Source organism: Rahnella inusitata (assembly GCF_965118895.1).
In the GTDB taxonomy this organism is placed as follows: domain Bacteria; phylum Pseudomonadota; class Gammaproteobacteria; order Enterobacterales; family Enterobacteriaceae; genus Rahnella; species Rahnella inusitata_A.
Map to the genome: position 1 here is coordinate 1 of NZ_CBCPJJ010000011.1, position 52,705 is coordinate 52,705.

Sequence of the window (52,705 nt, forward strand, 5' to 3'; positions counted from 1 at the left end):
GATGTATCTATTCCCTCTGACCTACACTTAAGTTAAGAACAGGCTGACTCCTGTTTATGGTACGAAGGAGAGCCGCCCCTGTAGGCGGGTTTTTTGTGCCTGTAATCTGGAAAAATCGCCGCCCTGCACTATTCTCATACCAGCTGACACAAGATCAGCAAGCCTGCCAAGGCCATGGATACCTACCTACTGATAGCCCGACGTTAACTCGGGCTTTTTTTATTTAAATCTGGCAATCAGCGCACCGCAGACTACCCTTAACTCAGCTGACAAAAGATCAGCGCGCCTGTTAAGGCAAATCATTCATACCCTTACAAAAGCCCGCCCCTAGAGGCGGGTTCTTTTTTGCCCGAAAATGGCGAATTTCTAAAGCTAGGCTAATATTTGAAACGGACGTTATGACTACCGTCATGAAGTGCAAGTAAGGTTGATAACTTTGATTTTTGCCCGTCGTTAACGCGGGCTTTTTTTGCTATTCAAAAACGGGAAAATTTCTTTAATTACTAAACCATATTTCATAAGCCAAATTTTCAAGAGCTACTATTATGCTTTCGGGAGCATCACTCTCGTTCCGAAACTAAATTTTGTGATAATTCACTGGCCTTCGTTCGCGAGGGCTTTTTTACGCCCTAACACTTCCTCATTGAGCGAACACAGCCACTTATAGGTAGTTATCCTATAGATTGGATAATGATTACCACGCTATGCTCATCACGTTCTACCCGAACAAATTTCCAATGTAAAAACTGATGTTTATTGCCCGCCTGTCGCGGGCTTTTTTTATGAGCTCTTTATCAGTAAATCTACTGCATGCCTATATCTGTTCTTGTATTGCAGATGGGTCACTTCATGATGTTGTCTTTCAAGATATGTAATGATGCTCTCAACACTTACTACTTTTCCCTGCTCAAGCACAGCCAACACTGCATCGCCAATCTCTCTTCTGACTAATAAATTCTCTTCTTCAGTTTGCATATCAACCTCAAGTAGTTTTTCACTGAGATTAGCACACAGATTTGCATAAACCTTCAAATGCACGGCGTATCATCGAACACGTCGTTCCTGGCATCGTAGATGATATGCGTCACCACCCCCTCGATCACCAGCTCGTCATCAGTGAACGAATCGCCGAACTCAATGAACACGTCCTTATCGGCCAGTGACTCCAGACCACGGCGCAGGATCGTCACCAGACGCCACACATCCATCTCGCCGTTGATTTGCGCCAGCAGCAGATTTCCGTCGACCGGTTTGATAGCGGGGTCTATCAGCAGCATCGTGCCGGAGTTGATATGCTTGCCGTGGTACCGCTCGGCGATGTACAGGCGAGATGCCGGGCCGGTGCAGTTACAGACTTTGTTCAGGTCGATTCGCGATTCAACGTAATCGCTTGCAGGTGATGGAAATCCCATAGTTCCTCCTTACTTTACGTAGCCCATGTTTTTCAGAAAATAGCGCTTACTCTCGCCCTCTTGATCAGAGTAATCGCGAAAGAACCCCTGATAGTGCGCTATCCATTCGTTCGCTTCTTGCAGTGACCAGAAGTGGTTTACCTTCGCCAACTCAGCAACAAATCGTTCCGTTGTGACAACCTGTCCTTTCTTGGGATCCTGCGTGACGCTTCGAATAAATGCACCCTTGATATCGGAATATTTGGGCATAAGCACCTCACAAAAATACTGTTCATACATACAGTATAATCATGAGTAACATGAGGAGGAAAGTCCGATCAGTGACATTTCTGTTATGCCGCTGATCGGCAAGGGAAGAAATTATATGGTGGGTTCTGAGCTACCGACAAAAGCTGCTATCTGTTTTTGTAAATCTTCGATTTGATTCTGTTGAGCTTGAATAGCACCCGTCAACTTTGCAATCATCGCCGTTTCATCAAGATAATAAGGGTCTGTTGGATTCTCTTCATCCCATCCATCCTTCAACCCTTCGCCCTTTACACATTCCGGTGATGCAACAATTAGGTCATTTGCGATAAATCCAAGCATCTCTTCTGATTCGGGCAGGACGCCGCGCTTTTTATAATTGAAAGTCGCGGGCCGCCACATCATCACTTCCTGAAGAGCAGAAACACTGTCCGTTACATATTCTTTTAGGTTTTTTAACTGGATATCTGAAGTTGATTGCATCTGAACATTGCCAACTCGTGTTTGTTGGATCCATGCCTCAAGGCTTGTGTCATTCCAATAAAAATTATAAGAATTCGATGATACGGCCCCGCTCGCCCCTCTCCTACAGCGAATATTGTTCATTGCATCGAGTGGGACGCCCAAAATACCAATATAGCCTGCTTCAAACATAGCAATCCTTCCTGTGTAATCGGAAGGGTCGTTCTGAAAGTGGAAGTCTATAAATGGGGTAGCTGCACCTTTTATCTCGATGCCTGGCATTGTTTGAACGTCGGTGAATGTATTACTTGTTAATGCTGGAACTTTAAGCGCTGTTCTGGCGGCAGCATCTGTTGTTCCACCTGTTCCACCTTGTAAAATCGGTACCGCACCAGATACTTTCGTTGCCATGTTATCGGAAAGGTACTTCCACGAAGGTCCTGGATAAGTTGAGCCGTCGGGAAGAGTAACAGTGATGTTACCCGTGCCACTGAACACCTGCTGCCAATTGGCCTTATCCAGATTTAATCCCCGGATAGCCTTCGCCACATCGGCGGCAACCTGCGCGGTAATGCCAACCAGTGTCGCATTAGGTACGGCAGTCCATGCGTTCCCAGTGGCGGTTGGTCCGCCATATGGGGTGATTAACGTTAATGATGTTGCTGATGCTGTTGCCTTGACCCCCAAGGTATAAGTCACACCGCCGACAATAACGACGATAAAGTCGTTTGCTTTTAAGTCGGTGGTAAACACGGTTCCGGTACCCGACACGGTTGCAGAGTTATTGGTTAATGCGATGGTTCCTGCCGACATGTTTTGCTCCAGGCATAAAAAAACCCGCCGGAGCGGGTTTTGGATGATTAGGGTTACATCATTTATCGCACGTTGTGCGGATGAAATTAGTTTTACTGACCCAGCGCCAGCCGAACGGATCGCCCGCCTGATACTGAGTTTGATTCGCGACCTTACGCACACCATAAATCTGCACCGGCGTTTCTTGCCCGCCGATGAGTGCCGTACCACTACAGACGGCTTGCTGCTTATCAAGGATGCCTGAGCACCCGGAGACCAAAACCGCCAGACCAATTGCCATCATAATTTTTGTCATTTTTCTGTCCCTTGAATATTGATACCAGAACGATAACAACGATATTTATGACGGGATAATTGGTTTAATAGATCAATTACTTGAAATTGATCGTTGAAAACGATCGTTTATCACAATTCATTGATTAGTAAGCAGATACATCGAGCGCGTATATCAAATCGTTTGAGTTTGCATAGCCAACATTCTCGAGCTGATCACCTCCCGGACTGACTGTCTGTGTAGAGGATATTCGCGTGGTTGATCCGTTGAAGTACGCATAGGTCTGAATGGGTGACTGGAAAGGGCGCGTTGCGCCCCCAGAATGAATGACGCCTACCATCAAGCCCGTCATCTGCGGCATTACTGCGTAATTTCCGCTGAGTGTGGTATCGATGTTGTATCCGAGATTTGCCGGGTTACCCGGCGTTCCAACAGCAATGGGCGGATTCATGACTTTGGTTTCATTGGTCAAGATGCACTGTCCCTGAGCATTGTTTATCGCAATCCCCCATGCCGGTTTGGGCTGAGGGATGACGATACCAAAAATATAAACGGTGACGTTCCCGACACTGCCGCCAGCAAGCCTGCCTACCGTGAGTGTGTATACACCACTATTATTACTCAGCCTTCCATAAACACCGGTTACATCGGACTTGAAGGCGACAACAAAGGGGCTGGACACGGATACAGCCAAATTAATATCACCTCCGCTTCCACCAAAGTTGTACACATTCTTTGAGACCAGACTCATTGGCGTCGTGTCTGGTGTTGAGAACGGAATGCCGTACTCATCGACCAATAATGCCCCGTAATTTGCCATGTCATTGCTTCACTAAATAGACGATCAGCCAACCCTCAGCTGCCGTGAATGTACCGGTTGAATAATCTGCACCGGCGCTCGAAAGCGAGACGCCGGTAGTTGTCGTGGAGATTTTGCGCCGGGCGGATGAAAGCTCTGCCCCCATAATCGGAGACTGCATCGCGGCAACCTTATAACCTGACGGAACCGCATACGACCATGCCCCCGATACCTGGTCTTTTGAGAGGTAGACTGAGCCCAGTATCAGGATTTTTACCAACCCCGTATTATTTGGGGTTCCAGAAACACTCCACGTTTGAATACCAAAGCTCGCCAATTAGAAGACCCCCGTCAGCTCACCAATCTGCACACGCAACACACCGTTAGCATCAGCAACGCTGATTGTTGTGTTGGTGGTTTTCATCTTGCCACCGGACCCAGAACCGTAGTTTACCCAGGTGCCTCCCTTATCCAAACGCCAGCCCGATACACCTGCGATATAATTTGTGGATTCGATATAGGCCGCAATCATCGCGCTCGTTATAGTCGCTTCACCAATGAATGCCTGATTAATAATGGTTTGACCGTTTTGGATCGCAAAGAACGTTTTCGGGGTTGCTCCGACCTGACTCATCACTGCAAATCTGTCTGCCAGAAAAAGAACTTGCGTCTGCATACCCGCGGGTGAATTCTCAACCCCGATCCCCATCCCAGCCGCATACTGTCTGCCATTGCTGTCAACAGCAACTTTCACGGAGTACTGGGCGGAGAGTTTGCCGTTCGTTTCGGCAAGAGCGGTGGAAGTTTGCTGAACGACTGCAGTGTTATTATCGACTTTCGCCTGAACCTGCTCAAACTGCTGAGCATAGGCTTTGTCATTATCCGCAATAGTCTGCCTTACCGTGAGAATGTCAGCCCTGTTTTTGCCATCCTCGGCCATCTGATGGTCAACGGTAGCGTTCAGGTTAAGTGCGTTTTGCAGCATCGCATCGATATTGGTATCAACCTTTGATATCAGTTGCTTTCCTGCATCAGTTTGAAGGACCTGCTCTGTGATATCACCGAGAAGTGCAATCGCATCCACATTAGAAGCGCCTCCAACAAATTCCGTCCAGTCTCCAGTATTACCAATCCTGTCCACCAATCTTGCACGGTACCATCGCCTTACACCGGCAGGCATTGGTCCATGCTGATAACTCACCCCAGGGTATGGAACGCTCGCGAGAAACTGCGGATTTTGGCCGTCAGCAGTGGTGGTCACCTGAATCTCGGTATATGCAGTGTCGCCGCTGCCTGCAGGAAATGCCCAGGTCACGTTGATATTCCAGACGACGTTGTCGCTGGCGAGCAGATTTGTCGGCGTGCCGGGTTTACCCACTTTGCCGTTCAGCGTAGTCGAATCAGCGTATCCCCACGGAGAGGACACATCGACGGCGTTGATCGCCCGGACGCGCACGTCGTACACGCCCGCATAAATTCCCTGAACGGTAAAACCCTGCGCGCTGGTCTTACCTACGTTAACCCAGTCGCCGTTGTCTTTGCGCCACTGCGCGGTGTAATTGATCGCCCCTTCCACTTTGTCCCAGGACGCCTGCAGCGTTGCGACGGTAAGCCCCTGCGCGATATGGTCAACTTCTGTGACAACGATATTTGCCGGTGCCTTCATCACGTTGGTTGGCGTCACAGTGATCGGTGCTGAATCGATTTTCACCCCATCATCGATGTAACGGTATTTATTCGGGTCGTGCTGCACGCCCGCAACCGTGAACGTACCGTCGTCGTTCGAAGATATTGACGTGATACGAAAGTATTGAATCGCTAAGTTATCGCTGTCGATGGCCCACACGGCGCCGCTCACCGGCGTCATGCGATATGCGGTGGCAACCGTGAACGTTTTCTTATCGGCGCTGACGCCGCTGATCGTCCGCGTCTGCGCTGTTCCATCGGGCAAATTCACTACCAGACGGGCGCCGATGCCGTAGTCCGCTACCCGGTCAACGGTAATGTTGTTGCCGTTAACCGCACTGATGCGTCCGCCGTTGGCTTTCCCGGCTCTGAACGGGTCAGCGATGCCAATAATTTCTGCCGGCATGGGAATGTAACCGTCCAGCCCAACGCCAAAGGACACAGTGCCGTCTTTCGCATTGGACAGGATCACCCACCGCCCGCGGCGATGCGCTTCACTTTGTGAGGTGCAACCTATCGCGGTCAGCTGGGTTTCATTCCAGTTATATCGGGCGACAAGGTCAGGCTCATAAACACTTTCGATGGTGTCTGAATAGTGATTTATTGGATCTGACCAACTGACCTGGCAGGAAGAAAAGCGGTTTTTATAGGAGCCACCGGCATACGTAAACATGCCTTCGATTACGTTCGAACTGTGGTAGGTAAAATCCACGTCATCCTGCGGGACGTCGGCGCGCACGTAAATCTGGTCGTTCCCCCAGAAGGTAATGCCGCGGAAGATGGCGGCCAGATCCCGCAACACGGTGTAGGCGTCCTGCTGGCTCTGGATGAACACGTTGCAGGTAAAGCGTGGCTCTGTGCCTCCGGCGCCGTCTGACACTGCCGCGTCGCAGTATTGCGCGATGCTGTACAGCTCCCATTTGTCAATCATGGTTGCGTCAACGCGGTTGCCCATGCCGTAAATTTCATCGAGCACCAGGTCGTAAAAAATCCACGCGGGGTTATTGCTGTAGGCAATTTTGAAATCACCCGCCCACGTGCCGCTGTAGGTTCTGGTCACCGGATCATAGGTGGTCGGTACGCGGATCAGTTTGCCCTTTGGCTTGCAGGTGGTTTTCGGCACGCTGCCGTTAAACTGGCTGGAGTCGAGCTCGACATAAAGCAGCGCGGTATTCGGATAGCGCAACTTACTGTCGATCACTTCAGCAAAAGAAAACACCTTGAAGGCGTTAATCAGCTTGGTTGAGGTTGAATCTGGAGTGATGCGGCGCACTCGGATTGTCCAGCCTGACGCCGAGTCAGGCAGATCGATGCGATGGTCACGCTGATATTCTGATGTTGTTTTTCCGTCAAACTTACCGTTGACGACCGTTTTATACGGCGCGCCGTCGGTAGAAAGGTCGATGGCATATTCCGTGACCGTGCCGACCATGTCGCCGTTGTCTTTGTACTGGTACTGAATCGGCAGGCTCAGCTTGATCCGGACAGCATCGAGCGTGAGATTTGAGAATTGCCGGGTCCACGGCGTGGAGGCTTTTACCTCGATGCCCACCGAGGATTCGTTATCAATTTCAGGCATACCCTGCAGGTAGGTCTGATCCTGTGTGCCTTTACGGTAATCCCACTTCACGCCGGTGAAATTATAGGTGCCGTCATCATTCGCCAGCGGGGTATCGTTGAGGAAGATTTGCTGCGCGACCAGGTCACCCTGAATCTCGCCCTCGGAGAGCGCTAGCACAATCTTAAGTTTCGCTTCGGATAACAGATCATCGGCCTGCTCGACCGGCGTATGGGCACTGCCGCCGCCGCCTTTAGCGCCCCGAATAATAGTTTCGCCTTGAAGTAATTGCATATGACGCCCATAAAAAAGGCCGCACTGCGGCGGCTATTGATGGATAACTGATCGAATATCAGGATGTTACCGATTTACAGTTAGATATATGGTGAGTATTCAGCCCGGTCATGATTGGAGCATGACCGTCATTCACTGGAGGGATGGCTGATTAACTCTGGGTAAGGAAATAAGATGGGCAACTATAATTTCGAAGCGGCCAACACTGATACCCCTGTTAACCCAGAGGAAACTGCACATGCTGTATTGGCCGTGTTAGCAGCATTAGGGGCTGCAATTGCAGATGGAGACCCAGCAAAGAAGGAAGATCTGCTAAAAAAATTAGATCACGCATATTTATTTAACACAGATGCAACATGCAGCACTGAAATTGCAAGAATGGCGAAATTTATCAAAGTGGCCCTAAGGTGACCCTAATAGATCCATCATCAGCATACTGAGTAATAACGCCATTTCTCACTTCTAATTTACAAGCGGTCTTTTCTGAAGGCTGCTTTTTTTTATAAAAATCTGCTTTTTTCATCAACTTTGTGCGTTTTTTATTCTTCATCACTCACTCCTGCCTTTCGGCGTTAATTAAATTACTGCTGATCGCTGGAGAAAATCCCCGCGCTGATGATTGCGCCGCCGATTTCACGCTGGCCGTAAAGCAGCGGAACGGGGTATCCCATTGCCACCGTATTCACCGGCGCGCCGAAGGCGTAGTTGGCTTTGTTGTCGGCGTCAGACGATGCCCCGACGTTAAAACTGGGCTGTGGCGTGAGCATCTGCACCACGCCGCCGATGGTCATACTAAGACCAATACCCACCAACGCGGTTGTTGTGCCGGCTACTGCTGCCGCACTGTATCCGGCTGCGGACGCCCATGCAGCGAAGGAAGCGCCAGCCGTAAAGAAGGCGGCCACCAGGGCAACAGCGCCGATCACGATCTGGAGTGTCCCCGCTCGCTTCGCCCCTTCAATCACCGGCACCATGGTGTACTCGGTCGCCGCCGAGGACATGTCGAACTCCTCAAGCGAGATGTTGTTCTTGCCGCTGTAAAAAGCGAACTTCACCCCATTGAGATGGGCGTTTGAAACGTACTTTTTGAACCCCTTCACCTGCGAGCACATCGCGCGCAAAAACTCGTTGATGTCCGCCACGTGAAACCGGTGAACCCTGCCGAATTTCTTTCCGATTGCGCCTTTGAGCGTCATGGTTTTAAGCATCAGCTAACTCCTTGCGACGGACGACGCGAACCGTCCGATCTCGGTAATATTTGCCGTATGGAACGCGGGCAGATAGGTTGCCAAACATGTGGTGAACCATGATGTTATCACCGAGATAAATCGCCGCGTGATTGGTCACCGGCGCCTGAACGCGCATCATGATCATGTCACCCGGCTGCATGCTGCTGGCATCAATCTCAACGAACCCTTCAGCCTGCCAGTTATCGTCATAGAGATTTTCTTTCCCGTCGACCCACCACTCACGGTCAACCGAGTAATTATTTACGGCAATGCCGTGCTCCATCCGGTAGTAGTCCATGATGAGTGACCAGCAGTCAGCATGGCCCAACACCCAGCGGCGGCCAGCAAGCTCGCGATCGCCGCGCGGTGACAGCGTACAAAAGTCACCGTCCGGCCACGACATGATCCCCCACTCCACGCCGGAGTGGTCACACTGGATGCGGTCCATTTCTGACGGCACCAGCTGCACCACATCGGGGTGGGAGTGGATCACCATGATGACGTCCCCGACCTCGGTCGCCGCCAGATAATCATCCGGCGACAGCGTGAAGGTTTCAGCTGCGTTTTCGGCGATGTTACGACAGGGAATAAAACGCTGGCCGGTGCCGGTTTCGACGATCAGCCCACAGGCCTCGTTCGGATACTCGGCGGCCACGTGCGCCCGGATTTCGCTGAGAAGTTTTTTTCGCATGATTATTTCCCCTGCAGGTTAGCCGCCGGAAAGCCGCCGAAAGGTAGCGGATTTTCGGTGCCCAACCGCAACTTGCAATCCGACATCCGGCCGCCGCACACATCCAGCGCGGGATTACTCGTCGGCGTGCCGTCTTTCAAGAAATAGTTAGTACCGTTGTAATCGCAGCCGGTCCCCGTTCGATACCATCCACGCATGCACCAGGTGCACACCGGGGTTATCTGGCGAGTCGGCAGCTGCAGGCTTTGAACGTCGAAGGGAGAACACAGCTCGAAGTCGACCTGAATCCGCGTCTCGGCTTTTTTGGCGTTGATGTAGTAGAGCTGCACGCGTTCATCAATCGAGCTGGCCGTCGGGTTTCCCGCCGTCCAGTTCGCGGCATCAAGATATTTGGCCAGCGTGGTGTGCACTTTAACTTTTGCTTTCACCATGTCGTCGTACTGCAGGCACAGCGCCGTGACGTAGTTTCCCACGTTACCCACCGAAAGCGTTGGCGTTGGCTGCGACCCCGTGCTGGATAGCTCCAGACCGGTTAACTCATAGGGGTGCGGATCGTATTCATTACCCTGCCAAACGATTGACGGCAGGTTGTCGGCGGCGAAAGACTTCCAGCCCGCGGAGTCTATGTTATGCGCATGAAAGCGCAGCACGGTGTCGAAGCCAAACGCCGTCCCGTCGATTTCAATCAGCTGGATCAACTGCCCCGGTTCAAGCGACTGCACGTCCTGTGTAAAGCTCATGAGCTCTCCTGATAGTTAACACATCGTGTTGTAATACAGCCTCAGCGCGTTATGAGTGGTTCAAAGCGCGTTATGAGTGGTTCAAAGCGCGTTATGAACCAGTGACGAATAGATTAAAAAAGCCGCCGGAAGGCGGCCTCAGATAGTAGTGATGATATTAAGGCGCAAACGCCTGCTCGAAAGTGAAACTCAGCGTCGCCTTGTCTCCCGCGGGAAAGCTGACCGACACTGAATCAGACTTTACCCGCCAGAGGAGCCGCTCTCCCCACGGAGTCGTCCACCAGAAGGATGAAATCACGTGGCTCAGAAGAAATTGACGGATCGACGACGCCTCCGATTTTTTACCCGTCCAGCTCAGGTTCCACGTTTCAGCTTTGGCATTGATGCCGCTGGCGGCAACCTGCTTGTAGCCGTCGCCGAACTGCGCTTGTAGCGTTCTGACCGTGTCGGTACCCTGGGCGCTTTTCTGCGTTCGCCAGGTAAAGGTGTCTGTAGGCATCACTTCTCCCAAAATTACAGAATGCGTCATGCGGAATTATTTTTTATACAGCAGGCCGCCGGGAGCCATTTCCTTCCTGAGCCTGTCCGATATTGTCTGCTGAACAATGCCCTGCAGCTGTTTGGCGGTGTTTGCCGTATCGCTGCTGCTGACGTCATTCGATGAAGACTGCTCGCCGATGGTCACCGGGGCGTAAACGCTGATATCGGTCGCGCCGAACCTGCCCGCCGCCCCGCCGGTTCCCACATACCCACCCGTGGCATAGCCCTTCATCAGGCGATAAAGATTAGCCACGCCCAAACGGCTGGTCGCCTCCTTGGTGAAAACGAACTCCCCGCCGTGAACGATGCCTTTGGGCTCATACTTACCGCCGTGCCCGGTGTAGCCGCCCACGTCAAACTCGCGGATATAGCCGCCGTTATAAGCCAGCTGCAAATTACTGTAGGCCCCTGATGAGAAGGATGTGTTTGAGGATGAAGATGACGCGCTGCTGCTGATCCACCCCAGCGCGGTCTGGACGGTATAGGCCACGATTAACCGGCTGATGACCTGACCGATCATTTTTAAAATAGAGACACTAAACTCTTTAAAGCTGGCTTTACCGGTGGTCGTCAGGCTTGTCAGGCTGTCAGCAAGGCCGTTGAATCCCGCCTGCGCCACCTGTTGCACCGAAGTGAATACATCGGTTGCAGATTCGGCGTATTCGGCCCAGCCCTGTTTCGCGCCCGCCACCCAGTTCGACCGCAGCGCGTCCTCTGCCGCATACGTTGCCTGCTGCTCCTGCAATACCCTTTTCTGAGCGTCCGGATTGAATGCATAGGTTTCCTGCAGACGCTGCAGCGTCGCGGCTCTTTCCGCCTGTTTTGATGAAACGCCATCCGCCTGAGCATCCAGCGCAGCGCGCTTTGCCGACTGCTGCAGCGCAAACTTATCCGCCTGATCGGAGAGCGCATTCAGGCGCTGCTGGGCCGCGACTTTATCCCCTATCGCCGCCAGCTGCCGTTTGTACTCCAGCGTTTCTTCTTTATGCGCCAGCAGGGATTTTTCCTGCGCGGACAGCTGGCGGGTGCTGGCCGCCTGCTCCAGCACTGTGTACTGATTCTCCGTCTGCCACAGGTCTTTGCGCTGCTGGCTGATAACGTCGTTCACGCTGGTGTGCTGCTGAAGGACTTTGAGCTGGGCCTGCAGGGTCATCAGCTCACCCTGCGCATTATCCGTCGCCTTGTCCCCCGCCGAGGTGGTGATCGCCTTCGCTTTGGGCGTTTTCGGGTCTTTATATTTCTCTTCAATACCCTTTTTAATCTGGGCAATTTCATCGTCGCTCAGCGCCTGATTAAGCCGGCGGCGTTCGGCAATGTACTGATTAAGACGCTGGTACTCCTGCGTTCTTTGCTCTTCCTTGCTCTGACCCGCGTCAGAAATCGACTGGAAGTGCTGCTGATTCTGAAGCGAGCTGCGCTCAAGGTTTGACTGTTTCTGTTTTTCGTCGGTTTTTCGCTGCTCGGCATGAAGCTGCTCGGTCAGGGAGGAGACCATCTGACGTGCCTGATCGCGGGCGGTTTCCAGCCCAAACCGCTGCTGCCCCTGCGCGGCGGTGTTTCTCAGCCCTTTGTCCAGCTCATACAGCCTGTCCGTGGCGTCCGCGAGCTGTTTCTGAAGCGAGTCCGCCCGGCCAATATCCAGCAGGCGGTTCCACATGGATTTGAAAGAGTCGCCGACGTAGTCCGCCGCGGTTTCCAGCGCGCCCATGTTCTCTTTAATGTTCCCGGCCATGTCCTTGAAGCCGGCGGCGGCGGCTGTGTTGGCGTAGTTAAGCGCCTCGGTGTACTTGCCGGAGTCCTGCAGGCTTTTCACGTAGTCCAGCTGCTGGGCGGTAACATGACCATATTGCTCGGCCATCGCCCGCAGCCCGCTTTGCGGATCTGAGGTAATGCGGCCAAACGCCGCCGCCAGATCCTCAACTTTGGTGCCGGTGGCGTCGGACAGGGTAGAAATGGAGGTGGCCACGCCCAGGAAGTTTTCCCCGAGATTGGCCCCCGCTTTGACTAACGCATTGAGCGCCGCGGTACCGGCGGTAAAGGAGTCGCCGCCCTGCGCAATCGCCTCGGCCATTACCAGCAGGTTGTTGGCAGTCTGCCCCGAGCGGTCACCGGTCATCACCAGCGATTTGTTAAATTCGCTGAGCACCCCCTGACCCTTTACAAACGAATAGGCCACGGCCACCACGGCAACGGCCAGCGCCACAAAGCCCAGGGTAGCCGGCGTGAGCAGGCCACGCACCTTCCCCAGATTTTCGGCGTTCTCCGCCAGCGCATTGGCATTCTCAGATAACGAATCTTCAGACTTTTCAGCCGAATCACTGACGCCAAAGAGCGCGGCCTGGATCGCACGGAAGAGGTTCGATACGCCGCCGAAGGAGTCTTTAACCTGCCCGCCCTGCTGGAGCATGATAAGGAAGGGGCTTTGCCCACCGGCGAGCTGGGTCGCGATATCGGTAAACTGTGCGGGGAGGTTGCGCAGGGCGTTGTTGTACTGCCCCACGGATATCCCCACCCGTTTTGCCACCAGCTCCTGACGGGAGAAGGACTGCTGAACCTGTGCAGACGTCTCAACGGCGGCGGCGCTCAGCCCGGTAAACTGCTTACGCACGTAGCCGAGTTGTTCATTGAATTTCGCGGCGTCAACGTCAAGATTAACGACCAGATCACCCACTGGCTGGGCCATAGCGCACTCCTCCTGGCAGGCTTTCTGCGATCGCCATTAGTTGTTCATCATCAGGTTCGTGATTTTCTTCCACGACCTTGGGTTTAAGCAGGCTAAAATGGCCCGCGGTCAGTTCTGTTTCCCCGCACACCAGCGATAAAATATGGAGGCTAAGCGAGGCAAAATGGGCATCAAGTAACGCCTCTTCGAAGTAATGGGTCTGATAGAACTGATGCCACTCCTCGAGCTCGCTGGAGGACATGTTTGAAAGCATGGTGCGCCAGTTGGGTCGTCTCAACTCGCGCGCCAGCTGCATAACAAAGCCCTTTTCACGGGTTAGCGCTTTTCCGCCGTCTCCTCTTCAGCGACCAACTCTGAGGGCGCAGCTTCCGTGGTGACCTCGCCCTGCTCCGGGTTCAGCATGCCGGACAGGATTTTGACCTGCGTATCCGCTTTGCCGATGGCCTCGACCGGCCAGGTGCTCATGACCTGCTGCTGCAGGTCGTGAATATCCGGCTTTGGCGACTCACTGTGCCAGAGCGACATAGCAATGATCATCGCGCCGGCGCGGATATTGAGCTCGACCAGCGCGGACGCCAGAGTCTGATCATCAGGCTCATCTTTCGGCAGGGCCTTTTCCTGCGCCGCCAGATAATGCAGCAACTCAACGCGCTGCAGCGCCGAGAGCTCATACAGCGTGGTTTTCGCCCCGTTAAACTCAAACAGTTCAGACTTTAAAAACATGCTCGCTCCGTTAGGCCGCCGTGACGGTCAGGTTACAGATGGCCACTTTCTGACCCTCATTGGTCATGATGATGATTTGCGCCGTGCCCGCTTTGACGCCTTTGGCCGTCACGTTTTTGCCGGAGACGGTGATGGTGGCAACGGAAGGGTCAGATGACGCCGCGCTGAAAGAACCGTTGGTCGCGCCGTCAGGCAACACCGTGACGCCGATGACGCTGTTCTGCCCGACCACGACGCTCGCGGCGGACGGGGTGACGGTGACGCCCGAAACCGGAACCGCGGCGGCCTGATTGCTCTCCGCCAGCGCCGGCTTGCCGGTGTTGGTGATTTTCACCGTGCGGGTGATCACCTCTTTTACCGGTACCGCTTTGCCCAGGCTGCTGATCCAGCCCCGGAAAACGTCCACGGCGGTGTTGGGGTAACGGATTTTGTACCCGCGCACCGCGCCGTCGTAGAACCAGTTAACCAGATCCTGCTGGCCGCTTTCGCCCGGCTTCCAGGCCAGCGTAAAGGAGGTGTCACCCGACGATTTAGCCCCCTGCGCGGTGCCGTTCCAGTCGGCGTCGGCATCATCGAGATAGGTGTCATCGTAGGATTCCGCCGTCATTTCACCCGGCGTCAGTTCCTTGATTTTCGCCAGCCGCGTCCAGTCCTGATCCGATAACGGATTGGCATAGGGATCGCCGCTGCCGGTGTAAATCCAAAGCGTGGTGCCCGCGCCTTTGGTCGGTTCGAGTTGTGTGGTCATAGATTCCTCACATTAAGTAAGTCAGGGTGTAACGCAGGTCAGCAGATCCCCACGTCGACATTTCATCATCGCGCTGGTAGTCGTAGCCCTCTGGCGTGATGTTTTCGATAAGGTCTGAAAGTGCCGGGATGTCGCCTACCACCGGATAAATATGCTGCTCCATCCACCGGTCGAGCTCGGTGTCGGGGCTCACCGCCTTGAGAAAAACCTCGACGTGAAGCGTTGCCCGCCATTCGTCTTCATCGAGGGTTTCCCCGGTAGGTTCAGCGCCCGAAAGATAGACGGCGACGGCGGGCAGGTCTTCGGCGGTCAAAAAGCTCGGGCGACCGTCATACCAGGTCACGGAGGGGGCGGTCACCGAAAGCTTAAGCGCGTCCAGCACGGCGTTGCGGATGTTGGGGTGCTTTATCATCGTTTAACGATAAGCCTCAGTTGATTTTTCAGGGCCGCCGCCATCTCTTTGGGCATATCGCTTTGCATCAGGCGGTTTGTCTCCACCGTATAGGCGTTGGTCAGCGGCGTCGTCAGGGGGATTTTCACCACGTCTATCGGGTACCGGCTTTTCCCCGAGCGCTGGAGAACGTGCCAGCGTCCGTTGGCAAGCTGCTGAATAAAGGCGTCGCGGAACGTAAAGCGCCCGATTTTCAGCACGCTGCCCTGCCCGCGCACGTTGCCCTTACGCCGGGAGATACGCATTTGCGCGACCCCGAGCTTGATGGCGGGCAAGTTGCCCCGGTTGATTTTTAACGTGGCGACCGGTCGGTTCATCGTGGCCTTTTTCAGCTTTGCGCGCTGCATGACCAGCTTTCTCGGCACCTTCGTTTCCTTCGATACCGACGAACTGCTCCGGCTGATCGCCCGCCCCGCCACCCGGTTCACGGCCTGCGCCGAGGCGCGGGGAACGGCGGTCTTACTGATGTTGTTCAGATTACTGATCGCCTGTTCAAGCCCTTTGATGGTCATGTGCTCCCCTTTATTCCAGCCAGATTTGCGGCTTTCCGTTAAACACCTGATGGCGGGTGACGATGTAACTTTCGCCCTGATACATCACCTGATCGTTACGGTGAGGCCGGTAAGCGGCAGAAAAAATCACCACGGACAGGCCGTCACCGCTGACCGGCCCCATTTCGGGCAAAAAGTGGCTTTCAACGCCGGTAAGCACGGCGCCGTTAATCACCACGTCTCGCCCAAAGCGCGCGACGGTGGTGGCATCCATCCGCGCCGCCAGCGCATCGAACGGGTTAGGCATTGAGTTTGACTTCAACGACGGTCGAACCTGCACCGGCCTGTTCCCACGCGATCCCAGCCGCCACGGCATCCGCCGCCGCCAGCTGGATTTCACCGTCCGCGATATACACTTTTGTCCCCGCCGGAATGGCGTCGGCGGAGACTTTCGGCAGCAGGAATACCCCTTCCGCCATGCCCGTACCGGTTTCATTCGGGGCAATATCCACCAGTGAGACAACGAGCAGGGAACCCAGCACCACGGGGGCGCCGCTCTCAATCACCGCCTGACCGGTATTGGTAATGGAAATGGTCTGCCCTTCCTGCACAAAATTCTTAGCCATAACAAAGCTCCATACGCCCCGCGAAGGGGCGAATTTTAGGTATAAAAAAAGCCCTGACGGGCGTGAAGGTAACGCGGGGAAATGTTACTGGCCGCTGGACTTGACCAGGCCGCGGTAATCCAGCGGCGCCACGCCGGCGTCGATGCGCACTTTCGTCGCGATGCCGTCGGTATTGAAGCCTTCCTGCTGGTCGATGTACGGCAACTCGACCCCGTTCAGGTAAGCCACCTCGATGGTGTCCATGCCCTGCGCCGCCGCCAGATACCAGGCTTTCGCGCTGTTATCATCGAGGCGTGGCTCACCGATAACCGTCGCAAAGTTCTGGATCGGGTTGATGATGCCGGCGTTCACGTCAGCCCCTTTCACGCTGGCTGATTTGATCGTCTGGTTGGCGACCGTCTCAAGCGCGGTCGGCACCAGCAGGAAGGCCGGGCGAATGTTCAGGGTGCGCCCGGTGGTCGGCTCTTTCTGCACGCGCATCAGCTGGCGAGCCGCATCCAGAGTTGTGACGTCAATGGTGCCGGTTGCCAGGTTTTTGTGATCGCTGCTGAACAACGTCTTACCGTCAGACAATTTAGGGTTGCCGGTGAGCACCGCATACACCAGATCGCCGATGGTGGCCTTCGCCGCGCGCCCCATTTTCATCGGCACGTCGGTCAGCTGGTTCAGATCGTCATTGATGATGGCCTGACGGGTAATGGAGAAGATTTCACCGTAGGTGGCCAGCGCAATGGTTTCACTGTTGTCGGCGGTGGTCACGTATTTGTACTCCGCCCCTTCGCGCACCTTACGCAACGACGGGAAGCCGCCCATGCCGACGCGGTGCGCCGTTTTAAAGTCGGAGAGCTGCCCTTTCTTCGTCCAGGCTTCGAAGGTCTCTTCCGACTCTTCCCAGCCCTGCAGCAGGGACTTATTCGCCACGTCCAGCAGGATATTGCCGAAATCAGAGGTGCTGTGGGTCAGGGAAAGGCCGACCATCTGCATCGGGTTGAACGCCCCCACGCTGACGCCGCGTTCGGTCAGCGACATGCGCGCATATTCGCGCAGCGTCATGCCGTTGTAGACGTTGTCGTTTTGGCGTTCTTCATAGCCCGCGCGCGCCATCAGCGCCTGACGAATGCCGTCGCCGGTAAAGTTACCGTTCCCTGCGTAGATGTGCGCATTGCCGCCGTTTTTATTCGACGGACTGGCGTCTTTGCCCAGCATGACCAGCAGCTTGTCCTTGGCCTGCTCGACCGTGCAGTCGATGTCTTCGATGCACGTCGCCTGCAATTCCTGATGGCGGCCGCCGAACATCGCGAACAGGTCTTTGATCCCCGTGACGCGCTGTTTCTGCGCGGCAATGACCTGATTGCGGATGGCGTTTTCATCCAGTGCGGCAGGTTCAGTCACGACCGCCGGTGCCTGAGTCGTCGCTTTCGGCTTGGTGATCATGTTTTTCAGTGCGTTTGGCATAGCGTCGAATTCCTCGATACGTTTTGAATTAATGCGGGCCATCGCCTGCACCGCGGTAGAAATCTGGTCAGCAAAACCGTGCTCAAGGCACTCCTGCGCGGTCATCCACGTTTCCTCACCCAGCATCAGGGCAAGTTCGTCAGGGGTTTTGCCGGTTTTTTTGGCATAGGAGGGGATCAGCACGGCCTCGACCTTGTCCAGCAGGTCAGCATAGTCGCGCATGTCGTTGGCATCGCCGCCGGTGATCCCCCAGGGCTTGTGGATCATCATCATGGCGTTTTCAGGCATGATGATGGGATTGCCCACCATGGCAATCACCGAGGCCATTGAGGCGGCAAGACCGTCGATATACACGGTTTTGCTCGCCGTATGGCTGTTAAGCAGGTTGTAAATGGCAATGCCGTCAAAGACATCGCCGCCCGGCGAGTGGATATGCAAATTGATATGGTCCAGATCGCCCAGCGCTTTCATGCTGCTGGCGAACTGGCGGGCAGTCACGCCCCAGTAACCAATCTCGTCATAAATATAAATATCAGCAGTCTTGTCACCGCTGGCCTTCATGCGGAACCAGCTTTTGTCCCCCGCGGAGGCCTTGGGTGACGCACCCAGTTTATTTCTTCGGATCTTTCGCACTGGCTTCCCCTTTATCGTTTGCCGGGTCCGTGTCGAAGACCAGACCTAACGTTTTGTTTTCATCGACTTCCGCCTTGCGGCGGCGTTTTACATCGCCCGGATTCGCGCCGCGCGCCCTGACCCAGTCACCTTCCGTTGCCGCGCCGCCGCGCAACAGCACGCGCCACGAGTTGGCCTCTTTCATCGGGTCAATCCACGGCATCACCGGCCCGCTGTAGACCGCATTAAACAACGTCGCCATATCCACATCGGGCGGCACGTTGATCACGCCCGCCGTGATCGCCATCTGCAACCAGCTGCGGTACATCGGTCGGGTCACGGCCGCAATAAATGCATCCTGCAGAATGCCGTAGCCTTCAAAGGACTCCACCAGCTCCTGACGCTGAGAACTGTAAGTGCCGTTGTAGTTACGGGATATGCTGGAAAAGCTGCTGCGGCTGCCGGCGGCTACCGCCCTGAGCTGCCCGTTACGAAACGTCTCAAGGTTGGGATTCGGCCGGTCCGATTTAATCATTCCGATTTCTTCGCCGGGCTCGAGGTCATCAAAAAGCATCCCGGGCTCGATGTTGAGTTCGCGGGAGTCTTTGTCATTACCACCGGCATCGCTGTAGGATTGCCCGTCGCCTTTTTTCACGTACATACCCAGCGCAGCAGCAATACGGGCGGCCGTCAGTTCAGAGTCTTCATACTCTTTCAGCGCGCTCAGGCGGATCAGGATGCCGGACAGCAGGCTGTTTCCCCGGACCTGATGAAGACGGCGCATGAATTTCAGGTGCATCATGCCGTCTGCAGAGATTTCCTTGGTATTGCCCAGCGCAACGCCGGAGGTCACCAGATTCTTATACACGACATACTTTGTCGGGCATCCCCAACTGTTGAGATAGATCCCCTGACAAATCCCCTTCCCGGTATCGTTCATCTCCAGCGGTATGTAGTCCGGCTCCAGCGCCTCGATCCAGAAAGGAATATCGGCCGTCGGAGTGAGTCCCTGTGCAGAACCCCGGACCATTTGCCCAAAAACCTCACCGTCGCGCAGCCAGGTTCTTGCCATCAGCCGCTCAAGAACGGGGCGGGTGAACTGCCCTGTCACATCGGGGGAAACAGACCACTCCGCCCAGGCTGCACGGATTTGTTTAGAGAGTTCATCGGCCACCAGCCCTGTTTTCAGTATGGGCTGGGGGTCAACCACAATTCCGCGTGCGCCGACAATGCGCTCTTCGAGTTTGTCCAGCAGGCCAATCACCAGATCGTGATTATTGTCCAGCCAGCGTGCCTGCTCCCTGATCGACCGGCCAGCAAACTGCGTGAGCTGGTTTGCGTTGCGGTTTTCCCGCTTCGCCCGGTGCGTGCGCGTGGGTAATGCTGCCTCGTAGGCATTGATTGCCACGCGTGAACGCAGACGGGAGGCTTTCCAGCCCGGAGAAAACAGGCCAATAGCATCATCAATCAGGCTCATCGCGGAAACCTCGCCAGCCGGTACTGCGGTCGCCCGCGCTGCGCCGAAAGCAATGTGCTTAACCGGCGTTCCCAGTAGTTCCGCCCCTTCTGAATTTCACTGAGGTTCTCCATCGTCATGGACTGCACGCCGAGCGTGATGGACTTTCCCTGCAGAACGGCGCGTTCGGCGGTCATATACTGCTGGATCATGTCTTCAATATAGGCCTGATTCATACCCAGCCTCCTGATGTCGATGGCGCCCAGGCAGAAGGTTTATCCTCTGTCTTGGCGCGGGTTGTTTTCGGTTTTTTGTGATTACTGCTGGCTGGAATGGCTGTGGGATCTGAATGCATGCTGGGTGTGGATTGCTCAAAGGGCTGTGCCCATGAAGGCGGTTTTTCCCAGTTTATCCGCTCGTACCCGCGCAAAATCACCAACGCATGGGCGTATACCATCAGGTCGAACGCTTCGTTCGCCCCCTTACCTGGCTTCGTCCATTTGCCGTCAGCGCCCCTTTCTTCATAGGTCAGTTCGTCATAGAACCACTCCCCCAGCCAGTCAGGAAAGTGAACGTAGTTAGCCCCCGGCGTATCGCGCTGAAGCGCATTACTGATCCGGTCTTTGAGCATATTGGTCTGCAGCAGGTAGAGCGGCACGTCGCCGCGGGCTTCCGCCCGGCGGTTAGGTCGGTCGGTATTGTCCGGCAATGACTTGGTGATCAGCTTGCTGCGGGTGGTGCTGTCCCCTTTGAAGAGATAAACGCGCTTGTGCACGCCATCGCGGCGGCATTGGCGCCAGAACTCATAGGCATTGCCGGTGACACCGTCTTCACCGCCGGAGTCGACGGCCATCGCCAGCACGGGCAGAGAAACACCCGGATTGCTGTTGAGTGGCCACTGCTTATCCAGTACGTCCGTGCGCAGCAAATCCCAGTCTTCCAGATAGCCAGCCGGGTCAATCGGCAGGCTTTCGCCGTTCGGCCCCGTGCGCATCGACTGTTTAATGTTGTATCGGTCAACGACCCAGCGCTCACCGTGGGCGCCATAGCCGATCACCTGCACAACGAACCGCCGGTTGCGTCCGCCCTGTACGTCAACGGTCGCCACCAGAAAACGCACCCCGTCAGGCACGGTGCGCTTGGTCACGGTCGAGGCGCGCGCCATCAGGGTTTCGGATTTGCGCTGCTCAACGCTGGACTGAGGGATATAAGGCAGACCCCAGTCAGTATTGATCACCGCTTTAAGGGTTTCTTCACTGCCGTTCGCCTCGTAGTCCTGCTGAGCGGACAGCAACTTGTAGACCAGCTGCGAAAGCGTTTGGTACGCCGCGGCGGGTCCCTCCATCCAGAATGACGCAATGCGCGATCGTCTGGCAATGCCCGTGACAGTCCCATGACGGTCAATCTGTTCACCGTCGCGAAGCCAGACACCTTTCTGATTAAGTGCGCGTTTCTGCCCTGCTGTAATTTTTCCCCGGCAATGCGGACACTCTATGAATGCCGCCTCGCTGGCGACCACAGGGTCGGCAATATTCTGATAACCCTGTACCACGTCTTTTGCGGGCTGGAAGTGTTCGCCGCAGTGCGGACAAGGCCAGTACCAGCGTCGGCGATCGCCACGGTTATATAAAGAAAGAATGCCGGTGGTGGGTGGTGCCTCGTGCAGGGAACTGCGTCGCCATTTGGTGTCTGTGACTTCCCGCCCTGGCGAACTCTCCACCAACGTCATGCCCGATGACATAAATGTCGTCGTACGTTTTGAGGCCAGCGTGAAACCGTCACCCTCGCCGTCAATATCATCCGGCCAACGGTCATAATCTGTTAATGCAACAAATCGATAGTCTGAGGATGACATGATGTTGATCGAGGGCCAGCCGATCTTAAGGTAGTTTCCTGCCCGGAAGGTCTTATCATGCACGTTGTTGTCATTGGTGCGCGGGCTGAGTCGGCTGGCGACCTCTTTGCTGACGCGAAAGGTCCTGTCTAACCTTTTTTTAGAATGCTCCCGGGCCTTCTCTTCTGTCATCTGTATCAACAGGAAGTCAGCGGGGTCGCACACAACGGCATACACTATCCATCCGTCAATAAGGCCAATCGTTTTACCGGTTCGCGCCGGACCCACGAACACCACCGCATCATAATCCCTTGAGGCAAGACAGTTCATCGGCTCTATGATGTAGGGTGTCAGCGTCGCATCCCAGGGTAATGAGCTCCCTGCTCCCATAGGCACCCGCATAAACTTTGATACCGCCTCAGCCACGGGCATTCGTCTTGGTGGTTTCAGTAATGTAGCCACATCACGACGCAAAGCACTTGCAGACGCATAGCCATTAATTAACATTTTCCCCGTCCTCAGCTGTAGCGACTTCTTCTGCCAGCACTTCACGCATTTCATCAATGACGGTCTGTGCTTCGGCTATTTGTTCCGGACGCCAGCCGCGGTCGCGCTCTAACTTATCCGGCCAGGTATCCAGTACCTGAGAAATAGCCTTTACTAACAATGCCATCTCGCGGTGTGCCTCCGATGCAGGAAGCAACTGTTTTAACGACTCCTCCAATTTGATGCGCTCGTTTTCTGACTGATACCAATCCTTACGATCCTTCGGTCCCATTTTATTGGGGTTCTGAAGTTCATCTGGATCACCGGGTTCATTTACACCGAAGAGAATTGGCCCCACGTCTTTTAGGGAATAAACGGGGTAGCCTTTCACCGTGCCGGCGATTGGCGTATTAGCATCGAGAAGCCGCTTTCTTACCGTTCCACGGTTCAACCCAAAAGCCTCAGCAATCTTCGCTACGCTCCAGTTATAGGCGTCCCCCAGATTGCTGATGTTGGACATTGACACCTCACGCTGTCAGGTGAAGTCACGATTTATTTCGTTAACTCAGAGGGTTGCAAACTGGTCAGATGACAGTGGAATTTAACTGTTGTCACCTGAATTTGATTTTTTTCTATATATAACAGAGAGATAACGCACCTGCTGCTGACAGCATAGAAATACGAAAACTAGCCGTTTTCCGCGAGTCCGCCGCCCCGTGGCAAGACCCCCCGTCGGGAGTACCTTTGCCAAATGATAACCATTATTATTTATTCGCATCGATATGGGTTTGACTGATTTTGATAATCATTATCACCTAAGCATTGACAGGGACTTTTGATTGAGTTTGATACTCATTATCACTTACTCGCAAAGCATTATCACAGGCACTCAGTGAATGCCTGCTGTAATGCCCAGACTTCCGACATCAGAAACGACTATTGAAAAGTTTTCCACCCGGACGACGCTCTTTATTGAATCGTTCGTCTATGATTTCATGAACAATTTTTTTAATCTCTTCAATCCGGTCATCCACTGTTTCTGTATTGACGGCAACAGAAACCTGGCATGAAGCGGGCTCGACCCCAACTTTTTCCCAGCCTGATACTGTGATGGTTTTAGGGAAATATTCAGGGGTTCCCCATACAGTTGTGCGTGCGCCCCATTTGTCATAGTGAGCAGTACCTGCACCATTCGTTACGGTAAATCCATCTGGCGACAAATCGATTCTGAGATTTCCACCGACCATTTCTTTTAATGTTTTACTTGTCATATAACTGCACCTATGTGATGTGTAAATTATTGAAGCTCCTCTCACTTAAAGGATCTTCACAAAGTCGTCATAAAAAACCACTTTGTGTTTTGGGGTATAATGAGAATGTTTTCCCTAACCCTTCAATAAAAGGTGAGACTAATGAGCCAGTTTTCCGAAGATCAAACTAATATCATCAATAACTTAAGTGCAGAAGTTGCAGCACTAAAGAGCATCATAACTCAGCTTTTGCGTGATAAAAGCGGGGATGAACTTAGAGGTTATTTGAGAGATGTATCAACAAGTAAAACTTTCGAAATTTCAGTTCCTGATATTAGTGACAAGGTGTCAATTCAATCAAAAGCTCAACGGATATCACGCTCATTGGTTTCAGAACTTATTGAGGGTAAAAACCGACCTGCTTGATTTTGGTGGAATTCATTCCGCTGGCTGAATATTGACGAAGTATTCCTTGCCCTGCTCGAACTGGTTGAATGCGTCAGGGTTTGAAATGTGCATCTGAATCTGGCCGCCGGGAGTGAGCTTAGACCAGGCTTCATTTTCATGGCTGCCGGAAGTCACGGCGCTCATATGGATGGTTCGGCTTGAATCATCATGTGCCTTTTGAATGAAGTGGCAGCGGAACTTTGCTTTTACGGTCATGGCTGTTTCCTATTAGTTAATTTTGCAACGCTTCTGGGCTTCAGCGGCATAGCCCTGAAGGTATTGGATCACTTGGTCGTCTTTGATGACACTGGCTCGGAGATCGAGAACAGCCCGTCCACCAGCGCCAGAGAGTTCGACTTGTGCTGCATCGCCCACGCCGCCGGCTCCGGTAGTGCTGTTCCCGACGAGCTCGCACGTGGCAAGGTTTGCTGCCGCGATCCGCACCCGGCGAGTACCAGCAGCGACATCAGCGCGCAACCGGTCATTCTTGGCCTGTTCATCTGCTAATTCCTTCGTGTGTTTGGCATCCAGCGCAGCCAGCGCGGTTTGTGTCGCTTCGGTGCGCTTCTTCTGGTTGGTCAGGTCAATCACTGCCTGATCACTGATTTTCTTTAGCTCTGTGGTGTGGGTCGCTTTCAGCTTTGACACGTCGGCGTCCCAGCGCAGCCCTTCAATCCACCAGGTGATCGCAGCGCCAGCCACGAAGGCCAGCACTATCGATAAATTGTTATTCATCCAGCCCCCAGCACGTGAGTTCGCTTTCCTGATCACGCCTGATGACCTGACCAGCGCAGTTGTTCGCCCGAATTCGGCAATCTTTCCCACCGTCCCAGATCCAGCGTTTAATCTCTGCGCATGCTCCGAGGCGATCACCAGCGTTAATTTTGCGGTAGAACGTCGAAGGGAAGCATTTCCCCGGGCCGATATTCCACGGGCAGAAGGAGGCGATGCCGACTTTCTGGGGAGGAGTAAGCGTTACGTGAATGTTTTTATCAACCCACGCCAGCGCTTTGGCCTGCTCGGCTTTGTCGATAGCATCGCACTGTGACCGCGTTAGCTTCATGCCTTTAAGTACAGGCTTGCCATTCACATACGTCACGCCACCGCAGATTGTCCAGACTCCGCCCTGATCCCGATAAGCAATCAGGCTTGTGCCCTCTTTCTCATCCTGAAACTGGCTCATCAGGGTCGGTGCAGAAGCGCCAGCAGCGATCAGCGCCAGCATGGCGGCACTGAGCTTTGTCTTCAGTTTTGCCATGCTCAGTCCTCGGTTTTATTAAATAGACTGCGCTTTTCGGGCGGTTGGTTAATGATTCCGGCATCCACTCCGCGCTCATAAGCTCGAGTGCGGCGCCAGTCAAAATAAGCACCAGTTATGTAGGTGACAATACCGATAATGAAACCGCCGACAATGGCGATCTGGTTCCAGTCTAAATGCCGTAACCAGTCACTAAAGCTGCCAGCGCAGATGAGTCCCGCTGACGTGCAGTAGGACAGACCGGAAGCGACTTTTTCTGGGATCATTTTCATTTATCCCACCTCCCATTAGTTGAATGGGCTGTGTTTCAATGGTCATAGGGATTAGAGCCAAGACCGCATGGTTTCATGAGGGTGAGGTGACTGATTGGTCGGGCTCTAAATTTGGGCAATAAAAAAGGCCGCCCGGAGGCAGCCCAATGAAATTCGTTTACTATCTAATCAATAATTCCGAAAGCCTTTGCCCATTCTTCTACCTGTGAGCGGTAAATAAACTGCACAGTCTCAGGCTCAGAAGGTCTAGGGCCTTTCACTGCGAAAACTATGCAGGGAAACTGCTGTGGCATCTGATTTAAAAGTTCTCTTTCCAACTCATCGGGCTCGAAAATAGATGGGAATTTATCATCAAATTGGAAGTACTCCTTCTCCATCCACTGCCTGTATTCAAATTCTGTATTCAATACCTTCATGCCAACCTCCCTTGTCAATGTCTACAAACAGGATAGCAGGCATCAGACTACTGAACGATGATCAAGATCCACACTCTCATCCGTGTAAGATTGGGCAACGTGCATTGATAAATCCCTTATCGCTGCTGCTGTCCTCACAACCGAATGGAGGGCATAAAAAAGGGCCGCCAATTTGGCAGCCTCAAATAATTTGTCAGGCGGTTAACGCCCGCCCACTACGGTTATGTATTTCATCACAACGAAAAGCTGCCTGTTTCACAACACGAATGTTCCGCGATACGGCTCAATTCGTCAGGCAACTTGTCGTTGCGCAGAAAGCAAAAAACCCCGCAGAAGCGAGGTTATTATGTTTTCCGTGGGGGTCATCTAAAGAAATGCCCATGATTTAGAGAAATTACGCCAAGTTCGGACAAAATGCAAGACTTATATTCAAACCACCCTATAAGATCCCCGATCATCCTATCTACTTGTGATTCTGTGGAACACAGCATCAGCGTGGTTCTCTTCCTGTTCGCATTTGGTCACCAGCGACTCATACAGCGGTCGCCAGTTACGATTCCATGTCCTTTCATGCAGATCTGGCAGCAGCGCCGTAATCGCTTTATAGGCCGTTGTGCCGGGTGTCCGTTTGAATCCCCTCCCCTTGCAGCGTTCGCAGGTCTTATCGACCGGTGCGCCGAGCAGGCTGGATTTCTCTAGGTCACGAACGCGGCCGGTACCATTACAGCGACAGCGGTGAGAAATTTCCCCTTTCCCATTACAGTGTTGACACAGTACATAAACACGCTGGTTCTCTACGACTGACGGAATTTTCTCTTCTCCATCAGCACCGACATAACCACTATAAGTGGTCACCTCGTGCACCTTTGAGATGAGTCCCTGACCTTGGCAATGTGGGCAATCGCTTGTGCTTCCCGCAGACTGGCAATACTCCGCGTAAGCCATCTTCGCGAGGATCACCATGCAATGCGCCATCCTGCGGCCAGCTGCTTTCCCGACGTGCTTACCGGCGTTTTTCATCGCATAAACAGCAAGACGTTCAATAGTGCGCAGCCCATCTTCCTGACTGATGCCGTTTTTACCGAGGAAAGCCCCCATACCGAATTCAGCCTCTGCCTCTGCCATTCCCATACTGGCAGCGAGGTCAGGCCCCGAAAGTGAATCCGATGCAGTAGCAGGCGGCACGTTAGTGAACGTCTGGGTTTTAGGGTTGAACTGCTTAAGAGCGTTTTCCAGTTTCATTGAATGGTATCTCCCCTTTCAGCAGTACCGAACCAGCCCGGGTGAGCCCACTGAACGTCTGTTATCTCGTGTCCCGCATCCCAAAGGGTCAGGCTTCGCATCACCATGTAGTGCATGAGGGGTTTCTCATGGTAGAGAAGGTTCTCCGGAAGAGCCTCCAGAAATTCGTCTATGGCATCAATAATGAAGCCAAAACATTCAAGGTGTTCACTGTTGCTCCTTGCAATATCATGTGCTTGTTTCTGGAGTTCCATGAAACGTTTTTTAGTGAACAGGTATGACATCTCACGAATCAGACGTTCCATTAGCAGGCCCTCGATACATTTTGCATTTCCCAGTCCATATCCACTTCATCCTGAGGTCTGTTGGCTAAATAATTCCAAGGTGTAGCACCTTCAACTTCCAAAAACTGGTGTGATCTCGGGTCAAGAAACGCGGCAATATCCCCAACCCACCCTTCGCCTTCGCGCTGCTTCAGGAGACGGATTAACGTTCCAGGCATCTGCATAGCGGCATGGTCTTTATCTGTGAGTTCTGGTTGCTTAGGGTCTGCTTGTTTCTGAAGAGCAGTTTCCCTCGGCAAGTTGCGCCAGACGGAGAATAGATTGTCAGCCATATCGGTAATTGCCCCTGTGCCTTTGACATCCATCTTTCCAGTCGGGACGTTCTCATCAGTTTTTCGGCTGTGCGTAACCAGAATGACATGGCAGCTGTTGGTGTTTTTGAAGTCACAAAGCTTGTCGATAAAGTCTTTCTGGCCTGATGAGTCTTCCTCAGCAAATCCGCATTTTGCCAAGTTATCGATAACGAAAAGTTCGATACCATAGCGCCGGCGGGCATAAGCGAAAATCTCTAGCAGTCTGTCTGCCTTTGCCGTGCCGGTCAGATTAAACAGCCATAGGCGGTCGTTGAACCATTCGAAGGTGTGCGTAATCTCATCACGTTGAGGTTGTTTATTGCAGATGGCCTGACGCACCAGACGAGCAAGGAGTTTTCCTGGCTTAAGCTCAAGCGATGCAATGCAGGTCTTGATCCCCTGCGACATCGCATTGATCGAGATATGCCCTGCTAGCTCGGTTTTACCGTGGTTGTTGATGCCGTTCACGATAGAAAACTCAGACTCTCGAAACTTGAAATTGCCGTTCAGGCGCTTCCAAGGGCTGATAAATAACCCCTCATCGCGGTTTTCAAATGTGGCTATGGTTTCCTGCAGGAAGTCGTAAGCAGAGCAAAGTTCTTCAGGATCGAAGTAAGCGGCAGTCTCAAGGCATTGAAAAATCTCATCGCCTGTCACGCCAGCGCACAGAGATTCGTTCACGTCTTTGTGAGGCAAAGTGACCAAGCGGCAGCGATGAGTCCCCAACCTGCGGGCGATTTCTTTCGCAGCTTCCAAGCCAACAGAGTCGTTATCAAGACAAAGCCAGATTTCTTCAAAACGATCCATATTGTGATATTCGTACTCTATCCACTGCTGTTTTGCGCCAGCGCCACCACCGAACGGAACGCTAAGCGCCGGGAAACCGAGTTCAGCGAAGGACAGACAATCAATTTCACCCTCGCAGAGCACTACCACACGTGAGTCGTGCGGCAGCACATGCCAACCGAACAAACACGGCTCACAGTCGGCTTCAGCCATGATGACTTTTTTACCGTTTGGGCGCTCTGTGCTGATACGCTTGATCTGCAACAGCTCACCGTCGCGGAGGTATGGGAACGCCAGGGCAGGTAATTCACGATTCTCTTCGTGGAACCACACCACTGCGTCAGTTACCTTAAACTTGTCCACAGTCGCCGCACTGATGCCACGACTTTCAAGGTATGCGTAGCAAGCATTCGCTTTTTTGACGCCCTGCTTCTTTGGTTTTGAGAATGTTTTTTTCTTCGTTTCGAAGTGCTGATCGTTTTCTTTCAGACCTAGCAACGCCTTCGCCTCGGACATGGCCACGTGCAATTGGCACGATTTAGTCGCGCACCAAAGATCCAGAAGATCACCGCTTTCGCCTGTTGAGAAATCTGACCACACACGCTTACCGGACATGTTAACTTTAAGGCTGTTGCCCTTCTCACCATCCACCGAGCCACATACCCACTCGTTCGCGGCCTTCTTGCCATTGGGTAGCAAGTACGCCACTACGCGCTCCACGTTGTCCCAAAGCTTCCCTGATAATTCATTCGGCGTCATTACAGGCTCCCTAAACGAAATTTGATAAAACACCAGTCAACAAAACGCATCCCCACGATCCCGTGGTTGTAACCTGCTACCAGCAAAATCTTGAATTTGGTTTTCATCGCTAGCGACTCCCTCGACGCAGTGCGTCGTAATCCACAAAAACTTGCGTTTCACCATCCTGCGCAAGCTGTCTGGAAGCTCCGTCAGCAACCGCAGTTGTTGATGCTGGTCTTTCATCGTTCCAGCGCTCTCCACTCAGGTACGATGTCGGGAGGAGCTTATCCGTGCCAAATACCTGAGCCTTCACACGCCACCGGATGTCATCGGCGAGAGTCGTGGCAAATTTTTCCGGTGAATCACCGGTTTTGGCTTTGTGTTCACGGTACTTCGTTTTGAACGCTGACCTCGCCTTGACCTTAGTGTCTTTGCGAAGCCCTGCAATCCAAAAAATTGACTCGAAAGCTTGGTCCACTGGGTCTGGTTTTTTGTCATCGGTTTTGGGTGCAGGTAGATTTTCAGAATCAGATTGTTTCCCGCCGTCAGTCCGAATTTTTTCGGACAAAGTGGTTTTATCTTCTTCTTGTTCCTGCTCCTGTTCCTGCTCTTGGCTTGCAAGCCCCTTCGAAGCCCCTTCAATGCCCCTTGGTGATCCCTCGATAAATTCACGTCGATTGGTCAAATGAAAATCACCTGAATACTTATCGTAAAACATTGGGAGGAAAGGATTATCAGGCTGTGCCTCATAGGTGTTTTGAACTCCCGGGCAACGCTTATCGGTTGGTTTCAACGACGTTCCGATCTGATGTGCCGCCATTTCAGGCACCCAAACCATCTCTGAATCGTTGTCATAGAGGCAAAAACCAGATTTGATAGCACTTGCAAGCCCCTTCGAAGCCCCTTCAATGCCCAATCCTGTTTCGTGAGCCATGTACATCAGGGGCATGTAATACATGCCGATCATGTTTGCGTGAGGGCTGGTCAAAAGGTACAGGGAAACAATTTGGCCTTCATAGCCAGAGCGTTTGAGCTCTTTGCCTGTTTTCCCTATCCAGAATTGAGGTGATACCTTTCCGTAATCACGCATGGTTAATCAGCCTGGTCTGGATGTGGAAAAAGCGTTGGTAGGTCTGGCCTAATTTGATGAGCTTCTACTTTGCCATTGGCCGCACTGACAATGGACATAACATAGTCAGCTTTCACTCTGCGTCCATTGAGCCAACGGAATACGGCAGGCTGCGATACACCACAAGCACGAGCGAGGGCAGCTTGCCCGCCTGCTTCTTCAACTGCTGTTTTAATGTGATCATTAACCATATTCATTACCATAAGTTATTGCAACATACCTCATGGTAGCACTTGTATAACTTATTGCAATAACTTAAGGTATTTGAACGTTAATAACTTAAGGTATAGATTGGACGTATGAAAACATTCGCTGAACGCCTGACATGGGCAATGAATAAGAACGGCATGACACAGGCCACGCTGGCTGATGCCGTAGGCATGTCACAACCATCCATCTGGAAATTGACGAATGGAAAAACCAGCACTAGCAGGAAACTGGTTGAGATAGCTCAGGCTTTGAATGTAAGGCCTGAGTGGCTTGCTAATGGAGAGGAGCCAGCCGAGATTTCACATAGTCCTGAGTTGAAAGAACCAAAAGGAGCATCAGAGAAATCCGGTACTGGCATACAGGTGTGGGATGATTCCTCCCCCCTCCACGAAAACGAGGTCGAAGTTCCCTACCTGAAAGATATTGAATTAGCTGCCGGAGATGGCAGCTATTGCGATGAAGATTACAACGGACTAACTATGCGATTCTCAAAAAATATTCTAAGAAGAGTCGGAGCTAACACTGATGGGTCTGGGGTCCTATGCTTTCCTGCCAGAGGTAACAGCATGGAGCCAGTGCTGCCAGATGGAACTGATGTTGCAGTGGATTGTAATAACAAACGAATCGATGATGGTAAGTTATACGCAATAAATGTCGATGGACTGAAAAGGGTAAAAATGCTCTATCGTCGCCCTGGTGGCAAGGTTGTGATCAGGAGTTACAACCGCGAGGAATTCCAAGATGAAGAAACCACTGAAAATGCCCTGGAGATTATAGGTCGTGTTTTCTGGTACTCGGTTGTCCTCTGACCCGTGATCCTACTGCATAATAAACCGGCTTAACGCCGGTTTTTTTTCATCCAAAATCAGAACGCACGGTAAAAACAAGAAATAATACCTTTTCAATCAACACCATAATTCATTAAGTTATTTATTTATAACTTATGGTATTGCAATAAGTTAATTCATCGCGTACCTTTAACTCATCGGCAAACAACGGAGCCAATGAGATGACAGATAAACAAACCAATGTTCAAACAACTTCCTTCGATATTCATCAAAAGCTCAAAGCGGCCGATTCTGAATTGAGTTATTTCATGCCCGTATCAGGCCATAACGAGAATGCAACATACGTATTGTTCGCCTCGTTGTTCGATGTACCTGAATACCAAATTTATGAAAGAAATGAATTCGGCTTTGTCCTCGTGGATTTCTTTAACACATATGAAGAAGCCTGCACTCACGCTAAGGAGATCTTAGACAAATCTCCGAAACTTAAAAATTCAGTTTGCTTTTACAATAAGTAAGCAAACTCCTCCAAAATAAATCATGGAAAACGCTCATGCCTAATATAGCTGATTTAATCATAGATATTGATGGTAAAAAATTAAGCAAAGAAGAATATAAAATTAATTCGGATAACGCTGCCTGCGGAATTGACCATCTCGTTTGCGGGATGAAGGCTGTTGCTAATGTCATGTTCTGGGCAGCAGCAAATAAAGAATATGATGATGTAAAATCAGATATGCAAAACATTAGCCTTTTACTTACCGCAAACATATCGCTTTTAGAAAAAATGCTCGAGGTCGAGTCTTGTGCAAATTTCAATTTGAGTCAGGGGAAGTAAGATGGAAAATCTATGTATTAATTCGACTCTGGGTTCAACGCCCGTTAAAGCCCAGAGCCTGACCTTAAAACAAACCTGCGCCAGCGGATTAGTTAATAAGGCTGTTGCTGATACTAGCACAAGTGTATTTCTTTTTGCATCGGTTAAACGTTCGGACACCAAGGCCCAGCCAGCCATGATCCGCGTCGTGGCATGTTCCGAACGAGAAGCGCGGCATGAGTTAGCAAAGGAATACGTTTTATCCCTAGCGGCCCGACTGCCAATGGAGGAGGTACGCTATGACTAGCGATATCCTTGTTCAAGTGAGGCATCAATTTACCGGGCGAATCATGCTTCATATCAAAGATGGGCAACTCGAGTCACACGAACCTTTGATGCCAGGTTATGCGTTGAGCACATTGCAGGGATTCTTAGAAATGGCGCAAACGGCAGGTTATGAAGTTAAAGAGGTGCACCATGAATAATTCAACTTCCGTAGATGTTGAGGATGCTTTAAGAAAAATTAAGGCACTGGCAGATGCTGCACAATACCTTACCTGCAGCGACGAAGAAAAGTCATTGTCCTTAGAGATTATGAACATTATTTCTATCACTGCTGAGGCGGCAACCAAAAATGGATAAAGAAAACAAAGATTGTCTGCTCAATGGCATTCGAGCCTGCATTATGGACCTTAACTTTTCAGAAGGCGCTCTAAATGTAGTTAGAGATAATTTGCAGACTGATGGACGTTACAATGATGAATATTCCATCACACATTTAGCTATTGAAAACATAAAAGCCGTTCGCCACCAGCTTAATAAAATGGAAGTGGAGTATCTTTGATGAAACTGAGATTTAATAAAAGAAGAGCCCTTGCACTTCATCGATTACCTTTTATCGGAAAAAGGGATAATGCTGATGGTCGGCGCGCTTTTAGCCCATTGGACTGGTGGTGCGTTCCTGACACGGGAGATTATAGCGACGGAAATGATGCTGGACGTTATCTTGCGGTTATATATATGAAATATTTATTAGACAACAATAATAAAACACATCACGAATTACCGTGGATAGTTTCCGATATGTTTAAGGTGGGTGAGCTTAAAGACTCAGCTAAAGGGCAGGTGGTTGGATTCCTTGCGACTCTGGGTGGCTTCCTTTCTAAAAGTGCCCCCCTATTTAGCGAATACCTGAATAGCCAAGAGAACGAAGAGTTATTAAAGAAAGTAAATGCGTCATTATTTGAAAGAAAAAATTAAGTAATCAATAAAATTAATAGAGAAATTTAATTGCGGCCTAACGGTCGGGGAAACCTGCATCCAAAAGGCGAGTAAGGAGTATTTTCAATGAGTAATAAAGAACGAATTGAGCGTGAGCGCCAGCGCATCGCCCTTACCTACATCGAATATTGTCAGCGGCATTTTGGCGGCAGTCAGACGTTTGTCACGCTGCCATCTAAAAAGCTTCCTGTGGTTGTTGAGATATCGGAGGTGAGCCTCTCTCAAATCATGATCAACCACATCGAGCGTCTGGTGTATGAGGTGCGCGGCCTGAAAGAGGGGGAGCAAGCAATCATCGATACCTACGCCGCGATGTTCGACTCAGTGCGCGGGAAGCTGACGCCCAGCGGCCACGACTTCATCAAAGAAATGATGGTCGATGCCGTCACCGAGGCGCTTCAGGATCCGAATCACTCAGACCTGCAGATGGTGAGCTGATGACACTGACAGCCATTCGCGTTCCTGAGTGGGTTCACGTCCGGGCGATTTCCGTACTCAGCATGTATCGGAAACAACGCCTACATCCGGCGCGGATCATCGGTACCGGAAACCTATCACTGAAAGTAAATCGCCGCTGGCGCCTGCTTTCAAAAGACCAAGGCCTGAGCTGGCAGTTGATGAGCCACGAAAAATACAACACGCAGAAGGACAGGAAATGAAAGCTGAATTTGAAGCAACCCCGGATGGCATAAAAGTAGGCAATCGCGTTATCGGTTATTCCGCCGCCTTCCGCCAGCTCGATGATGGGAAGCACGACAGAAATAATTCCGAGGGTTTGAGGATTTTGGCGTGCGTTGAGGATGCGAAAGCTAACGGCTGGTTGCATCTCACGCTCGAAAAGGAAGTTGCGCTCTGGCGCTGGTTGGTTGTGACGATATTCATTAATGAAGAACACGCCAAAAACGGCTCAATAGACGTTCCAAATGATGAAGGCAGCACTGACCACGCGATTATTTATGTCGGGAAAAATGGAAGCATGGGTATTTATCCCGGCCCTGTTCGTTTCTCGCTGGCAAGTCATGTTGAAGGATGCGCCATCGAGAAGTACGGCATTGAAACCGGTTTGGGTTTGGCTCTGCGAATGTATCAAGACATGGTGAAGATAAGCTCAGAGCACGGATTTATCTTGTCTCCGATGGGTCGTGAAGGCTTGGAAATGCTGCACGATGAATATATCGAAATGATTCACACCGAAGGCATGCCAGATATGCCGGTAACCCACTGAGGACCGCTAATGAGCAACCAAGATAACGCAAACGTCTTTGGTGTGGTCTCCCTGCACCGCACGCCCGTTGAAAAACATAATCGTCGCCAGTACCGCATCTATAGTCCGGAAGAGTTTTTGGCGATGCCGATGGTGCAGGAATTTATCAAAAACAACCCCAATCAGCATTTCGTAAACGAGGAAACCGGCGAAGTCATGCTGGCTAAAGAGCTGGCTGAGCTTTATTGCTCAGTTAATAACAGCAAAAAACTCAAAAAGGCAATACGCCGCTCATTTGGAGACAAAAAATGATAACCAAAAACTTTCGTCTCAACGCACTGGCCAATCAGTACGCCGCTGCTCTGTACCACCATGTCAAACTTGTTAACGGGGGTGAGTGGTTCACCATCCTGGCTAATGGCGTGACTATTCAGGTCAACATTATCGGCGGCATTGCGGGGATGCGTGACATCGTTGATTCGTATGTGCTTGAGGCGCTACAGCAGAACTACCCGCGCTGGGAAAATATCGGATGCGCTTTGCTAGGCCGATGCGTCAGCGGCATCACCTTGACTGAACACGGTAGCCATATTTGGCAAGGCATGGTCGATGACATGGGTAATTCAGTCGGGGAGGTTCAACGATGATCGCAAAAAGTGAAAATGGCCGAATTAATGTTGACGCACTGGAAGGTATCGGTGAGCACTTGGAAGCCTTATCCATCGCCAATAAAACTATCGATGCCATTCAGGGGAAGATTGATATCAGAGGGGAGCAGGATATCGGCTGGTTGAACCGCGCTAAGGGTGCCCACAAAGCCTGGGGCAAGGTGCGCCGACGTATTACAGAACGGCTGGCCGTCCTGCGGCAGGAAGAGAAGGAACTCAACAAAATGCGGATGAAGTTTGAGGACGAGGAACTGCTGAAACTTTTGCGGAACCAAGTCGCGCCTGCTGAATGGTCACAATCCCGCATTCTTGCACGCGCACTCGCTGATGAACGGTTAAATGAAACGCTGGATAATGCGGGAGTGAAATTATGAACAATCAAGATTCGAAGAGTTCTATTTCAGATGAAATTATGCTGACCAGCGATGTTTTAGCTCGTTACAAAATTTCGCGAAGCACTCTTTACTTCTGGAGCACTCCAGCAAGAATGCCAGCCAGCTTTCAGCGCCCCTTTCCGCTACCAACTATTGGCGGCAGTCCGAAGCGCTGGAGAAAATCTGAGTTGCTAAAGTGGGAGGATGAAGTTAATGCGGCGTTAACGGTTGACCAACAACCTTCTCCAAGTGCTCAAGCCAAACCTTCAGCCACTGATGCTGATCTGGCAAATAGTCGTGAAGGTTATAACGAGCCATAACGCCCCCCATCTGGTGGCCGAGTAGTTTCTCTATAACATGGGGCGGCGCGCCGAGTTCTGAAAGGCGTGTCGCAACCGTTCTCCTCAAATCATGAAGAGACCAGTTCTTCATGCCTGTCTTTTTGATCACCTGCGCAGAGTAAGCGGCAACTCTTGGTTGTGAAGGCGGCTTATCTTCTCGATTTTTAAAATGAGGTGGCGTCAGAACATGCTTAGTGACTGACCAGTTTTGATGCTGTTTCAACAGGAAAATCGCGCTGTCCGGCAAAGCCCGGCGAACGGTTTTACCTGTTTTGTAATCGTCAGCAGGGATCGTCCAGGTCTTTTCTTTGTAGTCAAACCATTCCCATTTAGCTGTTCTTATCTCAGTGGTCCTGCAGCCTGTCATTAGAAGAAAACGAATAACTAACTGCTGCGATGCGGGCATTCCTTCCAATGCATACCAGAGGACCTTAATTTCATCGTCTGATAGTTTTCTGTCCTTCATAGCCGCCGTTAAACCTACGTCTGAACGCTTTAACGATTCAAGCGGGTTGCTCTCTATAACGTCTCGGTTCGAGCAGAATCGGAAAGCCCTCTGCATTAAACCCAGCACATCACCTGTCACCACTCGTCTTCCCATCTGATCAAACAAACTGAGCCAGTGTGATTTGGTTGTCTGATTGACTATCATATTTCCAAGGACAGGTTTGACATGGTTCTCGAAATTTTGGCGATTTACCTTTATTTTGACAATCCCTTCCGGTTTGCAGTAATAGGTCTCCCAGTAGGTAAATGCCTCTTCAACAGTGAGAGCTTCGGTTTTTTGTTGTCTCTCCAACTTAACCTGGCGGCGGGGATCGTAACCTTCAGTAATCCAAGCGCGAAATTGCTGTCTACGTTCCCTTGCCTGCGACAGTGTTATAGAAGGATAATCACCTATGCTTAGCTGTACGGGCTTATCATCCCAGCGGTAGCGATAAAAGAAGGTTATTGCGCCGGAAATTGAAAGCCTAACGTTCAGTCCATGCGCATCAGAAATTACCTCTACTTTGTCTCGGCGCTTTCCAAGTGACTTTCTAAGTTTGGTATCTGTAAGCAATGTGTACACTCCTTTTCATATACACAAGAGTGTACACAAAAGTCATAAATTGAAGCCACACAAACTAAAGCATGATAAAGCAGAACAAAGCATGAATGAGACCTAAGGCAATGATATGATTAATGAAAGTAAATCAACAGAAACCACAATCAAAAGAACTCAAGTAGAAGCATATGCCCTTCGATAACGTATACCGCGAAAAACAGGTTCCCAGCCCGCTGCGCCACACGTGGGGGATTTTCTATCGTGACACGCTGTCGATGATCGGTTTCTACGGCGTCATCGGGTTGCTGTTTCTGTGTGTTTTCGGCCATTTGTTGGCGCCGTATGCACTGGATCAGCAATTTTTAGGGTATCAGCTGTTACCGCCTTCGTGGTCGCGATACGGGAATGTCGGCTTCTTTCTGGGCACTGACGATCTGGGCCGTGATCTGCTGAGCAGAATACTGACCGGCGCGGCGCCGACCATCGGTGGTGCGCTGGTGATTACGCTTGCGGCGTCGCTGTGCGGCGTAATTATCGGCGTGCTTGCCGGGATTTCGCGCGGGCTAAAATCGGCCATTCTCAATCACGTGCTCGATACGCTGTTATCGATCCCTTCCCTGCTACTGGCCATTGTGGTGGTGGCTTTTCTGGGCCCAAAACTCGAGCACGCGATGCTGGCCGTGTGGCTGGCGCTGCTGCCACGCATTTCACGCACCATTTACAGCGCGGTACACGACGAGCTGGAAAAAGAATACGTCGTCGCCGTGCGTCTGGACGGTGCCTCGACCTGGCAAATCCTGCGTTACGCGGTTTTACCGAATATCGTCGCGGTGCTGGCAACCGAGTTTACCCGCGCGCTGTCGATGGCCATTCTGGATATCGCCGCGCTCGGCTTCCTTGATTTGGGTGCGCAACTGCCGTCTCCGGAATGGGGCGCCATGCTCGGAGATTCGCTGGAGCTGGTGTATGTCGCGCCGTGGACGGTGATGCTGCCGGGCGCCGCGATCCTTATCAGCGTACTGCTGATCAACCTGCTGGGTGACGGTGTGCGTCGGGCGATCAATGCGGGGGTGGAATAATGCCGTTACTTGACATCCGCAATCTGACCATCGAATTTATGACCTCCGAGGGCCCTGTTAAAGCGGTAGATCGCGTCAGCATGACGCTCAACGCCGGTGAAATTCGCGGGCTGGTGGGCGAATCCGGTTCGGGAAAAAGTCTGATCGCCAAGGCCATCTGCGGCGTGACTAAAGATAACTGGCGCGTTACCGCTGACCGGATGCGCTTTGACGATATCGATCTGTTGCAACTGACCCCGAGCGAACGCCGCAAGCTGGTCGGCCAGAACGTGTCGATGATTTTTCAGGAACCTCAGTCCTGTCTGGATCCTTCAGAGAACATCGGGCGACAGCTGAGTCAGGCGATCCCCGGCTGGACCTATAAAGGTCGCTGGTATCAGCGTTTCCGCTGGCGCAAATATCGTGCCATCGAGCTGCTGCACCGCGTTGGCATTAAAGATCACAAAGACATTATGGCCAGTTATCCGTATGAACTGACCGAAGGCGAATGCCAGAAAGTAATGATCGCCATTGCGCTGGCCAATCAGCCGCGCCTGCTGATTGCCGATGAGCCTACCAACGCCATGGAACCGACCACGCAGGCGCAAATTTTCCGCCTGCTCGCGCGCCTTAATCAGAACAATAACACCACGATTTTATTGATCAGCCACGACCTGCAAATGATGAGCAAGTGGGCGAACCGTATCAACGTGTTGTACTGCGGGCAGACGGTCGAGAGTGCGACCTGCGAAGATCTGCTCGCGACTCCCCATCATCCCTACACGCAGGCGTTAATTCGCGCGATGCCAGATTTTGGCCGTTCTCTGCCGCACAAAAGCCGGCTGAACACACTGCCCGGCGCTATCCCTTCGCTGGAACATTTGCCGATCGGCTGCCGTCTTGGGCCACGCTGCCCTTATGCTCAGAAAAAATGTATTGAGACACCGAGCCTGCGTCTGGCGAAAACCCACGCCTATGCCTGTCACTTCCCGCTGAATATGGAGGAACAATAATGGCTCAAACCTTGCTCGAAGTTCGTGACCTGAGCAAAACGTTCCGTTATCGCACCGGGTTGTTCCGCAAAATGAATCTTGAAGCGGTTAAACCCGTCAGCTTCACGCTGAGGGAAAAACAGACGCTGGCGATCATCGGCGAAAATGGTTCAGGAAAATCCACGCTGGCGAAAATGCTGTCAGGTATGGTGGAACCCAGCGGCGGTGAAATCCTGATTGACGATCATCCGCTGGCGTTTCGCGACTATCGTTTTCGCAGCCAGCAGATCCGCATGATTTTTCAGGATCCGAGCACCTCGCTCAATCCGCGCCAGCGAATCGGCCAGTTGCTGGAAGCCCCGTTGCGTCTGAACAGTGAAATGGATGCCCAGCAGCGAGAGCAGCGTATTAACCAGACGTTACGTCTGGTGGGCATGTTGCCCGATCACGCCAACTACTATCCGCATATGCTCGCCTCCGGGCAAAAGCAAAGCGTCGCCCTCGCCCGCGCGCTAATCCTGCAACCGAAAGTGATTGTTGCCGATGAAGCGCTGGCGTCGCTGGATATGTCGATGCGCTCACAGGTGATTAATATGATGCTCGAGTTGCAGGAAAAGCAGGGAATTTCGTACATCTATGTGACACAACACCTCGGCATGATGAAACATATCAGCGATCAGGTGCTGGTAATGCATGAAGGTGAAGTGGTTGAGCGCGGTAATACTGCCGAAGTACTGGCTGCCCCGCTGCATGACCTCACCAAACGACTGATCTCCAGTCACTTCGGTGAGGCGCTGACCGCAGATGCCTGGCGGCGCGATGGTAACGGTCGCTGAGAACAGGCGATAAGCAGTTTCTGAATAAAGCGGTATCAGGCAACTGATGCCGCTTTTTTTGACAATCACGGTATAAATTGTCGTCATTAATAGAATCGACTGTTATTTCTACGGCTTTCTATTCCATTTCGCTATGATTTATCGCTTAACATTATTTTATCTCGACACAAGGATAAGCAACGATAGGGTCTGTAAATTTGCCTGAGGTATCAGGCCTGAAGCAAAGGACCCGATCATGGAACAACAACGCAAGGCCGCGCACAGCGGCTGGTATCACGAAACTCAATGCAGCCAGCAGGGTCATCTGCCGCTAAATCCGCATGCTGCGTTGGCACAGGATCGCTTTCTGCTCGGGCAAGATGCACAACTCGACCCGACGCTGCGTTCGCTTTTCCATGAGCGTCAGGGATTACTTAATGCCTCCCGCGCCTGTTACGACGTGCTTTTTCCCGACAGTTTGAAGGTTTCCCGCACCGAGACATTATCTCTATATGACCGGCTGAGCAGCGCGCTGACCGTCGCGCAGGTTAGCGGCGTACAGCCACTTTGTAGCCATTACGCCGCACGCCTCGCCCCGCTCTCCAGTCCTGACGCCTCCCGTGAAAGCAACATCCGCCAGACCCATATAACTCAGTTCGCCAGATTACTCGCAACCCAGCCGACCTTAATTACTGCACCTATGCTGAGCCAGCTCAATGACGTCGGCCTGAGCACACAGGACATTGTGACCTTTACTCAGCTGATCGGTTTTGTGAGTTATCAGGCACGCGTACTGGCAATTTTGAACGGACTTCGCGGCCGGGCGGCAGCGGTATTGCCGGGCTTCCCTTCTCCGGAAGGTTGCGAGCAGAAAGGGTATTCTCTGGCGATGTTGCAATGGTCCTCGCGGCTCCCGGAAGTCGCTCCCGAAAGTGCCAGTCAGCATCAGCAGGATGTGCTGGATTTGATTGCACCGGACGCCCGCTCTTCTTCTTTCTATACCTTGCTGGTACACAACGCAGATGCACTGAGCGAATTCTCCGCCGTATTTAACAACGTTATGCAGGCGGGCGAGCGCCCGAAAGCCGCGTGGCGCGAACTTGCGGCGGTGGCCACTTCAGAGCTTAATGGGTGTTTGTACTGCGCGGGGATCCACGGCCGGTTGTATCTGGAAGCTGAAGGCCGTGCGGAATTAATCGAACAGCTGTTTGAAGCCACTTATCGTGATGACGTGGTTGATGCAGTTTCGCAGAAACAGGCCGGCAGCGCAGAAGCGGCCTTGCTGGAAAGCGTGATTGCCCTGACCCGTACTCCGGAGCGTTTTGATGCGCGGCTGCTGCACGGGCTATCTGACGCGGGTTACACTGCCACGCAATCTCTGGATATTTTGCTGACGGCCGCGTTGTTTAGCTGGTCGAATCGTCTGATCCAAACGCTGGGCGATACATTGAGTCAATGATCGGCTAATTTCCATACTTTCTCACTGATGCTTTAATCTTCAACTCCGGCAGGATTTTCCCCTGCCTGAGACTTCAATTGTAAATGCCCCCACCGTTTAACCGCTCTAAGTCGTACTAATCTTATTTTCAATCGGAAATTTAGTGTTAAAACCAGAAGCAGATCACATTACGCTATTTATCGTTTTCCACCGTCCTTCACCATCCTGTCTTTTGTGGATAAAGTAACGCACAGACACGCATAAGCAGATTTATTCACTGCATATTCAATGGTAATGAGTGAATGCAGCCACCTTTAAACCCTCTGAAAAAACAAAACACATATGCATTTAGAGATGATTATTCATACAACATATTCGCATTGCCTATTTCAAAAACATAAACGTTAATTCTGCATAACATTTCGAACACAGTTTAATCAGGACGGAAAAGTTATATGTAACCGAATATGTCAAACTCCTTGCCTCATTTACGAAGATAGTGAACATTACCTGCCGTCATCCCATCTTATAACAATGCAAAGGGTGCTTAATTCGCGCCACTTATGCGTTTCCGCCATACGGCCGGAAGGAATAAACAGAGGTACGAGTGTCAACTGCAAACAAAACACCTAACAACGAAAGCGTGAGTCTGAACGCCTTCAAACAGCCAAAAGCGTTTTACCTGATTTTCTCCATCGAACTTTGGGAACGTTTTGGTTATTACGGCCTGCAAGGGATCATGGCGGTTTACCTGGTCAAGCAACTTGGCCTAAGTGAAGCCGAATCGATCACCCTGTTCTCATCCTTCAGTGCGCTGGTCTACGGCTTCGTGGCTATCGGTGGCTGGTTGGGTGATAAAGTGCTGGGTTCCAAACGCGTGATCGTGCTGGGTGCGATTGTGCTGGCGCTGGGTTATTCCTTCGTTGCGTATTCCAACCACGAAGTTTTCTGGGTTTATCTGGGTATGGCGACCATCGCCGTTGGTAGCGGTCTGTTTAAAGCAAATCCATCCTCATTGCTTTCTACCTGCTACGAAAAAGATGACCCGCGTCTTGATGGCGCATTCACCATGTATTACATGTCAGTTAACATCGGTTCGTTCTTCTCCATGCTTGCCACCCCGTGGTTAGCCGCGAAGTACGGCTGGAGCGTCGCGTTCTCTCTGAGCGTCGTCGGTATGCTGATCACTATCGTGAACTTCATGTTCTGCCGCAAATGGGTAAAACGTCAGGGTTCAAAACCGGACTTCGAACCGTTGCAATTCCAGAAGCTGCTGATGGTATTGGTCGGCGTTGTGGCGCTGGTGTTCATTTCCAGCTGGCTGCTGCATAACCAAACCATCGCACGTATGGTTCTGGCTTTGGTTTCTGTGGGTATCATCATTGTCTTTGCGAAAGAAACTTTCGCGATGAAAGGAATTGCACGTCGTAAGATGATTGTGGCCTTCCTGCTGATGATGGAAGCCGTTGTATTCTTCGTTCTGTACAGCCAAATGCCAACTTCCCTGAACTTCTTCGCGATCCATAATGTGGGTCACGATCTGCTGGGTATCAGCTTCCAGCCAGAGCAGTTCCAGGCACTGAACCCGTTCTGGATCATGGTTGCCAGCCCGCTGCTGGCCGCGGTTTACACCAAAGTCGGTGACCGTATGCCAATGCCGCACAAGTTTGCGATCGGTATGGTGTTATGTTCCGGTGCATTCCTGGTGCTGCCGTGGGGTGCAAGCCTCGCTAACGAACACGGTATCGTCTCCGTTAACTGGCTGGTACTGAGTTATGCGTTGCAAAGTATCGGTGAGCTGATGATTTCTGGTCTGGGTCTGGCGATGGTGGCACAGCTGGTTCCGCAACGTCTGATGGGCTTCATCATGGGCGCATGGTTCCTGACAACCGCTGCTGCGGCAATTATCGCAGGCTACGTAGCGAACCTGACCGCCGTTCCGGCGGATATCGAAGATGCCCACGCGTCTCTGGCGATTTATAGCCACGTTTTCCTGCAGATTGGTATTGCGACCGCTGTGATTGCCCTGCTGATGCTGGTGACCGCGTCTAAATTGCACCGCATGACCCTCGATCGCGACACTGACGAAAAACAACCTGAACTGTCTTCTGCGCAATAATCGCAGAGAGCTTTTGATCATGGTTGACGAACGCCTCCTCCGGGAGGCGTTTTTTTTTGGAGTAATTTAGCAAATGTGTTCATTGTGTTAGGATTGTGTAAGTTAAAACTTACCGAACCGGGTCTTTTCTGATGAGCCAGAATTACAGCAAATACGAACAACTCACCCGTTATCTGGCTGCGGATATACTGAAAAACAAAAAGTCATTTTCCTGGCGACGCATCATTGTCAGGTGTATTAAACAGCCTCATCACCGGTATATCTTTTGGTGGCGGATTGCGAGTTATCTCTATTCCACCGACAGCCATTTTTGTAAAAGCCGTGCACGTAAGATCAATTTTTCACTTATCAAAAAGTACAGCATTGAAATTATGCTGGGTGCGCAAATCGGAGAAGGAATCAGACTGCCTCATTTCACGGGCATTGTGATTAACCCCTATTGCGTTATAGGAAACAATGTCCGGATCCGGCAAAACACCACCATCGGAATCAAAGAGGATGTCGGCGGCACAAGCGTGTGCATTGGCGATAATGTGGATATCGGCGCGAATTGCTGCATCATAGGTAACGACATTACTATCGGCAACAATGTCGTTGTTGGGGCGATGTCTTATATCAATAAAAGCATCCCGGAAAACGCAGTTTGCTATACCGAGAAAACGACTAAAATCATCATCGAAACCTGATATTTCAGTATCGCACTCACCCCAAATAATAGCGCCCCTTCCCACCCTGTTTAGCCCGGTACATCGCAGCATCTGCACGGGCCATCAGGGTTTCTGGCATCAGCGGCTGACGCGCACGCCCGACGGCGACGCCGATACTCGCAGACAGCGCCACCGGTATACCGGCTACTTTTTCCACCGAACCGAGCGCGCCTATCAGATCGATACAGATACGGCTTACGTCTGTTTCAGTGTTGCCCAGATGAGTCAGTAATACGGTAAATTCATCGCCCGCCAAACGTGCGACCATATCCTGTGAACGCAAATTGTCGCGCAGGGTGTGCCCGAAAAATTTAAGAACCAAATCGCCAAATTCGTGCCCATAGGTGTCGTTGTACGCTTTAAAATTATCAATATCCAAAAAGAGCAATGCGATATCTTTGTCTGCCTTTTCTTGTTGTCTGGCAGCGTAAATCAGAGACTGTTGAAATGCCCGGCGGTTTGGCAGGCCGGTCAGGGAATCATGGTTAGCTTCGAACTCCAGCTGAGCCTGAAGTTTCTTTATCTCGGTGATGTCTGTTGAGAGCCCGTAATAGCCGTTACGCACATCATCGCAGGGAATAAGTGTTGTGTGTAAAACGCCGCCCATCCCGTGACCTGAATCCGCAGGCAATTCAATTTCATAGCTGACGGTCTGTCCCTGTAAAACCTGGCGGATAAAGGGCTGAATGACCTGATAACTCGCGTAACCCACCACATCGCGCACCTGCTGCCCGCGGACTTTTTCCTCTTCCACACCGTACCAGTTGGCATGGAAGTGATTCACAAAGGTGTACTGCTCACTGGCATCCACATGGCAGATTAGCGCGGGAATGTTATCGGTGATTGCGCGCAGACGGTTTTTACTTTCGGTGAGTTCCCGCTCACGCGTCAGACGCTGAGCAATTTCCTGATGCAGCTGGTCCATTGCTACCTGTAGTTCGATGGTCCGCGCAGCGACCCGTCGCTCAAGATCCCCCTGAAGCGAATACAGCGCCTGTTCGATGTGCTTACGCTCGGTAATATCGCTGATGACCACGATGTAGTGATGTGCTTCGCCTGCGGCGTTGCGCACCAGCGAGGCGGTGAGCGTGACCCAGAGCGTGCTGCCATTGGCGCGTTGCAGAAGTTTTTCCACACTGAAGCTGTTTATTTCGCCAGAGAGCAAGCGGGGAATAAGAATGTTTTCAGCGTAAACATCGTCGGCATGGGTGACGTCGTGCAGCAGACACGAGCGCAACTGATACTCAGCATAGCCAAGCATATTGCAGACTTGCGGATTGATGCGCAGCCAGCGCCAGTCGAGCGCCACCAGGGAGAACCCCACCGCCGCATGCGCAAAAGTTTGCTCAAACAGGGCTTCACTTTTGGCCAGATTGTCTTCGACGGTGGCGGTGTACTGACGGTTCTCCAGATGCAGGATGTAGCTTTGCACCAGCGCCGTCATATCCAGCAATGTCTGCTGATCTTCATCGCTCCATCCACGCGGCTGATCGTCAAGCAGACAAAAAGATCCGAGTGCCACACCTTCTTTCGAATACAGCGCGCAACCGGCGTAAAACACGATATGAGGGTCTCCCGCCACCAGCGGATTATCGTGGAAACGCAGGTCAAGTCTGGCATCACTGACAATGAGCGGGCCGGATCCCAAAATGGTGTGGCCGCAAAAAGAGGTATCGCGGGGAGACTGATTAATATTCAGGCCAGTCTGGGACAAAAACCACTGACGGTCCGCGTCAATCAGTGAGACCACTACCGCTTTAGCCTGAAACTGCCGGGCAGCCATGCGGGTGATGCGGTCTATCTCCTCGATTCTGGGCGAATCCAGTATGCCCAGAGACGCCAGGATGGTCAGACGCGCCTGTTCATCTACTGCCTGTTGAGGGACTAACATGATGGACTCTCAATGATTACCGTTGGACAACTCAGCAAGTCTACTGCGTTTACCCGAAAAAACGGCGCTGATTCCACCCATTGCGGGCAAAAATCAGAATAGTGACAGATCATTAAAAAACTAATTAGTTAACAATATTTAAACATTGAGAGGGAAATCAAATCATTAAAGGGAACTGACCCAGTTAACATGCGTAGCGCCAGGATGCCCCGATTCCTCGGCGTCGCGACGGAAGCGGTCGCGCATCTCCGACGGCGTGGCTCCGTAAAACTCATGAAAATACCGGCGCAGCACGCTCAGTTCTAAACCGCACTGACGGGCAATCACGGCCAGGCTTTGATCAGACAGAGAAGACGTGCGCAACAGACGCTTCGCCAGCAGGACGCGGCGGCTACGGATAAACTGCGCAATGCCGCCAAGCGGTTCGAACAAGCGATACAGGCCCGAACGGGAAATCGCAAAATGTTTGCACAGTGCATCAATGCCGATCGGCTTGCTCAGATGCTTCTCAATGTGCAGACAGATACGTTCAAGCCGTGCGCTTTGCTCAAAAGGATGCTCCACTTTTTTACCGGCGATCAGATGCAACGTTTGCAGGAAGACCGATGCAGCACCTTCGCCAGTGCTAAGCACTTCCTGCTCGGTCATCTGATCAAAAACCTGGACCATGGTCGCGAAGTGATTGCGTAAAATAATATTCACCGGCGATGACGCAGGAACGCGCTTGCCGTGTAACGAGGCGATATCCACATTAAAATTCAGGCTGTGCTTGGGCATAATGATGTACTGATAGGTACCGAGACGCGGTTTCACATCACCCGGATAAACGTGGATTTGTATCGGTTGCGACATATCCTGGATCAGGATGTCACCCTGTGAGAGCTGAAAACGCTCGCCAAAACACAGGCAGTCCATTCCGCCGATAATCACGATAAAAATGACGATATGATCGGGCATTGAGAACAGGTTACCGTACTGACGGTTAATATCGTGCTCGCTGACCGTCAACACGCCGCCAATCACACGGCCAAAGTTATAACCGGTGACGCCCCAGTCAAACTCTTCACGGTTTTTGTCCGGCAGCTCCAGTTTGAAACCGGCGCTCGACATCCCGTCTTCCCATTCATAAAAACGGGTTTCGAAATCCTGATAAATGTTGGCACCATCAACAATCTTTCGCGAAGACGAGTCGCTCATTTCATCACCATGAATTAAGATAATTCCTAAAAGATACGCTACGCGCCGCTGCGAAATCAATCTCCCGGTGAAAATAACCATAAGGAAATGAGACACCCAATTTGCTATTCTTAACTAGCACGTTTTCAACCCTCACCCCGATGACTCGCCCAACACACCAGGAAAAGCCGATGGAAAAACGAAAAGTCCTGGATGAAGGACGTCAGTTAAAACGTATCAATGCCGAAACCCGGCGTCAGTCTCATATGCATAAATGGTTCGCCATCGTGGCAGCGCTCGACTGCGTGCTGGTGATTTTCTACGATCAGGATATGCGTAACATTGTCTTCTCCGCAGGAGTTTGCATTGTTTGTACCGTTCTGTGGCTGAAAGGCCGTAAACAATCACGCGGATACCGACGTGAGTGGGATAAAAAGTTCGGGACAAAGAAAGATCTTTAGTCCGAGCAGGCGTTGTCATCCGATTTCCTTCCCTTTTAGCCAAAAACCTTCCTGACATCATAAAGAAATTCCGAAATGTTATAGCCACCGTTCATTTTTTCGACGACGGGCAGGGGAAATAACGTTATCGTCCTGAAAAAAACGCTTCGCGGTTAATTGATCGTTATTCACCCGAATAAAATGTTGAATACTTTACTTAGCACATGATAACCAATTGAATTTTAGAATTTAAAAACAACCTTAATATTCTGATCCATTTGTGAGTAATAATTGCAAAAACCTGATGGGTTATTGCCCGAACGGCCGGGCCACATCACCTTCATTTTCTGCTCGGGGTATTTCACTCATGCTTACTGATATTGCGATATGCCAGGCAGTTCTCGATGCCCTTCCCGAAGCTACAGTATTAAAAGACGATCTGCGTAAGCTGGTATTTCTTAATCAGAAAGCCAGCGAGTTTTATGGTCGGCCTCGTGAAGAACTGATTGGTGAAGACGTCTCCTTCTTTACAGACCCTGAACAGGCCGCACGCCAGCGCGAGCGAGATATTGAAATACTGACAACCGGTGAAAAAACTGTTCATGAAGAAACGATGATTGACCCGGCCGGAAAACGACGCAATGTGCTGGTGAGGAAATCCCGCGTTACGCTCGAACAACGGCATTATATTCTCACCTCGATCATGGATATTTCTCTGCTACGAAATTCCGAGGCACAGATCCGCTATCTGGCTCGCCATGATGTATTAACTGGCCTGCCAAACCGCACCGCATTAAATGAAGAACTCAGCCAGATTGCCGCACAACGAATGTATCGTTCGGAAACCTACGCCCTGCTTTTACTCAATCTGAATGATTTTAATTACATTAACGACACCTATGGGTATCAGGCCGGAGACGCTATTTTATGCGAATTTGGTCAGCGTTTGAGAAATGAAGTGGGCACCTCTGGTATCGTTTCGCGCATAGGCGGTGATGAATTTTCTATTATTCTGCGCGACAGCCCGACCAGTGAGATGACGCATAATCTGGCGCTGGAAATACTGGTGATGATGCGTCAACCTTTTACACTGACGCGCGCTAACCCACTCATCACGCTTTCCTTTGGGATTGTCATGTTTGGCGCTGAAAATATTACCGCCGGTGAAATTATGCGTCGCGGGAATACCGCTCTTCTCGAAGCCAAGCAGCGCGGAAAAAATGTTTTTTCGTTTTATTCAGAATTACTCGATGCCAGCACGGTCAGCAAACGCATCATGGTTAAAGCGCTGGCCGAATCGTTATCCAAAGAAGGCGATTTGACCTGCGTGTATCAACCGATCCTGCGCAGTCGCGATGAGAAAGTGGTCTGCGTGGAAGCGCTGGCGCGCTGGAATCACGGTGTGCTGGGCGCGGTGTCTCCGGTGCAGTTTATTGCGCTGGCCGAAGAGACCGGTCTGGTCATTCAGCTGGGTGAAATTGTCCTGCGTCAGGCTTGCCGGGATATAAAACAATTCAATCAGCTCAATCTGGCGATCAACGTTTCGGCCGTGCAACTGGGTGAACCCGATTTTGGCGCGCGGATCCAGGCGTTGCTGGCTGAAGAGGGTTTCCCGACTTCACGCCTTGAACTCGAACTGACCGAAACGTCGGTGATGAATGCGAACCCCACCAGCCTCAGTCATCTGATGGAACTGCGTAAACTGGGGGTTAAAATCTCACTGGATGATTTCGGTACCGGGTATTCCAGCCTCAGTTTGCTCAAGGATATCTCAGTAGACAGCGTGAAAATCGACCGGTCGTTTGTGCAGTATGTCACAGAAGTGAACGATACTGCCGCCATTGTTACCGCAGTCTCTCAGCTCGGCAATAAAATGCATCTCAACGTCATTGCAGAAGGCGTTGAAAATCAGCTACAAAAATCCTTTTTAGTATCAGCAGGTTGCTCGCATCTTCAGGGGTATCTTTTTTCACGCCCGGTGCCGGTAGAGGTTTTGAAAACGCTGTTAGGCGCCGAAATGGATATCTTAGTCAGCAATTAAATCAGTCTTTCATAAGCGCCATAAATAACTCAAAACACCTTATTAATTCATTCAATTGGCGCTCGTCCCTGTTTTACTGACATGATCCGAGGCTGATCAATTACGCCGTTTAAGGAAATACAACATGTCATCGTTTTCAGGTATCTGGGTTCCACTGGTCACGCCGTTTCGTCAGGGCGAGATCGACTTTTCTGCACTGAAATCTTTGTGCACCCGGATGCTCAAACGGGGCGTCGACGGCGTTGTCGTCTGCGGTACCACCGGTGAAGCACCGATGCTGACCAAAGAAGAACAATTGCAGGTACTGGATGCGGTACTGGAAATCGTACCGGGAAATCAGGTGATCATGGGGCTGTCCGGCACCCATATGCCGGTGATCCGTGAGATGCAGGATGCGATTTCCCGCCGTCCGGTCGCCGGTTTTCTGGTGCCTGCACCGTATTATATTCGCCCTTCTCAGCCAGCGCTGGTAGCCTGGTTCACTGAAATTGCCGATAACGCCTCCGTGCCGGTGATGCTCTACAACATTCCCTACCGCACCGGCGTACAGATGGAACTCGATACCCTGCGCCAGCTGGCAAAACACCCGCGTATTACCGCCGTCAAGGATTGCGGCGGCAGCATTGATTTGACGCTGTCGCTGATTGCCGACGGTGAGCTGGATGTCATGTGCGGCGAAGATGTACAGATTTTCTCCACGCTTAGTCTGGGCGGCGCGGGGGCGATTGCGGCCTCTTCCCATATCTTTCCGGAAGAGTTTGTGGCGCTTATCAAACAGTTTAAAGAAGGCGATCTCATCGCCGCCCGCAAAACTTTCTTCGCCCTGTTGCCCATGATCCGCCTGATGTTCTCCACGCCCAATCCGGCAGCCATTAAGTTTGCCCTGTCGCTGGACGGGCTGATGGCAAACGAACTACGTTCGCCAATGTTACCTGCACCGGAAAACGTCGAAACGGCGATCCGCGACTATCTTAATCAGCACTCACGCTAAATCTGATGCTGTGGCGAACGGCACAACGTCCGCCACGCCGTAACTTTTTGTTATCAGGCGTAATTTAAACACTGACTTTTACTCCCGCCGGTTCTAGGATAGAAGCAGTTTGTCTATGCCCTGTCGCTGCCCCGTGAACCGGAGCGTTCCCGGGGTTGGCCTGATTACTTATCAGATGGAGTGATTATGAAACTGTACTATAAGCCCGGTGCCTGTTCCCTTTCCCCGCATATTATTCTTCGCGAAGCCGATCTGGATTTCAGCATCGAGAAAGTGGATTTAGCGACCAAAAAAACTGAGACCGGTGACGATTTTCTGACAGTCAATCCAAAGGGTCAGATCCCGACGCTTTTGCTCAACGACGGCAGCATCCTGACCGAAGGCGTGGCGATTGTGCAATACATCGCCGATCAGAAACCTGACCGCCAGCTGATGCCGGAACCTGGCACACCGGCCCGTTATCATGCGCTGGAATGGCTGAACTATATTGCCACCGAACTGCACAAAGGTTTCTCACCGCTGTTTAATCCGAAAACGCCGGAAGAGTTCAAAGCCCTCACCCGCGAAGCACTGAGCAAAAAATTCGCCTACGTGAATGAATCCCTGAAAGGAAATCATTTCCTGCTGGGGGCACGTTTTTGCGTGGCAGATGCGTATCTGTTTACCGTGATGGGTTGGGCTAAGGCTCTGAAATTCGATCTGAGCGCGCTGACCGATTTGAATGCGTATCTGGATCGCGTGGCCGCACGCCCGGCAGTTGATGCTGCCCTGACGGCTGAAGGTCTGAAATAAGTTTTCGTAAAAGCATTAAAAAAACGCCCCGGCTGATTCAGCGCGGGGCGTTTTTGTATTCAGGCGTTAAGATTTTTATTACAGCTTAACGGCCGGGAAATGATGTTCCGGATTAACCATTTTGTCCTGTGCGGCGACGATTTGCAGTTCGTACTCGCCCATCGCGTGTGTTGCCAACATCACCTCGTACACCGCAGCCGTCACATGTTCCAGGGCTTTATCCAGCGCTTCGCCTTTCAGCAAGTTCACCAGCAGTAAACCACTGGTCAGATCCCCCACGCCGACCGGCTGACGCACGCCAAAATCCACCAGCGGACGATCGATATGCCAGGCTTCTTCAGCCGTCACCAGCAGCATTTCAAACCGGTCACTGTGATAGCCAGCGCGACTCAGATGTTTCACCAGCACGATTTTCGGCCCTCTGTCGATGAGCTCACGCGCGGTGGCTACTGCCTCTTCGACGCTTGCCACCGCGTGGCCGCTGAGTAATTCCAGCTCCAGCAGATTTGGCGCAATAATGTCACAGTTGATCAAGGCCTGATTGCAGTGAAACTCCGCCACCCCCGGCGCAACGATACAGCCTTTTTCAGGATGGCCCATTACCGGATCGCAAAAATACCATGCATCCGGATTAGCCGCTTTCACCCTACGCACAATCTCCAGAATACTCTGGCCCTGTTCAGGGGAGCCGATATAACCACTCAGCACCGCGTCACAATCTTTCAGGCGATCAATGTCACCGATGCCCTGGGCGATTTCAGTCAAATGGCTGGCTGGCATTACGCAACCGGTCCAGTGGCCATATTGCGTATGGTTAGAAAATTGAACCGTATTCAAAGGCCAAACGTTTGCGCCCATGCGACGCATAGGAAATTCCGCCGCGCTGTTACCGGCGTGACCAAAAACGGTGTGTGACTGAATCGAAAGAATGCTTTTCATGAGGAATTACCGATAGCAACGTCATCGGAAGATGGCGGAATGACTGAGTTGTCATGGCAAAATTGAGGGGCCATCAGGCCCCCCATTGATG

Annotated in this window: 67 protein-coding genes and 1 pseudogene; 26 read left to right on the forward strand and 42 right to left on the reverse strand. The window is 51.8% G+C overall.

What is annotated here, in order from left to right; genetic code table 11:
* Positions 1-780: 780 nt before the first annotated feature.
* From ACMHLI_RS12435 to ACMHLI_RS12470, 8 genes are all read right to left on the reverse strand, one after another.
* Positions 781-975, reverse strand: a complete 195-nt coding sequence (locus ACMHLI_RS12435; RefSeq protein ID WP_213050555.1) for a hypothetical protein — start codon at positions 973-975, stop codon at positions 781-783.
* Positions 976-1,028: 53 nt separating this feature from the next.
* Positions 1,029-1,412 carry a DNA repair protein gene (locus ACMHLI_RS12440; RefSeq protein WP_413529749.1) on the reverse strand — a complete coding sequence of 128 codons (384 nt, stop codon included), beginning with the start codon at positions 1,410-1,412 and terminating at the stop codon, positions 1,029-1,031.
* 9 nt (positions 1,413-1,421) lie between these two features.
* Positions 1,422-1,691 carry a hypothetical protein gene (locus ACMHLI_RS12445; protein ID WP_413529750.1) on the reverse strand — a complete coding sequence of 90 codons (270 nt, stop codon included), beginning with the start codon at positions 1,689-1,691 and terminating at the stop codon, positions 1,422-1,424.
* An 81-nt stretch (positions 1,692-1,772) separates the two neighbouring features.
* Positions 1,773-2,933 carry a tail fiber domain-containing protein gene (locus tag ACMHLI_RS12450; RefSeq protein ID WP_413529751.1) on the reverse strand — a complete coding sequence of 387 codons (1,161 nt, stop codon included), beginning with the start codon at positions 2,931-2,933 and terminating at the stop codon, positions 1,773-1,775.
* A 58-nt stretch (positions 2,934-2,991) separates the two neighbouring features.
* The gene (gene cor / locus ACMHLI_RS12455) at positions 2,992-3,228 is read right to left on the reverse strand and encodes a phage exclusion lipoprotein Cor (protein WP_413529752.1); all 237 of its coding nucleotides are present in this window, start codon (positions 3,226-3,228) and stop codon (positions 2,992-2,994) included.
* 124 nt (positions 3,229-3,352) lie between these two features.
* Positions 3,353-4,027, reverse strand: coding sequence for a hypothetical protein (locus ACMHLI_RS12460; protein WP_413529753.1), 675 nt, complete (start codon positions 4,025-4,027; stop codon positions 3,353-3,355).
* Between the two features lies 1 nt (position 4,028).
* Positions 4,029-4,187, reverse strand: coding sequence for a hypothetical protein (locus ACMHLI_RS12465; RefSeq protein WP_413529754.1), 159 nt, complete (start codon positions 4,185-4,187; stop codon positions 4,029-4,031).
* Between the two features lie 156 nt (positions 4,188-4,343).
* A complete protein-coding gene (locus ACMHLI_RS12470) occupies positions 4,344-7,544 on the reverse strand; it encodes a host specificity protein J (RefSeq protein WP_413529755.1) in 3,201 nt (1,066 codons plus the stop codon).
* Between the two features lie 174 nt (positions 7,545-7,718).
* On the opposite strand from ACMHLI_RS12470, the gene ACMHLI_RS12475 reads away from it, so the two are divergent.
* Positions 7,719-7,955 (forward strand): hypothetical protein, encoded by a 237-nt coding sequence (locus tag ACMHLI_RS12475; protein WP_413529756.1) that lies wholly within the window; start codon positions 7,719-7,721, stop codon positions 7,953-7,955.
* Here ACMHLI_RS12475 and ACMHLI_RS12480 read toward each other — a convergent pair.
* From ACMHLI_RS12480 to ACMHLI_RS12575, 20 genes and pseudogenes are all read right to left on the reverse strand, one after another.
* Positions 7,936-8,094, reverse strand: coding sequence for a hypothetical protein (locus ACMHLI_RS12480; protein ID WP_413529757.1), 159 nt, complete (start codon positions 8,092-8,094; stop codon positions 7,936-7,938). The genes ACMHLI_RS12475 and ACMHLI_RS12480 overlap by 20 nt on opposite strands.
* Positions 8,095-8,125: 31 nt before the next feature.
* The gene (locus ACMHLI_RS12485; RefSeq protein WP_413529758.1) at positions 8,126-8,752 is read right to left on the reverse strand and encodes a tail assembly protein; all 627 of its coding nucleotides are present in this window, start codon (positions 8,750-8,752) and stop codon (positions 8,126-8,128) included.
* Positions 8,745-9,464: a C40 family peptidase gene (locus ACMHLI_RS12490; RefSeq protein ID WP_413529759.1), complete on the reverse strand. Its 720-nt coding sequence runs from the start codon at positions 9,462-9,464 to the stop codon at positions 8,745-8,747. Before ACMHLI_RS12490 ends, ACMHLI_RS12485 begins: the two co-directional genes overlap by 8 nt.
* 2 nt (positions 9,465-9,466) lie before the next feature.
* Positions 9,467-10,204, reverse strand: coding sequence for a phage minor tail protein L (locus ACMHLI_RS12495; protein WP_413529760.1), 738 nt, complete (start codon positions 10,202-10,204; stop codon positions 9,467-9,469).
* Positions 10,205-10,361: 157 nt separating this feature from the next.
* Positions 10,362-10,703, reverse strand: coding sequence for a phage tail protein (locus ACMHLI_RS12500; protein ID WP_413529761.1), 342 nt, complete (start codon positions 10,701-10,703; stop codon positions 10,362-10,364).
* A 36-nt stretch (positions 10,704-10,739) separates the two neighbouring features.
* On the reverse strand, positions 10,740-12,476 hold the full coding sequence (locus ACMHLI_RS12505) for a phage tail tape measure protein (RefSeq protein ID WP_413529856.1): 1,737 nt from the start codon (positions 12,474-12,476) through the stop codon (positions 10,740-10,742).
* Positions 12,477-12,563: 87 nt separating this feature from the next.
* A pseudogene (locus ACMHLI_RS12510) lies at positions 12,564-13,427 on the reverse strand (phage tail length tape measure family protein); the annotation flags it as partial.
* The gene (locus tag ACMHLI_RS12515; protein WP_112166094.1) at positions 13,408-13,722 is read right to left on the reverse strand and encodes a phage tail assembly protein T; all 315 of its coding nucleotides are present in this window, start codon (positions 13,720-13,722) and stop codon (positions 13,408-13,410) included. The gene ACMHLI_RS12515 and the pseudogene ACMHLI_RS12510, both read right to left, overlap by 20 nt.
* 20 nt (positions 13,723-13,742) lie before the next feature.
* On the reverse strand, positions 13,743-14,150 hold the full coding sequence (gene gpG / locus ACMHLI_RS12520; protein WP_413529762.1) for a phage tail assembly chaperone G: 408 nt from the start codon (positions 14,148-14,150) through the stop codon (positions 13,743-13,745).
* A gap of 10 nt (positions 14,151-14,160) precedes the next feature.
* A complete protein-coding gene (locus ACMHLI_RS12525) occupies positions 14,161-14,898 on the reverse strand; it encodes a phage tail protein (protein ID WP_217149451.1) in 738 nt (245 codons plus the stop codon).
* Positions 14,899-14,905: 7 nt separating this feature from the next.
* On the reverse strand, positions 14,906-15,310 hold the full coding sequence (locus tag ACMHLI_RS12530) for a phage minor tail U family protein (protein WP_413529763.1): 405 nt from the start codon (positions 15,308-15,310) through the stop codon (positions 14,906-14,908).
* Complete coding sequence (locus ACMHLI_RS12535; protein ID WP_413529764.1) at positions 15,307-15,861, reverse strand: phage tail protein; 555 nt, start codon at positions 15,859-15,861, stop codon at positions 15,307-15,309. Before ACMHLI_RS12535 ends, ACMHLI_RS12530 begins: the two co-directional genes overlap by 4 nt.
* Positions 15,862-15,871: 10 nt before the next feature.
* The gene (locus ACMHLI_RS12540; RefSeq protein ID WP_112166085.1) at positions 15,872-16,147 is read right to left on the reverse strand and encodes a DNA breaking-rejoining protein; all 276 of its coding nucleotides are present in this window, start codon (positions 16,145-16,147) and stop codon (positions 15,872-15,874) included.
* Complete coding sequence (locus ACMHLI_RS12545; RefSeq protein WP_413529765.1) at positions 16,140-16,466, reverse strand: DUF2190 family protein; 327 nt, start codon at positions 16,464-16,466, stop codon at positions 16,140-16,142. Before ACMHLI_RS12545 ends, ACMHLI_RS12540 begins: the two co-directional genes overlap by 8 nt.
* Positions 16,467-16,550: 84 nt before the next feature.
* Positions 16,551-18,482 (reverse strand): ClpP-like prohead protease/major capsid protein fusion protein, encoded by a 1,932-nt coding sequence (locus ACMHLI_RS12550; protein ID WP_413529857.1) that lies wholly within the window; start codon positions 18,480-18,482, stop codon positions 16,551-16,553.
* Positions 18,483-18,531: 49 nt separating this feature from the next.
* The gene (locus tag ACMHLI_RS12555; protein WP_413529766.1) at positions 18,532-20,010 is read right to left on the reverse strand and encodes a phage portal protein; all 1,479 of its coding nucleotides are present in this window, start codon (positions 20,008-20,010) and stop codon (positions 18,532-18,534) included.
* Positions 20,007-20,225, reverse strand: coding sequence for a hypothetical protein (locus tag ACMHLI_RS12560; protein ID WP_413529767.1), 219 nt, complete (start codon positions 20,223-20,225; stop codon positions 20,007-20,009). The genes ACMHLI_RS12555 and ACMHLI_RS12560 overlap by 4 nt, the downstream gene beginning before the upstream one ends.
* On the reverse strand, positions 20,222-22,330 hold the full coding sequence (locus ACMHLI_RS12565) for a phage terminase large subunit family protein (RefSeq protein WP_413529768.1): 2,109 nt from the start codon (positions 22,328-22,330) through the stop codon (positions 20,222-20,224). Before ACMHLI_RS12565 ends, ACMHLI_RS12560 begins: the two co-directional genes overlap by 4 nt.
* Positions 22,320-22,829 (reverse strand): DUF1441 family protein, encoded by a 510-nt coding sequence (locus tag ACMHLI_RS12570; protein WP_413529769.1) that lies wholly within the window; start codon positions 22,827-22,829, stop codon positions 22,320-22,322. The genes ACMHLI_RS12565 and ACMHLI_RS12570 overlap by 11 nt, the downstream gene beginning before the upstream one ends.
* Positions 22,830-23,235: 406 nt before the next feature.
* Positions 23,236-23,580 carry a hypothetical protein gene (locus ACMHLI_RS12575; RefSeq protein WP_413529770.1) on the reverse strand — a complete coding sequence of 115 codons (345 nt, stop codon included), beginning with the start codon at positions 23,578-23,580 and terminating at the stop codon, positions 23,236-23,238.
* A gap of 141 nt (positions 23,581-23,721) precedes the next feature.
* Between ACMHLI_RS12575 and ACMHLI_RS12580 the strand changes: the two genes are divergently transcribed.
* Positions 23,722-23,985: a hypothetical protein gene (locus ACMHLI_RS12580; protein WP_413529771.1), complete on the forward strand. Its 264-nt coding sequence runs from the start codon at positions 23,722-23,724 to the stop codon at positions 23,983-23,985.
* A 12-nt stretch (positions 23,986-23,997) separates the two neighbouring features.
* Here ACMHLI_RS12580 and ACMHLI_RS12585 read toward each other — a convergent pair whose 3' ends face one another.
* The 10 genes from ACMHLI_RS12585 to ACMHLI_RS12630 all read right to left on the reverse strand — a co-directional run bounded on the left by ACMHLI_RS12585 (position 23,998) and on the right by ACMHLI_RS12630 (position 30,684).
* Positions 23,998-24,222 carry a hypothetical protein gene (locus tag ACMHLI_RS12585; RefSeq protein ID WP_413529772.1) on the reverse strand — a complete coding sequence of 75 codons (225 nt, stop codon included), beginning with the start codon at positions 24,220-24,222 and terminating at the stop codon, positions 23,998-24,000.
* 12 nt (positions 24,223-24,234) lie between these two features.
* Positions 24,235-24,741, reverse strand: a complete 507-nt coding sequence (locus ACMHLI_RS12590; RefSeq protein ID WP_413529773.1) for a lysis protein — start codon at positions 24,739-24,741, stop codon at positions 24,235-24,237.
* Positions 24,734-25,264 carry a lysozyme gene (locus tag ACMHLI_RS12595; protein ID WP_413529774.1) on the reverse strand — a complete coding sequence of 177 codons (531 nt, stop codon included), beginning with the start codon at positions 25,262-25,264 and terminating at the stop codon, positions 24,734-24,736. The genes ACMHLI_RS12590 and ACMHLI_RS12595 overlap by 8 nt, the downstream gene beginning before the upstream one ends.
* Before the next feature lie 2 nt (positions 25,265-25,266).
* On the reverse strand, positions 25,267-25,536 hold the full coding sequence (locus ACMHLI_RS12600) for a phage holin (RefSeq protein WP_413529775.1): 270 nt from the start codon (positions 25,534-25,536) through the stop codon (positions 25,267-25,269).
* Between the two features lie 164 nt (positions 25,537-25,700).
* Positions 25,701-25,952, reverse strand: a complete 252-nt coding sequence (locus tag ACMHLI_RS12605) for a hypothetical protein (RefSeq protein WP_413529776.1) — start codon at positions 25,950-25,952, stop codon at positions 25,701-25,703.
* Positions 25,953-26,411: 459 nt separating this feature from the next.
* On the reverse strand, positions 26,412-27,194 hold the full coding sequence (locus tag ACMHLI_RS12610) for an antitermination protein (RefSeq protein ID WP_413529777.1): 783 nt from the start codon (positions 27,192-27,194) through the stop codon (positions 26,412-26,414).
* Entirely contained in the window at positions 27,191-27,499 is a 309-nt protein-coding gene (locus tag ACMHLI_RS12615; protein ID WP_413529778.1) for a hypothetical protein, read from the reverse strand. The genes ACMHLI_RS12610 and ACMHLI_RS12615 overlap by 4 nt, the downstream gene beginning before the upstream one ends.
* A complete protein-coding gene (locus ACMHLI_RS12620) occupies positions 27,499-29,376 on the reverse strand; it encodes a toprim domain-containing protein (protein WP_413529779.1) in 1,878 nt (625 codons plus the stop codon). Before ACMHLI_RS12620 ends, ACMHLI_RS12615 begins: the two co-directional genes overlap by 1 nt.
* Positions 29,377-29,485: 109 nt before the next feature.
* Positions 29,486-30,448 carry a hypothetical protein gene (locus tag ACMHLI_RS12625; RefSeq protein WP_413529780.1) on the reverse strand — a complete coding sequence of 321 codons (963 nt, stop codon included), beginning with the start codon at positions 30,446-30,448 and terminating at the stop codon, positions 29,486-29,488.
* 2 nt (positions 30,449-30,450) lie between these two features.
* Positions 30,451-30,684, reverse strand: coding sequence for a transcriptional regulator (locus ACMHLI_RS12630; RefSeq protein WP_413529781.1), 234 nt, complete (start codon positions 30,682-30,684; stop codon positions 30,451-30,453).
* Between the two features lie 102 nt (positions 30,685-30,786).
* On the opposite strand from ACMHLI_RS12630, the gene ACMHLI_RS12635 reads away from it, so the two are divergent.
* From ACMHLI_RS12635 to ACMHLI_RS12700, 14 genes are all read left to right on the forward strand, one after another.
* Positions 30,787-31,506 (forward strand): XRE family transcriptional regulator, encoded by a 720-nt coding sequence (locus ACMHLI_RS12635; protein ID WP_413529782.1) that lies wholly within the window; start codon positions 30,787-30,789, stop codon positions 31,504-31,506.
* A 200-nt stretch (positions 31,507-31,706) separates the two neighbouring features.
* Positions 31,707-32,003 carry a hypothetical protein gene (locus ACMHLI_RS12640; RefSeq protein ID WP_413529783.1) on the forward strand — a complete coding sequence of 99 codons (297 nt, stop codon included), beginning with the start codon at positions 31,707-31,709 and terminating at the stop codon, positions 32,001-32,003.
* Positions 32,004-32,038: 35 nt separating this feature from the next.
* Positions 32,039-32,323: a hypothetical protein gene (locus ACMHLI_RS12645; protein ID WP_413529784.1), complete on the forward strand. Its 285-nt coding sequence runs from the start codon at positions 32,039-32,041 to the stop codon at positions 32,321-32,323.
* A gap of 1 nt (position 32,324) precedes the next feature.
* A complete protein-coding gene (locus tag ACMHLI_RS12650; RefSeq protein WP_413529785.1) occupies positions 32,325-32,609 on the forward strand; it encodes a host cell division inhibitor Icd-like protein in 285 nt (94 codons plus the stop codon).
* Complete coding sequence (locus ACMHLI_RS12655; protein ID WP_413529786.1) at positions 32,602-32,787, forward strand: hypothetical protein; 186 nt, start codon at positions 32,602-32,604, stop codon at positions 32,785-32,787. The genes ACMHLI_RS12650 and ACMHLI_RS12655 overlap by 8 nt, the downstream gene beginning before the upstream one ends.
* Positions 32,780-32,944, forward strand: coding sequence for a hypothetical protein (locus ACMHLI_RS12660; RefSeq protein WP_413529787.1), 165 nt, complete (start codon positions 32,780-32,782; stop codon positions 32,942-32,944). The genes ACMHLI_RS12655 and ACMHLI_RS12660 overlap by 8 nt, the downstream gene beginning before the upstream one ends.
* Positions 32,937-33,146: a hypothetical protein gene (locus ACMHLI_RS12665; RefSeq protein ID WP_413529788.1), complete on the forward strand. Its 210-nt coding sequence runs from the start codon at positions 32,937-32,939 to the stop codon at positions 33,144-33,146. Before ACMHLI_RS12660 ends, ACMHLI_RS12665 begins: the two co-directional genes overlap by 8 nt.
* Complete coding sequence (locus tag ACMHLI_RS12670) at positions 33,146-33,562, forward strand: hypothetical protein (RefSeq protein ID WP_413529789.1); 417 nt, start codon at positions 33,146-33,148, stop codon at positions 33,560-33,562. Before ACMHLI_RS12665 ends, ACMHLI_RS12670 begins: the two co-directional genes overlap by 1 nt.
* A gap of 87 nt (positions 33,563-33,649) precedes the next feature.
* Positions 33,650-34,021 carry a hypothetical protein gene (locus ACMHLI_RS12675; protein ID WP_413529790.1) on the forward strand — a complete coding sequence of 124 codons (372 nt, stop codon included), beginning with the start codon at positions 33,650-33,652 and terminating at the stop codon, positions 34,019-34,021.
* A complete protein-coding gene (locus ACMHLI_RS12680; RefSeq protein ID WP_413529791.1) occupies positions 34,021-34,242 on the forward strand; it encodes a hypothetical protein in 222 nt (73 codons plus the stop codon). The genes ACMHLI_RS12675 and ACMHLI_RS12680 overlap by 1 nt, the downstream gene beginning before the upstream one ends.
* Positions 34,239-34,808, forward strand: coding sequence for a hypothetical protein (locus tag ACMHLI_RS12685; RefSeq protein WP_413529792.1), 570 nt, complete (start codon positions 34,239-34,241; stop codon positions 34,806-34,808). Before ACMHLI_RS12680 ends, ACMHLI_RS12685 begins: the two co-directional genes overlap by 4 nt.
* A gap of 9 nt (positions 34,809-34,817) precedes the next feature.
* Positions 34,818-35,099, forward strand: coding sequence for a hypothetical protein (locus ACMHLI_RS12690; protein ID WP_413529793.1), 282 nt, complete (start codon positions 34,818-34,820; stop codon positions 35,097-35,099).
* Positions 35,096-35,434, forward strand: a complete 339-nt coding sequence (locus ACMHLI_RS12695) for a hypothetical protein (protein WP_413529794.1) — start codon at positions 35,096-35,098, stop codon at positions 35,432-35,434. Before ACMHLI_RS12690 ends, ACMHLI_RS12695 begins: the two co-directional genes overlap by 4 nt.
* Complete coding sequence (locus tag ACMHLI_RS12700; RefSeq protein ID WP_413529795.1) at positions 35,431-35,829, forward strand: hypothetical protein; 399 nt, start codon at positions 35,431-35,433, stop codon at positions 35,827-35,829. Before ACMHLI_RS12695 ends, ACMHLI_RS12700 begins: the two co-directional genes overlap by 4 nt.
* A gap of 210 nt (positions 35,830-36,039) precedes the next feature.
* Here ACMHLI_RS12700 and ACMHLI_RS12705 read toward each other — a convergent pair whose 3' ends face one another.
* A complete protein-coding gene (locus ACMHLI_RS12705; protein WP_413529796.1) occupies positions 36,040-37,230 on the reverse strand; it encodes a tyrosine-type recombinase/integrase in 1,191 nt (396 codons plus the stop codon).
* A gap of 173 nt (positions 37,231-37,403) precedes the next feature.
* Between ACMHLI_RS12705 and sapC the strand changes: the two genes are divergently transcribed.
* From sapC to ACMHLI_RS12735, 6 genes are all read left to right on the forward strand, one after another.
* Positions 37,404-38,294, forward strand: coding sequence for a putrescine export ABC transporter permease SapC (sapC, locus tag ACMHLI_RS12710; RefSeq protein ID WP_112168510.1), 891 nt, complete (start codon positions 37,404-37,406; stop codon positions 38,292-38,294).
* The gene (sapD, locus tag ACMHLI_RS12715) at positions 38,294-39,286 is read left to right on the forward strand and encodes a putrescine export ABC transporter ATP-binding protein SapD (protein ID WP_413529797.1); all 993 of its coding nucleotides are present in this window, start codon (positions 38,294-38,296) and stop codon (positions 39,284-39,286) included. The genes sapC and sapD overlap by 1 nt, the downstream gene beginning before the upstream one ends.
* The gene (sapF, locus tag ACMHLI_RS12720; RefSeq protein ID WP_413529798.1) at positions 39,286-40,101 is read left to right on the forward strand and encodes a putrescine export ABC transporter ATP-binding protein SapF; all 816 of its coding nucleotides are present in this window, start codon (positions 39,286-39,288) and stop codon (positions 40,099-40,101) included. The genes sapD and sapF overlap by 1 nt, the downstream gene beginning before the upstream one ends.
* A gap of 235 nt (positions 40,102-40,336) precedes the next feature.
* Positions 40,337-41,539 carry a CMD domain-containing protein gene (locus ACMHLI_RS12725; RefSeq protein WP_413529799.1) on the forward strand — a complete coding sequence of 401 codons (1,203 nt, stop codon included), beginning with the start codon at positions 40,337-40,339 and terminating at the stop codon, positions 41,537-41,539.
* 586 nt (positions 41,540-42,125) lie between these two features.
* Complete coding sequence (gene dtpA / locus ACMHLI_RS12730; protein ID WP_413529800.1) at positions 42,126-43,637, forward strand: dipeptide/tripeptide permease DtpA; 1,512 nt, start codon at positions 42,126-42,128, stop codon at positions 43,635-43,637.
* 131 nt (positions 43,638-43,768) lie between these two features.
* Positions 43,769-44,323, forward strand: a complete 555-nt coding sequence (locus ACMHLI_RS12735; RefSeq protein WP_413529801.1) for a serine acetyltransferase — start codon at positions 43,769-43,771, stop codon at positions 44,321-44,323.
* 16 nt (positions 44,324-44,339) lie between these two features.
* Here the strand turns inward: ACMHLI_RS12735 and ACMHLI_RS12740 are convergent, their stop codons facing one another.
* Both ACMHLI_RS12740 and ACMHLI_RS12745 read right to left on the reverse strand, forming a co-directional pair.
* Positions 44,340-46,235 carry a diguanylate cyclase domain-containing protein gene (locus ACMHLI_RS12740; RefSeq protein WP_413529802.1) on the reverse strand — a complete coding sequence of 632 codons (1,896 nt, stop codon included), beginning with the start codon at positions 46,233-46,235 and terminating at the stop codon, positions 44,340-44,342.
* A 165-nt stretch (positions 46,236-46,400) separates the two neighbouring features.
* Positions 46,401-47,432, reverse strand: a complete 1,032-nt coding sequence (locus ACMHLI_RS12745) for a helix-turn-helix domain-containing protein (protein WP_413529803.1) — start codon at positions 47,430-47,432, stop codon at positions 46,401-46,403.
* A 170-nt stretch (positions 47,433-47,602) separates the two neighbouring features.
* On the opposite strand from ACMHLI_RS12745, the gene ACMHLI_RS12750 reads away from it, so the two are divergent.
* The 4 genes from ACMHLI_RS12750 to gstA all read left to right on the forward strand — a co-directional run bounded on the left by ACMHLI_RS12750 (position 47,603) and on the right by gstA (position 51,675).
* Entirely contained in the window at positions 47,603-47,872 is a 270-nt protein-coding gene (locus tag ACMHLI_RS12750) for a hypothetical protein (RefSeq protein ID WP_112168502.1), read from the forward strand.
* A gap of 346 nt (positions 47,873-48,218) precedes the next feature.
* Positions 48,219-49,892, forward strand: coding sequence for a putative bifunctional diguanylate cyclase/phosphodiesterase (locus ACMHLI_RS12755; RefSeq protein WP_413529804.1), 1,674 nt, complete (start codon positions 48,219-48,221; stop codon positions 49,890-49,892).
* 124 nt (positions 49,893-50,016) lie between these two features.
* The gene (gene dapA / locus ACMHLI_RS12760; protein ID WP_413529805.1) at positions 50,017-50,883 is read left to right on the forward strand and encodes a 4-hydroxy-tetrahydrodipicolinate synthase; all 867 of its coding nucleotides are present in this window, start codon (positions 50,017-50,019) and stop codon (positions 50,881-50,883) included.
* Positions 50,884-51,069: 186 nt separating this feature from the next.
* Positions 51,070-51,675 carry a glutathione transferase GstA gene (gene gstA / locus ACMHLI_RS12765; protein ID WP_413529806.1) on the forward strand — a complete coding sequence of 202 codons (606 nt, stop codon included), beginning with the start codon at positions 51,070-51,072 and terminating at the stop codon, positions 51,673-51,675.
* Between the two features lie 78 nt (positions 51,676-51,753).
* Here gstA and pdxY read toward each other — a convergent pair whose 3' ends face one another.
* The gene (gene pdxY / locus ACMHLI_RS12770; protein ID WP_413529807.1) at positions 51,754-52,614 is read right to left on the reverse strand and encodes a pyridoxal kinase PdxY; all 861 of its coding nucleotides are present in this window, start codon (positions 52,612-52,614) and stop codon (positions 51,754-51,756) included.
* Positions 52,615-52,705 lie beyond the last annotated feature (91 nt).

What these genes read in the sequence shown, in the direction of transcription:
- ACMHLI_RS12435 (WP_213050555.1), bottom strand. Translation starts at nt 975, where the DNA reads ATGCAAACTGAAGAAGAGAATTTATTAGTCAGAAGAGAGATTGGCGAT.
- ACMHLI_RS12440 (WP_413529749.1), bottom strand. Translation starts at nt 1,412, where the DNA reads ATGGGATTTCCATCACCTGCAAGCGATTACGTTGAATCGCGAATCGAC.
- ACMHLI_RS12445 (WP_413529750.1), bottom strand. Translation starts at nt 1,691, where the DNA reads ATGTATGAACAGTATTTTTGTGAGGTGCTTATGCCCAAATATTCCGAT.
- ACMHLI_RS12450 (WP_413529751.1), bottom strand. Translation starts at nt 2,933, where the DNA reads ATGTCGGCAGGAACCATCGCATTAACCAATAACTCTGCAACCGTGTCG.
- cor (WP_413529752.1), bottom strand. Translation starts at nt 3,228, where the DNA reads ATGACAAAAATTATGATGGCAATTGGTCTGGCGGTTTTGGTCTCCGGG.
- ACMHLI_RS12460 (WP_413529753.1), bottom strand. Translation starts at nt 4,027, where the DNA reads ATGGCAAATTACGGGGCATTATTGGTCGATGAGTACGGCATTCCGTTC.
- ACMHLI_RS12465 (WP_413529754.1), bottom strand. Translation starts at nt 4,187, where the DNA reads ATGCAGTCTCCGATTATGGGGGCAGAGCTTTCATCCGCCCGGCGCAAA.
- ACMHLI_RS12470 (WP_413529755.1), bottom strand. Translation starts at nt 7,544, where the DNA reads ATGCAATTACTTCAAGGCGAAACTATTATTCGGGGCGCTAAAGGCGGC.
- ACMHLI_RS12475 (WP_413529756.1), top strand. Translation starts at nt 7,719, where the DNA reads ATGGGCAACTATAATTTCGAAGCGGCCAACACTGATACCCCTGTTAAC.
- ACMHLI_RS12480 (WP_413529757.1), bottom strand. Translation starts at nt 8,094, where the DNA reads ATGAAGAATAAAAAACGCACAAAGTTGATGAAAAAAGCAGATTTTTAT.
- ACMHLI_RS12485 (WP_413529758.1), bottom strand. Translation starts at nt 8,752, where the DNA reads ATGCTTAAAACCATGACGCTCAAAGGCGCAATCGGAAAGAAATTCGGC.
- ACMHLI_RS12490 (WP_413529759.1), bottom strand. Translation starts at nt 9,464, where the DNA reads ATGCGAAAAAAACTTCTCAGCGAAATCCGGGCGCACGTGGCCGCCGAG.
- ACMHLI_RS12495 (WP_413529760.1), bottom strand. Translation starts at nt 10,204, where the DNA reads ATGAGCTTTACACAGGACGTGCAGTCGCTTGAACCGGGGCAGTTGATC.
- ACMHLI_RS12500 (WP_413529761.1), bottom strand. Translation starts at nt 10,703, where the DNA reads ATGCCTACAGACACCTTTACCTGGCGAACGCAGAAAAGCGCCCAGGGT.
- ACMHLI_RS12505 (WP_413529856.1), bottom strand. Translation starts at nt 12,476, where the DNA reads ATGGCCGGGAACATTAAAGAGAACATGGGCGCGCTGGAAACCGCGGCG.
- ACMHLI_RS12515 (WP_112166094.1), bottom strand. Translation starts at nt 13,722, where the DNA reads ATGCAGCTGGCGCGCGAGTTGAGACGACCCAACTGGCGCACCATGCTT.
- gpG (WP_413529762.1), bottom strand. Translation starts at nt 14,150, where the DNA reads ATGTTTTTAAAGTCTGAACTGTTTGAGTTTAACGGGGCGAAAACCACG.
- ACMHLI_RS12525 (WP_217149451.1), bottom strand. Translation starts at nt 14,898, where the DNA reads ATGACCACACAACTCGAACCGACCAAAGGCGCGGGCACCACGCTTTGG.
- ACMHLI_RS12530 (WP_413529763.1), bottom strand. Translation starts at nt 15,310, where the DNA reads ATGATAAAGCACCCCAACATCCGCAACGCCGTGCTGGACGCGCTTAAG.
- ACMHLI_RS12535 (WP_413529764.1), bottom strand. Translation starts at nt 15,861, where the DNA reads ATGACCATCAAAGGGCTTGAACAGGCGATCAGTAATCTGAACAACATC.
- ACMHLI_RS12540 (WP_112166085.1), bottom strand. Translation starts at nt 16,147, where the DNA reads ATGCCTAACCCGTTCGATGCGCTGGCGGCGCGGATGGATGCCACCACC.
- ACMHLI_RS12545 (WP_413529765.1), bottom strand. Translation starts at nt 16,466, where the DNA reads ATGGCTAAGAATTTTGTGCAGGAAGGGCAGACCATTTCCATTACCAAT.
- ACMHLI_RS12550 (WP_413529857.1), bottom strand. Translation starts at nt 18,482, where the DNA reads ATGAAGGCCAGCGGTGACAAGACTGCTGATATTTATATTTATGACGAG.
- ACMHLI_RS12555 (WP_413529766.1), bottom strand. Translation starts at nt 20,010, where the DNA reads ATGAGCCTGATTGATGATGCTATTGGCCTGTTTTCTCCGGGCTGGAAA.
- ACMHLI_RS12560 (WP_413529767.1), bottom strand. Translation starts at nt 20,225, where the DNA reads ATGAATCAGGCCTATATTGAAGACATGATCCAGCAGTATATGACCGCC.
- ACMHLI_RS12565 (WP_413529768.1), bottom strand. Translation starts at nt 22,330, where the DNA reads ATGTTAATTAATGGCTATGCGTCTGCAAGTGCTTTGCGTCGTGATGTG.
- ACMHLI_RS12570 (WP_413529769.1), bottom strand. Translation starts at nt 22,829, where the DNA reads ATGTCCAACATCAGCAATCTGGGGGACGCCTATAACTGGAGCGTAGCG.
- ACMHLI_RS12575 (WP_413529770.1), bottom strand. Translation starts at nt 23,580, where the DNA reads ATGACAAGTAAAACATTAAAAGAAATGGTCGGTGGAAATCTCAGAATC.
- ACMHLI_RS12580 (WP_413529771.1), top strand. Translation starts at nt 23,722, where the DNA reads ATGAGCCAGTTTTCCGAAGATCAAACTAATATCATCAATAACTTAAGT.
- ACMHLI_RS12585 (WP_413529772.1), bottom strand. Translation starts at nt 24,222, where the DNA reads ATGACCGTAAAAGCAAAGTTCCGCTGCCACTTCATTCAAAAGGCACAT.
- ACMHLI_RS12590 (WP_413529773.1), bottom strand. Translation starts at nt 24,741, where the DNA reads ATGAATAACAATTTATCGATAGTGCTGGCCTTCGTGGCTGGCGCTGCG.
- ACMHLI_RS12595 (WP_413529774.1), bottom strand. Translation starts at nt 25,264, where the DNA reads ATGGCAAAACTGAAGACAAAGCTCAGTGCCGCCATGCTGGCGCTGATC.
- ACMHLI_RS12600 (WP_413529775.1), bottom strand. Translation starts at nt 25,536, where the DNA reads ATGAAAATGATCCCAGAAAAAGTCGCTTCCGGTCTGTCCTACTGCACG.
- ACMHLI_RS12605 (WP_413529776.1), bottom strand. Translation starts at nt 25,952, where the DNA reads ATGAAGGTATTGAATACAGAATTTGAATACAGGCAGTGGATGGAGAAG.
- ACMHLI_RS12610 (WP_413529777.1), bottom strand. Translation starts at nt 27,194, where the DNA reads ATGAAACTGGAAAACGCTCTTAAGCAGTTCAACCCTAAAACCCAGACG.
- ACMHLI_RS12615 (WP_413529778.1), bottom strand. Translation starts at nt 27,499, where the DNA reads ATGGAACGTCTGATTCGTGAGATGTCATACCTGTTCACTAAAAAACGT.
- ACMHLI_RS12620 (WP_413529779.1), bottom strand. Translation starts at nt 29,376, where the DNA reads ATGACGCCGAATGAATTATCAGGGAAGCTTTGGGACAACGTGGAGCGC.
- ACMHLI_RS12625 (WP_413529780.1), bottom strand. Translation starts at nt 30,448, where the DNA reads ATGCGTGATTACGGAAAGGTATCACCTCAATTCTGGATAGGGAAAACA.
- ACMHLI_RS12630 (WP_413529781.1), bottom strand. Translation starts at nt 30,684, where the DNA reads ATGAATATGGTTAATGATCACATTAAAACAGCAGTTGAAGAAGCAGGC.
- ACMHLI_RS12635 (WP_413529782.1), top strand. Translation starts at nt 30,787, where the DNA reads ATGAAAACATTCGCTGAACGCCTGACATGGGCAATGAATAAGAACGGC.
- ACMHLI_RS12640 (WP_413529783.1), top strand. Translation starts at nt 31,707, where the DNA reads ATGACAGATAAACAAACCAATGTTCAAACAACTTCCTTCGATATTCAT.
- ACMHLI_RS12645 (WP_413529784.1), top strand. Translation starts at nt 32,039, where the DNA reads ATGCCTAATATAGCTGATTTAATCATAGATATTGATGGTAAAAAATTA.
- ACMHLI_RS12650 (WP_413529785.1), top strand. Translation starts at nt 32,325, where the DNA reads ATGGAAAATCTATGTATTAATTCGACTCTGGGTTCAACGCCCGTTAAA.
- ACMHLI_RS12655 (WP_413529786.1), top strand. Translation starts at nt 32,602, where the DNA reads ATGACTAGCGATATCCTTGTTCAAGTGAGGCATCAATTTACCGGGCGA.
- ACMHLI_RS12660 (WP_413529787.1), top strand. Translation starts at nt 32,780, where the DNA reads ATGAATAATTCAACTTCCGTAGATGTTGAGGATGCTTTAAGAAAAATT.
- ACMHLI_RS12665 (WP_413529788.1), top strand. Translation starts at nt 32,937, where the DNA reads ATGGATAAAGAAAACAAAGATTGTCTGCTCAATGGCATTCGAGCCTGC.
- ACMHLI_RS12670 (WP_413529789.1), top strand. Translation starts at nt 33,146, where the DNA reads ATGAAACTGAGATTTAATAAAAGAAGAGCCCTTGCACTTCATCGATTA.
- ACMHLI_RS12675 (WP_413529790.1), top strand. Translation starts at nt 33,650, where the DNA reads ATGAGTAATAAAGAACGAATTGAGCGTGAGCGCCAGCGCATCGCCCTT.
- ACMHLI_RS12680 (WP_413529791.1), top strand. Translation starts at nt 34,021, where the DNA reads ATGACACTGACAGCCATTCGCGTTCCTGAGTGGGTTCACGTCCGGGCG.
- ACMHLI_RS12685 (WP_413529792.1), top strand. Translation starts at nt 34,239, where the DNA reads ATGAAAGCTGAATTTGAAGCAACCCCGGATGGCATAAAAGTAGGCAAT.
- ACMHLI_RS12690 (WP_413529793.1), top strand. Translation starts at nt 34,818, where the DNA reads ATGAGCAACCAAGATAACGCAAACGTCTTTGGTGTGGTCTCCCTGCAC.
- ACMHLI_RS12695 (WP_413529794.1), top strand. Translation starts at nt 35,096, where the DNA reads ATGATAACCAAAAACTTTCGTCTCAACGCACTGGCCAATCAGTACGCC.
- ACMHLI_RS12700 (WP_413529795.1), top strand. Translation starts at nt 35,431, where the DNA reads ATGATCGCAAAAAGTGAAAATGGCCGAATTAATGTTGACGCACTGGAA.
- sapC (WP_112168510.1), top strand. Translation starts at nt 37,404, where the DNA reads ATGCCCTTCGATAACGTATACCGCGAAAAACAGGTTCCCAGCCCGCTG.
- sapD (WP_413529797.1), top strand. Translation starts at nt 38,294, where the DNA reads ATGCCGTTACTTGACATCCGCAATCTGACCATCGAATTTATGACCTCC.
- sapF (WP_413529798.1), top strand. Translation starts at nt 39,286, where the DNA reads ATGGCTCAAACCTTGCTCGAAGTTCGTGACCTGAGCAAAACGTTCCGT.
- ACMHLI_RS12725 (WP_413529799.1), top strand. Translation starts at nt 40,337, where the DNA reads ATGGAACAACAACGCAAGGCCGCGCACAGCGGCTGGTATCACGAAACT.
- ACMHLI_RS12735 (WP_413529801.1), top strand. Translation starts at nt 43,769, where the DNA reads ATGAGCCAGAATTACAGCAAATACGAACAACTCACCCGTTATCTGGCT.
- ACMHLI_RS12740 (WP_413529802.1), bottom strand. Translation starts at nt 46,235, where the DNA reads ATGTTAGTCCCTCAACAGGCAGTAGATGAACAGGCGCGTCTGACCATC.
- ACMHLI_RS12745 (WP_413529803.1), bottom strand. Translation starts at nt 47,432, where the DNA reads ATGAGCGACTCGTCTTCGCGAAAGATTGTTGATGGTGCCAACATTTAT.
- ACMHLI_RS12750 (WP_112168502.1), top strand. Translation starts at nt 47,603, where the DNA reads ATGGAAAAACGAAAAGTCCTGGATGAAGGACGTCAGTTAAAACGTATC.
- ACMHLI_RS12755 (WP_413529804.1), top strand. Translation starts at nt 48,219, where the DNA reads ATGCTTACTGATATTGCGATATGCCAGGCAGTTCTCGATGCCCTTCCC.
- dapA (WP_413529805.1), top strand. Translation starts at nt 50,017, where the DNA reads ATGTCATCGTTTTCAGGTATCTGGGTTCCACTGGTCACGCCGTTTCGT.
- gstA (WP_413529806.1), top strand. Translation starts at nt 51,070, where the DNA reads ATGAAACTGTACTATAAGCCCGGTGCCTGTTCCCTTTCCCCGCATATT.
- pdxY (WP_413529807.1), bottom strand. Translation starts at nt 52,614, where the DNA reads ATGAAAAGCATTCTTTCGATTCAGTCACACACCGTTTTTGGTCACGCC.